This window comes from Gemmatimonas sp., from assembly GCF_046594945.1.
GTDB lineage: Bacteria > Gemmatimonadota > Gemmatimonadetes > Gemmatimonadales > Gemmatimonadaceae > Gemmatimonas.
Map to the genome: position 1 here is coordinate 1 of NZ_JBKJRB010000140.1, position 46,497 is coordinate 46,497.

The 46,497-nt window shown below is 65.0% G+C and carries 39 protein-coding genes, 1 tRNA gene and 2 pseudogenes; 19 read left to right on the forward strand and 23 right to left on the reverse strand.

Going from position 1 to position 46,497, the window contains the following annotated elements; all coding sequences use genetic code 11:
* The 11 genes from ACLL97_RS16655 to rplS form a co-directional block, all read right to left on the reverse strand.
* On the reverse strand, positions 1–999 hold a 999-nt coding region (locus tag ACLL97_RS16655), incomplete at its 3' end, for a hypothetical protein (RefSeq protein WP_411281609.1).
* 15 nt (positions 1,000–1,014) lie between these two features.
* A complete protein-coding gene (locus ACLL97_RS16660; RefSeq protein WP_411281610.1) occupies positions 1,015–2,664 on the reverse strand; it encodes a mechanosensitive ion channel family protein in 1,650 nt (549 codons plus the stop codon).
* A gap of 28 nt (positions 2,665–2,692) precedes the next feature.
* Positions 2,693–2,765 (reverse strand) — tRNA-Lys (locus ACLL97_RS16665).
* 81 nt (positions 2,766–2,846) lie between these two features.
* On the reverse strand, positions 2,847–3,812 hold the full coding sequence (locus ACLL97_RS16670; protein WP_411281611.1) for a hypothetical protein: 966 nt from the start codon (positions 3,810–3,812) through the stop codon (positions 2,847–2,849).
* Positions 3,809–5,815, reverse strand: coding sequence for an alpha/beta hydrolase family protein (locus tag ACLL97_RS16675; protein ID WP_411281612.1), 2,007 nt, complete (start codon positions 5,813–5,815; stop codon positions 3,809–3,811). Before ACLL97_RS16675 ends, ACLL97_RS16670 begins: the two co-directional genes overlap by 4 nt.
* Before the next feature lie 69 nt (positions 5,816–5,884).
* Positions 5,885–7,057: a glycosyltransferase family 4 protein gene (locus tag ACLL97_RS16680; RefSeq protein WP_411281613.1), complete on the reverse strand. Its 1,173-nt coding sequence runs from the start codon at positions 7,055–7,057 to the stop codon at positions 5,885–5,887.
* A gap of 21 nt (positions 7,058–7,078) precedes the next feature.
* Positions 7,079–8,338, reverse strand: coding sequence for a glycosyltransferase (locus ACLL97_RS16685; RefSeq protein ID WP_411281642.1), 1,260 nt, complete (start codon positions 8,336–8,338; stop codon positions 7,079–7,081).
* 95 nt (positions 8,339–8,433) lie between these two features.
* Positions 8,434–9,075 (reverse strand): OmpA family protein, encoded by a 642-nt coding sequence (locus tag ACLL97_RS16690; RefSeq protein WP_411281614.1) that lies wholly within the window; start codon positions 9,073–9,075, stop codon positions 8,434–8,436.
* 212 nt (positions 9,076–9,287) lie between these two features.
* Positions 9,288–10,148, reverse strand: a complete 861-nt coding sequence (locus ACLL97_RS16695; RefSeq protein ID WP_411281615.1) for an SDR family oxidoreductase — start codon at positions 10,146–10,148, stop codon at positions 9,288–9,290.
* Positions 10,141–10,836: a ribonuclease HII gene (locus tag ACLL97_RS16700; protein ID WP_411281616.1), complete on the reverse strand. Its 696-nt coding sequence runs from the start codon at positions 10,834–10,836 to the stop codon at positions 10,141–10,143. Before ACLL97_RS16700 ends, ACLL97_RS16695 begins: the two co-directional genes overlap by 8 nt.
* Positions 10,837–10,877: 41 nt before the next feature.
* Positions 10,878–11,240, reverse strand: a complete 363-nt coding sequence (rplS, locus tag ACLL97_RS16705) for a 50S ribosomal protein L19 (RefSeq protein ID WP_171223985.1) — start codon at positions 11,238–11,240, stop codon at positions 10,878–10,880.
* A gap of 311 nt (positions 11,241–11,551) precedes the next feature.
* On the opposite strand from rplS, the gene ACLL97_RS16710 reads away from it, so the two are divergent.
* Together ACLL97_RS16710 and ACLL97_RS16715 are read left to right on the forward strand one after the other, a co-directional pair.
* Positions 11,552–13,699, forward strand: a complete 2,148-nt coding sequence (locus tag ACLL97_RS16710; RefSeq protein ID WP_411281617.1) for a prolyl oligopeptidase family serine peptidase — start codon at positions 11,552–11,554, stop codon at positions 13,697–13,699.
* Between the two features lie 11 nt (positions 13,700–13,710).
* Positions 13,711–14,706 carry an alpha/beta hydrolase gene (locus ACLL97_RS16715; protein ID WP_411281618.1) on the forward strand — a complete coding sequence of 332 codons (996 nt, stop codon included), beginning with the start codon at positions 13,711–13,713 and terminating at the stop codon, positions 14,704–14,706.
* Positions 14,707–14,716: 10 nt separating this feature from the next.
* Here the strand turns inward: ACLL97_RS16715 and ACLL97_RS16720 are convergent, their stop codons facing one another.
* From ACLL97_RS16720 to ACLL97_RS16730, 3 genes are read right to left on the reverse strand one after another with little or no spacing between them, the layout of a single operon-like run.
* Positions 14,717–16,750, reverse strand: a complete 2,034-nt coding sequence (locus tag ACLL97_RS16720) for a DUF885 family protein (RefSeq protein ID WP_411281619.1) — start codon at positions 16,748–16,750, stop codon at positions 14,717–14,719.
* Positions 16,698–18,782, reverse strand: coding sequence for an ATP-binding protein (locus ACLL97_RS16725; RefSeq protein WP_411281620.1), 2,085 nt, complete (start codon positions 18,780–18,782; stop codon positions 16,698–16,700). Before ACLL97_RS16725 ends, ACLL97_RS16720 begins: the two co-directional genes overlap by 53 nt.
* A 55-nt stretch (positions 18,783–18,837) precedes the next feature.
* Positions 18,838–20,673 carry an ATP-binding cassette domain-containing protein gene (locus ACLL97_RS16730; RefSeq protein WP_411281621.1) on the reverse strand — a complete coding sequence of 612 codons (1,836 nt, stop codon included), beginning with the start codon at positions 20,671–20,673 and terminating at the stop codon, positions 18,838–18,840.
* A 150-nt stretch (positions 20,674–20,823) separates the two neighbouring features.
* Here ACLL97_RS16730 and ACLL97_RS16735 point away from each other — a divergent pair, with 150 nt between their 5' ends.
* Both ACLL97_RS16735 and ACLL97_RS16740 read left to right on the forward strand, forming a co-directional pair.
* Complete coding sequence (locus ACLL97_RS16735) at positions 20,824–21,219, forward strand: thiol-disulfide oxidoreductase DCC family protein (protein ID WP_411281622.1); 396 nt, start codon at positions 20,824–20,826, stop codon at positions 21,217–21,219.
* 54 nt (positions 21,220–21,273) lie between these two features.
* On the forward strand, positions 21,274–22,770 hold the full coding sequence (locus ACLL97_RS16740) for an amidase (RefSeq protein WP_411281623.1): 1,497 nt from the start codon (positions 21,274–21,276) through the stop codon (positions 22,768–22,770).
* Between the two features lie 11 nt (positions 22,771–22,781).
* Here the strand turns inward: ACLL97_RS16740 and ACLL97_RS16745 are convergent, their stop codons facing one another.
* The gene (locus ACLL97_RS16745; protein WP_411281643.1) at positions 22,782–24,017 is read right to left on the reverse strand and encodes a M28 family metallopeptidase; all 1,236 of its coding nucleotides are present in this window, start codon (positions 24,015–24,017) and stop codon (positions 22,782–22,784) included.
* Positions 24,018–24,293: 276 nt separating this feature from the next.
* Between ACLL97_RS16745 and ACLL97_RS16750 the strand changes: the two genes are divergently transcribed.
* Together ACLL97_RS16750 and ACLL97_RS16755 are read left to right on the forward strand one after the other, a co-directional pair.
* Entirely contained in the window at positions 24,294–25,322 is a 1,029-nt protein-coding gene (locus ACLL97_RS16750; RefSeq protein ID WP_411281644.1) for a DUF4097 family beta strand repeat-containing protein, read from the forward strand.
* A 15-nt stretch (positions 25,323–25,337) separates the two neighbouring features.
* Positions 25,338–26,750: an MATE family efflux transporter gene (locus tag ACLL97_RS16755; protein ID WP_411281624.1), complete on the forward strand. Its 1,413-nt coding sequence runs from the start codon at positions 25,338–25,340 to the stop codon at positions 26,748–26,750.
* On the opposite strand, the gene ACLL97_RS16760 is transcribed toward ACLL97_RS16755, so the two are convergent.
* From ACLL97_RS16760 to ACLL97_RS16770, 3 genes are read right to left on the reverse strand one after another with little or no spacing between them, the layout of a single operon-like run.
* Positions 26,701–27,348 (reverse strand): hypothetical protein, encoded by a 648-nt coding sequence (locus ACLL97_RS16760; protein WP_411281625.1) that lies wholly within the window; start codon positions 27,346–27,348, stop codon positions 26,701–26,703. The two genes, ACLL97_RS16755 and ACLL97_RS16760, sit on opposite strands and share 50 nt — an antisense overlap.
* Entirely contained in the window at positions 27,345–28,706 is a 1,362-nt protein-coding gene (locus ACLL97_RS16765) for an MATE family efflux transporter (RefSeq protein WP_411281626.1), read from the reverse strand. Before ACLL97_RS16765 ends, ACLL97_RS16760 begins: the two co-directional genes overlap by 4 nt.
* Positions 28,703–29,617 carry a serine hydrolase gene (locus ACLL97_RS16770; RefSeq protein WP_411281627.1) on the reverse strand — a complete coding sequence of 305 codons (915 nt, stop codon included), beginning with the start codon at positions 29,615–29,617 and terminating at the stop codon, positions 28,703–28,705. The genes ACLL97_RS16765 and ACLL97_RS16770 overlap by 4 nt, the downstream gene beginning before the upstream one ends.
* A gap of 115 nt (positions 29,618–29,732) precedes the next feature.
* On the opposite strand from ACLL97_RS16770, the gene ACLL97_RS16775 reads away from it, so the two are divergent.
* The 7 genes and pseudogenes from ACLL97_RS16775 to ACLL97_RS16805 all read left to right on the forward strand — a co-directional run bounded on the left by ACLL97_RS16775 (position 29,733) and on the right by ACLL97_RS16805 (position 34,472).
* Positions 29,733–30,755 carry a sugar ABC transporter substrate-binding protein gene (locus tag ACLL97_RS16775; RefSeq protein WP_411281628.1) on the forward strand — a complete coding sequence of 341 codons (1,023 nt, stop codon included), beginning with the start codon at positions 29,733–29,735 and terminating at the stop codon, positions 30,753–30,755.
* Positions 30,752–31,690, forward strand: a complete 939-nt coding sequence (locus ACLL97_RS16780; protein WP_411281629.1) for an ABC transporter permease — start codon at positions 30,752–30,754, stop codon at positions 31,688–31,690. The genes ACLL97_RS16775 and ACLL97_RS16780 overlap by 4 nt, the downstream gene beginning before the upstream one ends.
* Positions 31,687–32,457 carry an ATP-binding cassette domain-containing protein gene (locus ACLL97_RS16785; protein ID WP_411281630.1) on the forward strand — a complete coding sequence of 257 codons (771 nt, stop codon included), beginning with the start codon at positions 31,687–31,689 and terminating at the stop codon, positions 32,455–32,457. The genes ACLL97_RS16780 and ACLL97_RS16785 overlap by 4 nt, the downstream gene beginning before the upstream one ends.
* 56 nt (positions 32,458–32,513) lie before the next feature.
* Positions 32,514–32,990 (forward strand): annotated as a pseudogene (locus ACLL97_RS16790) (phage integrase N-terminal SAM-like domain-containing protein); the annotation flags it as partial.
* Positions 32,991–33,261: 271 nt separating this feature from the next.
* Positions 33,262–33,477: a tyrosine-type recombinase/integrase gene (locus tag ACLL97_RS16795; RefSeq protein ID WP_411281645.1), complete on the forward strand. Its 216-nt coding sequence runs from the start codon at positions 33,262–33,264 to the stop codon at positions 33,475–33,477.
* Between the two features lie 286 nt (positions 33,478–33,763).
* Positions 33,764–34,012, forward strand: a complete 249-nt coding sequence (locus tag ACLL97_RS16800; RefSeq protein WP_411281631.1) for a DUF4160 domain-containing protein — start codon at positions 33,764–33,766, stop codon at positions 34,010–34,012.
* Positions 34,005–34,472: a DUF2442 domain-containing protein gene (locus ACLL97_RS16805; RefSeq protein ID WP_411281632.1), complete on the forward strand. Its 468-nt coding sequence runs from the start codon at positions 34,005–34,007 to the stop codon at positions 34,470–34,472. Before ACLL97_RS16800 ends, ACLL97_RS16805 begins: the two co-directional genes overlap by 8 nt.
* A gap of 185 nt (positions 34,473–34,657) precedes the next feature.
* Here the strand turns inward: ACLL97_RS16805 and ACLL97_RS16810 are convergent, their stop codons facing one another.
* Positions 34,658–34,882 carry a hypothetical protein gene (locus ACLL97_RS16810; protein WP_411281633.1) on the reverse strand — a complete coding sequence of 75 codons (225 nt, stop codon included), beginning with the start codon at positions 34,880–34,882 and terminating at the stop codon, positions 34,658–34,660.
* A 166-nt stretch (positions 34,883–35,048) separates the two neighbouring features.
* Here ACLL97_RS16810 and ACLL97_RS16815 point away from each other — a divergent pair, with 166 nt between their 5' ends.
* The gene (locus tag ACLL97_RS16815) at positions 35,049–37,805 is read left to right on the forward strand and encodes a protein kinase domain-containing protein (protein WP_411281634.1); all 2,757 of its coding nucleotides are present in this window, start codon (positions 35,049–35,051) and stop codon (positions 37,803–37,805) included.
* A 332-nt stretch (positions 37,806–38,137) separates the two neighbouring features.
* On the opposite strand, the gene ACLL97_RS16820 is transcribed toward ACLL97_RS16815, so the two are convergent.
* From ACLL97_RS16820 to ACLL97_RS16830, 3 genes and pseudogenes are all read right to left on the reverse strand, one after another.
* On the reverse strand, positions 38,138–38,518 hold the full coding sequence (locus ACLL97_RS16820) for a transposase (protein WP_411281646.1): 381 nt from the start codon (positions 38,516–38,518) through the stop codon (positions 38,138–38,140).
* 28 nt (positions 38,519–38,546) lie between these two features.
* A pseudogene (locus ACLL97_RS16825) lies at positions 38,547–38,759 on the reverse strand (hypothetical protein); the annotation flags it as partial.
* Positions 38,760–38,905: 146 nt separating this feature from the next.
* On the reverse strand, positions 38,906–40,210 hold the full coding sequence (locus ACLL97_RS16830; protein WP_411281635.1) for an IS701 family transposase: 1,305 nt from the start codon (positions 40,208–40,210) through the stop codon (positions 38,906–38,908).
* A 329-nt stretch (positions 40,211–40,539) separates the two neighbouring features.
* Between ACLL97_RS16830 and ACLL97_RS16835 the strand changes: the two genes are divergently transcribed.
* The 4 genes from ACLL97_RS16835 to ACLL97_RS16850 all read left to right on the forward strand — a co-directional run bounded on the left by ACLL97_RS16835 (position 40,540) and on the right by ACLL97_RS16850 (position 45,438).
* Positions 40,540–41,136: a hypothetical protein gene (locus ACLL97_RS16835; protein WP_411281636.1), complete on the forward strand. Its 597-nt coding sequence runs from the start codon at positions 40,540–40,542 to the stop codon at positions 41,134–41,136.
* Entirely contained in the window at positions 41,133–42,017 is an 885-nt protein-coding gene (locus ACLL97_RS16840; protein WP_411281637.1) for a TolB family protein, read from the forward strand. The genes ACLL97_RS16835 and ACLL97_RS16840 overlap by 4 nt, the downstream gene beginning before the upstream one ends.
* Positions 42,018–42,124: 107 nt before the next feature.
* Positions 42,125–42,601: a hypothetical protein gene (locus tag ACLL97_RS16845; protein WP_411281638.1), complete on the forward strand. Its 477-nt coding sequence runs from the start codon at positions 42,125–42,127 to the stop codon at positions 42,599–42,601.
* A gap of 182 nt (positions 42,602–42,783) precedes the next feature.
* Positions 42,784–45,438 (forward strand): protein kinase domain-containing protein, encoded by a 2,655-nt coding sequence (locus ACLL97_RS16850; RefSeq protein WP_411281639.1) that lies wholly within the window; start codon positions 42,784–42,786, stop codon positions 45,436–45,438.
* A gap of 24 nt (positions 45,439–45,462) precedes the next feature.
* Here the strand turns inward: ACLL97_RS16850 and ACLL97_RS16855 are convergent, their stop codons facing one another.
* Positions 45,463–46,023, reverse strand: a complete 561-nt coding sequence (locus ACLL97_RS16855) for a Uma2 family endonuclease (RefSeq protein ID WP_411281640.1) — start codon at positions 46,021–46,023, stop codon at positions 45,463–45,465.
* A gap of 141 nt (positions 46,024–46,164) precedes the next feature.
* On the opposite strand from ACLL97_RS16855, the gene ACLL97_RS16860 reads away from it, so the two are divergent.
* On the forward strand, positions 46,165–46,497 hold a 333-nt coding region (locus ACLL97_RS16860), incomplete at its 3' end, for a protein kinase domain-containing protein (RefSeq protein ID WP_411281641.1).

A 46,497-nucleotide genomic window follows, 5' to 3' on the forward strand; every position in this document is an offset into this window, starting at 1 on the left:
GGTGGCCGGCGCGGACGCACCCGGCGCGGACGCACCCGGCGCGGACGCACCCGGCGCGGACGCACCTCGTGTCGCGTCGTCGAACGCCTGGTCGGCGGACTCGTCATCGCGCCATGCCGTGAGCACGCCGTCGAGCACGTCGGAGGCCCGGGCGTCATCGCCGCCGTCGGCATCGAACAGATACATCGCCGTACCGCGCACGCCCGGCAACGCCAGTGGACGCGACAACAGCGCATCGAGCGGGTCGGAGGTGCGATCACGACGTTGCAGGTCGCCTGAGAGCGCCGAAAGCGCGCGGACGCCGCGTCCGAGATCATCGAGCACCAACAGCACCAATCCGAAGCCAACCAGCAACTCGAACGAAATGTCGAGGTAATAGCCCCACGGTGTCCACGCACCCTGCGCGCGGAGGAACGGATAGTCGAGGTGATGCAGTCCCCACAGAAAGAACGACATGGCCAACAGACGGGCGCCGGTTGAACTGGCGATCCGGTGATGGCGCCAGAACACCCAGCCGGTCCACATCGTCGCACCGCTCAGGAACAGCACCGCCGGTAGCGCGGCCCAGAGGAAATGATCGAGCTGGTAAATCGCAACGTACGACCAGAGTGCCGGAAAAAGCGCCAGCACCAGATAGGCCAGCCGTGCCTTGGGTTGGCGCAGGAACACGATGGCCGACCAGAGCAGCGCGAGGGCGGTCCAGCCGGTGGTGACCTGATGCCAGTACAACCAGACGCGCTCGCCCGTGAGCAGGAAGCTCAGAATACACAACAGCCGCGCGACATACACGCTCCACGCCACCGCGAACCAGCCGAACCACGGACGGCGATAGCGCACATACAAATGAGCGCAGAGCGCGGCGAGCCCGGTCGTGATCGCGCCCTGTAGCAGCGTCGCCGCCAACTCAGTGGCAAGCAGCGGCGGCGGTGACTGGATCATGTCGCCTTGCGTCAGCGCGAGCGCGAACAGCGACAGACCGTGCGGCACCGTGATGCTCATGACTCCCACACCCGGCTAGTCATCGCCGGCCGGGCCGCTGCTGCCGATGGCCGGAACTGGCGGCATGCCGTCTTGCTGCACGTGATAGATGGTACGCGACGGGAACGCAAAGCTCGACCCGTTGTCACTGATGATGCGCATGAACGTGATCAGCATGTCGTGACGAATGCGCAGAAATACCTGAAAGTCGGTGGTGAGAAACCACGATACGACGTTGATGCGAATCGCCGAATCGGTGAAGCCTACCACGTGCACGCGTACCACATCGGCAAACACCATTGGATGCGCGCGCAGCGCGGCTTCGAGTGCATCACGGATACGTTCGAGCTGTTCCGGTGTGGTCGAATACGTGAGATCGATATCCGTGCGCAGCAGTATGCGATCACGTTCACCGAAGGTTTCGATACGCTCGTCGGCGAGTCGACCGTTCGGTATTCGCACCACCGTGCGATCGATGGTTCGCACGCTCGTCGATCGCAGCCCGATGCGCTCCACGGCGCCCTCCGATGCGCCAGCGCGCACCCAGTCGCCAACACGGAACGCGTTGTCGGCGGCCAGCGACACACTGCCGAACAAATGCTCCACGGTCTTCTGTGCCGCCAAGGCGACCGCGATGCCGCCGATTCCGAGACCGGCCAGCAGCGTCCCCACCGGATACCCGAACTGCGCCAGCGCGACCAGCAGCGCAATGATCGCCAGCGTAATACGGAGGAAATTGCCGAGCAGAGGCACGAGCGTACGCGCTTGGGTGCCCTGCCCCGTGGCCCACGCCGCATTGGCCACCCGATCCTGCGCGAGGCGGATGATGCGCAGCAACCCCCAGAAGATCGAAATGAGTACGAGCCCGCGCGTGAGCGACGTAAAGAAACCCGCCATGCGCGCGTTCAGGTCGAGCAGGGAGAGCAGCGGGCTGATCGCCAACGACGCCACCCACAACCGGAACGGTCCGCGCAGGTGTTCGAGCAGCAGATCGTCCCACTCGGTTACAGTGCGTCGCGCCACGCGACCCAGCAGATTGCGCAGGATGGCACCGAGTCCCCACGCCACCAGCACAACCACCGGAATCGCCAGCCCAAGACCGATCCACTGCCAGTAATACACGTTGAGCGGCCCTTCACGCATCAGCGTTTCCGGTAGCCGCTCGCGCAGCCACGGCGCTCCAAGGTTGTCGAACCACCCGTCGACCAATCCGACGGTGGCCGGCGAGAACAGCCACCGCACCGGTCCGCCCGACGACGGTGCGGAGACGCGCGTCATGCGAACCGGATCCTCACGGCCATTCGCCGACATGATGACGCCGATGCGATCGCCATTCGGATCGCCATCGGTGGTATCTCCGGAGACCGCGCCCGACACCGTGCGGAGGTCGATCGCCAAACGCTGATCGAGGACGGTCTTGAGGCGCCGTGCCAGCTGAGCGGAACGATCACGGTCTGTCGCGGGCACCGAGAGGTACTGCACGGCGCCGACCCAGTCGCTGGCCTCGGCGAGGCGCAGAAACGACTGCAGCGCCGCCCGGGGCGACGCCGATGACACGGTTGTCGGAAGGCTGTCCGCCGCAGAAGTCCGCGTCGGGAGCCCGAGCTGCGCCCCGGAACGATGGGGGACGGACAGACTAGCGACGAGGAAGCCCATCGCCGTTGAAATGAGGATGCGAACGCGCATGCTCAAAGATAGCCGTGTCACCAGCGAGTGCCCCGGGTGGGACTCGAACCCACGACCTATGGCTTAAAAGGCCACTGCTCTACCAACTGAGCTACCGGAGCGCCGACCTGCCGTGAAGCGGGCCAGCCTCTCAATTTAGCGAAATGACGCGCCGCGAGAACAGTGGCGGTGCGAAAAGTGACTTATCGAAGCCGCAACGTGAGCCGATGCCCCGCGCCGTCGCGCAGAGCCTCCCACCCGTAGTCGAGCGTGACGCGATCCACGGTGAAACCGCCACCCACCGCGATCGGTCGCTCCTCACGCAGCTGCGGTCGGCGCCCGCCCACACGACCGGTCAAGACCACCCCGTCGATGGGGATGTAGCTCAACTCCACGCCGCCACGGGGAAACAACTCGCCGTCGCGTCGCACATCGAGCTCCACGGTTCCCGACAGGTCTAGCCATTTTCCCAGACCACGTGGAGCCGTCGCGATGCCGAGGGCGAGCTGGGTGGGCAACAATTCGCTACGACCAGCCACCGAGAGACGCCGACCCAAATGCTGCACGGCGACGCCCACGGTGCTGTTCAAAAACTGCAGCGACTTCGATGCGCCGATGTCGAACACCACCCCGCCGGCGCGATCATCGCTCACGCGCTCCTCCACGTACTTCGCGCCCACGCCCCACCGCAGCTGCTTCCACGTGAGCGACGCGGCAAGTGTTGCGGCAATGCTGCTGGCTCCTGCGGCATTCTCGCGCGTGAGCACCTCGCTCGGCGCGGGGAACGTACCGTACCGCCCACCCGCGTCGAGCAGATGCACGCCGACGCCGATACCCAGCGGTCCGATGGTGGAACTGCTGGCAAACTGCCCCGCCGTGGCACCGCTCGCGTAGCGCTCGGCACCAAAAGCCAACGCCGTGGCCGTCCCCACCAAGGCGGGATTGCCGAACACGGCATCGACATCGCGGAGCGCAACCTGGGCACCGCCGAACGACAGCAGGCGTGCCGAGGCGGGCAACTTGAGAATGAGTGGGGCGTACCGCTCGCGTTGGTCTGGTGACGGCACCTGCGCATTGGCGATCGATGCCGCCGCGCCCGTGGCCAGTGCGGTGGCCAGTACCGTCACCAGCGCCGACCAGCGGAACACGGTTTGGGTTGAGCGGCTCATCGCGCCGCTCCGATCGTCTGTGCGGTGAACTCCGGACGCATATTGGAGAAGCCGATGTTATCGAGGATGATCGTTCCGGCGACGCTGCGATCGAACCGCCACTGCACCCGCGTAAGGCGGGCCGGATCGAAACCGGGTGTTGCGCGGACAAAGTCGACGAGTGGGATCGCGTAGGTCTGCAGCACGATTTCGTACACGTTGGCGAAGCGCTGCTTGTCACGGCCAGCACGTCGGTACACGTACGATTCCAGTGGACGGCGGACCACACCATAGGCCGACAGCGGAAGCGAGGCGGAACGGCCGCCGGCGTCGGTCACGACAATCGAGAGATCGATCGGCACCGTATCCGGCTTCGCATCCTTGGGCGACGGCTTCTTGGGAGACGGTTTCTTGGGCGAGGCCTTCGAGAGCGAATCAGCCTGCTTCGTGCTGTCGCGCGCGGGCGCACGGGCACCGGGCTTGGCGTCGGTGGGCGACAGCGAGAACACCAGTGACGACGCGGCCCCCACCCTCCACGACGCACGCAACGAATCACCGAGGTGCAACGCGAACGACGCCGGCTTACCCAGCTTGGTGGTATCGCTCCCAGCGATACGGTTGTTCCAGCCGATAGTCACCGCGTTGTGCGCCTGGTTTACGCCGCGCGCACGGAACGGCACCGGTAACTCCTTCCACACGGCCAGCGAGTCGCTCGACAACCATACGCCCGGCGCCGACCCGGAGGTCACGTCCACATCCTCCTCGAAGTCAGCGGCGGTGTGGAATCCGCTTTCCTGGAATCGCGTGGTGTACATCGTTTTCGGCAACCACTGCCCGACCACACGATGATCGCGGAACATCGGCAGATATTCGCGCTTGTCGCGCAACGTCGCCTCGAGAAAAGCCGAGATGTACACTTCGGCGAACTTTCGCTGATCCGCTTGTGTGATCAGCCCGCGCGTATCGAGCGATCGGGCGCTGCGCGGACCACCATCGAGATTGCCCCACGTCGTGTTCCACTGTCCGTGGTTGGCGCGGTACACGAAAACCGCCGATTTGAACCACGGGTTTCCATCGGTGAAGCGGATGCGTTCGTACTGCGCCAGGCCACTGAACGTCGACACGTCGCCGTCGTGCGACCCGTGAATGAGGAAGTAGTTGTAGTTGGAAACCGGTGTTGGCTTGTCAGCCGGACGGTACTGCCCATCCACCGGCGCAATCGCCACGAGCGATTTGATATCGAAGTTGAAATCGAACTTCACCGTGGCGTCGTCGGGATAATACGGTAGCCGATTGAACGCGCCGGCCACCGTGACCGCTTCGCCCCCGCGCGAGTGTCCCATGAGCGCGATGTTGTGCATGTCCACCTTTCCCTGCAGCGGCGATCCGGTCGAGTCATTGAAGCGCTTCCACGACTGCAAGTGCTTGAGCAGCATCCAGCCACGCGCGTCGTTCTCGCCGCGGATGTTGCCGTTCAGAAAGTTCTCGTCCACCGACGCCACGATGAAGCCGCGCGACGCGAGTAGTTCACCGAGGTACTGGTAGCCCGGATCGGAGAACTGCTTCATGTCGTGATTGCCGTGCACTACGAGCACGAGTGGAAACGGGCCGGGGGCATCGGGATACCACACACGCCCGTTCACCGGCAACTTGGTGAAGTCGAAACCCCAGTACTTCTTGCGGATCTGCGCCTGTTTGGGATCGGGTGCAGCTGCGAACTTGGCGCCGTTCACGACGGCGGTCGTCAGCGTGACCGAGTCGCGATAGATCGCGCGCCGCTTGTCGGTGCCACTGCCGTAGTACAGCGACTTCACCGCGAAACTGCCCTTGTGCGACGGATTGGGCGCCGCGAGCAATTGCCGGGACAAGACGGTGTCCGAATCGTCGTGCGCCAATTTGAGCGGTGCCGCACAGGCTCCGGCGAGCAGCGTCCCAGCGAGCGTCCCAGCGAGCGTCCCAGCGAGCGTCAGCGCCAGTCTTCGCGCCGACGTTGCACCAAGTCCTTTTGTTGTCCAGCGTCGCATGATGGCCGAGAAAAGGTGAGAAATGCCAAAAGCACCGGCACCACGCTCTATGTACCTCGGTGCGGTGGACTAACGCAACGACAGCGGCGGCGGAATGCGATGCAGCTGGAGGTAGTCCCGCAGCAGTGTATCCCAGACCACGTCCCACGATTTCGACGCGGCGAACGCTCCCGCGCGTCCGGCTGCCTCGCGCACAGAAGCGCGGTCGTCCACGAGCGACACGATCAGGCGGGCGAACGCCGCCGCGTCGCCAGCCGGCACCAACCAGCCGCCCCCCGACCGTAACTGCTCGCGCGTAGGCCCAACGTCGGCGCCGATCACCGGCAAGCCGGACGCCATCGCCTCGAGCATCACGTTGCCGAACGTATCGGTCACGCTCGGAAAGAGAAACACGTCGCCGCTGGCGTAGGCCGCACTCAGCGCCGCCCCCTGCAACTTTCCGGTGAGCACCGAACCCTCCGGCGCGCGCCGCCGTACTTCCGCTTCGTACGGACCGTCGCCGACCACCAGCCACCGCACCCTCCCCGGTCTCGCGCGCTCCACCTGCTCCAACGCATCGAGCGCCACGTCCAAGCCTTTCTCCGCTGCCAGCCGTCCTACGTACGACAGCACCAAGGTGTCATTGGTTTGCACGAGCCGTTCACGAAGCGCTGGCGAGCGATGCTGGGGCGAGAAGCGTTCACGATCTACACCGCGCGACCAGACCGCGGTGCGCTCGAACCCCTGCGCAGTGACCTCGTCGACAATGGACTGGGTCGGGCAGTACGTGCGAAGTCCGCCATTGTGAAACCATCGCATGAAGTGCCAGCCGGGACGCGCCAGCAACCCCAGTCGATAGTGCTCCGCGTACGCCACGAAGCTTGTGTGATAGGACGAGACAAACGGGATGCCGAGCGCCAAGGCCGCCTTGCGCCCAGCCAGGCCCATACCGAATTCCGTGGCGGCATGCACGATAGTAGGCGCGAAGGCCTCGAGTTCCGCCTGCACGTGCGACGTCGATGGCCAGGACAACCGCAGTTGCGGATACGCCCAGAACGACCGGCTGCGAAATCGCTCGACGGTGGGGTGCTCCTGCTGTTCCGGGTCGGAGGGTGCGAACACGCGCACCACCCCGCCCCGACCCTCCACGGCGGCCACCAAGCGTTCCAGAGTCCGTGCGACGCCGTTCACCTGTGGCGCGTAGGTATCGGTGAACAGCGCGAGGCGGAGCCCGTCAGCGCAGGTCGGTTCGAACGAGGGCACGGCGTGCGTCGGCGGCAAGGCTCAGCTTCCGCGAACGCTGCGATATACCGCAAACAGGCGGTCGAACACCGTATCCCATGCGTGCTCGGCCACCGCGTAGGCGCGACCGCGTGCGCCAAGCGCTCCAAGATCCTGGGTAAAGAGTTGCACGGCTTCGTCGGCCAGCGACGCCGACTGGTGTCGCTCGTAGAGCCTACCCGCCCCACTTCGCGTCACGTGCTCGACGACGGCCCCCTCGTTCACGCTCAAGAGCGGGGTACCGCTGGCCAGCGCTTCGATCGCCGAAAGCCCGAACGTTTCGATCGGGCCAGCGGCCACGTACACATCAAGCGACGCCAACACGTCGGCCAGCGCGTCGCGCTCCTTGAGAAAGGGGACGAATACCACGCGGTGACCGTACGGGTGCGCCCGAAGCGCCGCTTCCATCGGACCCGCGCCGACCAACGCGAGCCGCGCCCCGCAGCGTCGCTCCACGTCACGCCAGCCATCGAGCACCACATGCAGTTCCTTCTCGCGGGCGAAGCGCCCGACGTAGGCCGCCAATGGTGCGTTCGGAAAACCGACGCGCGCCCGCGTCTCCGTGACCCACTCGCGCCGACGGGGGGTGAAGCACTCGACATCGACGCCAAGCGGCACCTTGGCCACCCGATCGATACCGACGCGAGCCAACTCCCGCGCCGAATACTCAGAGGCGACGATGGTGAGCGCAAAGAGACGATCGAGCCGGCGCAGGTACTGCGACGACGCTCGATACAACACACGCTGTACGGAATTTCCCTCGCCCTCATCGGGTGCGAACATGCGCGGCACATTGGTGTGCGCAAAGCAGACGAGCGGCACCTCTGATGCGCGAGTGGCCCGCTTTACGATCCACGGCACGATAAACGGGCTGCCGATCTCGATCAGGTCAGGGCGCTCGTGTTGCACGATGCGCGAAACGGTTCGCGTGGCGAGCATGAACCGATACGGCCGTTGGCCAGGGATCGGCGGTCCGGCCAGCCGATACAGCCGCACGCCGTCGGCGTCGGTGATCCGGTCACGCACGCCCGGTACCACCAACGTGTGCTGCAACCACGGGCGCGACGCGGCGTAGTTCGCTTTCTCCAGGAGGTAGGTTCGAATGCCGCCACTCGTCTCTCCGAACCACTCGGTCACATCAAGCACCCTGAGGCCGGCATCGGCACGCGGATGGCGCAGAAGCGGGATTCGAGCGATCGACTGCGGCGGGCCGGACAGGGTCTCTGCCGTGAGCCGATCGGACAACGTCGGCGCCGTCTGCACCAGCAACGAGGACCCCCTGTCACCAACGCCACGATGGCCGGCTCTCGGAAAAGAGCCGGCCATCGCGTAGCACCATACCAACGTCAGTCGAACTACTACATGCCCGACAGCGCGGCTACAGTAGCGGCACCAGCCGGCGTCTCGATGACGAAGGTCACGCGACGATTCAGCTCAGCTCCGTTCGCAGTGCCCTGTGCGCCGGGACGAACCAGACGCGTCTTGCCATAACCTACCGTACGAAGTGCCGAACCGTCCAATCCCTTCGTCACGAGATAGTCACGAACGGCGTCGGCCCGTTCACGAGAGAGGCGGAGATTATAATCGGCCGAACCGGCAGGATCTGCGAAGCCTTCGATCGTGATCGTAGCGCCCTTGTAGTGCTGGTTCGCAACCTGGGCGAACTTTTCGAGCGCAGCCTGATCGTCTTGGCGCACCGAGGCATCATCGTACGCGAAGTGCACGGGCATGGCGAACTTCACCTGACCTTCCATCGCCGTGATCTTCGCGCCGAAATCAGTGCGCATCGTGGTGAGGTCGTTGCGGAGCGCATTGAGATCGGTGCGCAGCCCATTCACATCCGTGCGCAGCGCGTCGTCACCCGACATACGCTCCGTCTTCTCGGTGCTCAGCGCGACGCGCTGCTCTTCGAGACCCTTCCGCACAAAGCCCTTCGTGGCACACGCGCCCAACGTACTCGCGGCCAGAATAACCATGGCCGCATACTTTGCCTGTCGCATGAATTCTCCTTTTCCTGTCGTGTGGTAGAGCTCGAGTGTCGACGTAGAATCCGTCGGGCCCGCGCTAGAGGCTTATGCATAACGCGAACCACGAGTAGAACCTCGCTATGCCACACAACTTCCGAAGTGCCTGATATCACACATTCTGTCCCAGTTTTGCCCGATCGTGTGCCGCATCACACGCGACGTACAACGCGTGGCGTGTTCGCTCGTCAGCTCGCCGTTTTCGCGAGCCACTCGCCGCCATCGATCACAAAGATCGCCCCGGTAATCCAATCGCCCGCCGGCGAGGCGAGAAAGGCTACCATATTCGCAATGTCGCGCGGGGATCCCCAGCGACCGAGTGGAATTCCCTTCTTCGCGTAGGCCGCCATCAACGCATCCGCCGCGGCGAACACGTCAGGCACGCCGCTATCCGCCGGTGGAGTGAACGCCTTGCGCACTCCTTCGGTGGGAATCGGCCCGGGCGCGATCGCATTGACCCGAATGCGTTGCGGTGCCCACTCCACCGCCAAGGTACGCGTGAGTGCATCGACCCCGGCTTTAGCGGCGGTGGCATGCGCCATCATGGGCCATCCGCGATAGTGCAGCGTCATCGACGTGCTCACGATGCGACCGCCGCCCTGCGCGGCCATGATCGGGTAAACCGCCTGCGAGCAGTAGAAGGTGCCGTAAAGATCGATCTCAACCACGCTCTTCCATGCATTCGGCGACAGCGTCGCGCTCGGCGCATAAAAGTTACCCGCCGCGTTGTTCACCAGCACATCAATGCGCCCCAATTGCTGCGCGATGCCATCAACGGCGGCCTTCACCTGTTCCGGATCACGCACATCGAGCTGCACGGCCGAGACTTTTCCTCCGCGCGATTCAATATCAGCGCGAGCGGCCTCCAGATTGGCCGGCTTTCGACTCGCCATCACGACGTGCGCGCCAAGCTCGGCGAGCAACTGCGAGATGCCCAGGCCGATACCGGTGCCGCCGCCGGTCACGAGGGCAACCTGGCCATCGAGCAGCCCCGGGCGGAAGATCGACCCGTTGCTCGTCAGATCGGATCCACCAGTCGCGTCATTCATGCACTCGCTCCGTGAGAAAGGACTGAGAAGGGACATCGAACGCATCGGTGGCCACAGTGTCGAGCCGCAGGGCGACCTGATCGTCGAGACAAAAGCTACGACGATGATGGGGGGTGAGACCGCGTTCGTCGACGGCCGCGCGGTGAGCGGCGGTGCCGTAGCCGCTGTTTCGTTCCCACGCGTAGCCTTCGTAACGCACGGCCAGCGCATGCATGAGTCGGTCGCGCGTGACCTTGGCGACGATCGACGCGCACGCGATGGCGTAGCACTTGGCGTCGCCCTTGACCACCGCCGTGTGCACGATCCCAAGCGTGCGCAACGGCTTGCCATCCACGAGCACGTGATGTGGTTGGCATCCCAGCCGTCCGGGCACTCGGGACAGCGCACGCCGCATCGCGAGGACCGTGGCGTGGTAGATGTTGATGCAATCGATCTCGCGCGCACTGGCGGCCCCCAACGAGACTACGAGCGCCTGCTCGCGGATACGGGCGGCCAAGGTCACGCGGGTAGCCGCGTCGAGCTTCTTGGAATCATCCACGCCCGCGATAGCGCGCCGCCCGGGCGGCATGACGATGGCGCATGCGACAACGGGGCCCGCAAGCGGGCCCCGTCCGACTTCATCCACACCCACCAAGAGCGGTCCGTGTTGCGCACGCAGGGTGCGCTCAATCGGGGTCCACCGAGCCACGAGGGCCGGTTTCCTGGAAAGAGGCGTGAAACGCGTCTGTCTTACGCGCCCCGCGGTGCGCGCACGACCTTACGCTCCTTGATACGCGCGGCCTTGCCGGTCACGTCGCGGAGGTAGTACAGCTTGGCCCGGCGCACCGCGCCACGGCGAACCACGATGATCTCAGCGACCATCGGGCTGTGGATCGGAAAGATACGCTCGACCCCGACACCGTTCGAAATCTTGCGCACGGTGAACGTCTCGCTGACACCACCGCCACGACGCGCGATGCAGACGCCTTCGAACGCCTGAACGCGTTCCTTGTCGCCCTCCTTCACGCGCACGTTGACACGCACGGTATCACCCGGGCGGAACGGCGTTACTGCCTTCATCCACTCTTTCTGCGTTTCGATAAACGGATGCATAATTCTCTCCGGGGCCAAACCGCGCCCGGTTCAGGTGCTGCAGATCCGGCGGTACGACGTCGATCTGCCTGAAGCCGAAGCCCGTGCAGCGAACGACACCAACACCAACGGTGCGAGAGGCCCTGACGCGGAATGAGAGCGATGTCTCCCGATCCGGAACCGACGTGGCATCGCCGCCCGGTATGTTCCGGGGAGCTTCAACGGTCTCGAACGACCGGTAGAACACTATAGCTTCAAAAGATACCCAAAGAATTGCCGCTGGCGCTAGTGCCCCGCCTGCCGATAGAGTTGGCAGACGCCCGGATCGGCCCATGCCTCGTCTCGTCGGTTCAGCCCCTGTCTCCACCAGTGCTCCCTCTCTCGTGACCTCTCCGCTCGAGCCTGAAAGCAGGAACGCGCCGCTGACCTATCCCGGCACGCGAACGGTTGACCAGGTAGATGACTACCACGGCACGCTCGTCCCCGACCCATTCCGATGGTTGGAAGACGACACGTCGGCGGAAACCAAGAACTGGGTCGACGCCCAAAATCGCGTCACTTTTGGATATCTCGACCGAATTCCGCACCGCGACGCTCTTCGGACCAGACTCACCGAGCTGGTGAATTACCCCCGATACTCGGCCCCCGTGGTACAGCGGCAGTGGATCCTCTTTACCAAGAACAATGGACTGCAAAATCAGGCGGTCTACTACATCCAGGAAGGGGACGCGGGTACTCCAGAGGTCCTGATCGACCCGAACACCCTCTCGCTCGACGGCACGACCCGCGTGGCCGGGCTGACGTTCAACCGGGCCGGCACGCAGATCGCCTATATGCTGAGCCAGGCCGGGTCCGACTGGCAGCAGATTCGCGTGATCGATGTCGCCACCCGTGAACACTTGCCCGATGTGATCGACTGGGTAAAGGTGTCCAGGCTTGCCTGGCACGGCGACGGCTTCTTTTACAGTCGCTATCCAGAGCCGACCAACACCGACGCTGCCTTCTCCTCGATGAACGAGGACCATCAGGTGTTCTTCCACACGCTCGGCGCTCCACAATCGGCCGACCGCCTGGTGTATCGGGACACCGCCAACGCCCAACGATTCCACACCGTCAGCACCACCGAAGACGAGCGCTTTGCCGTGCTCTCGGTGAGCGATCGCGGACAGGGTAAAGACGGCAACGCGTTGCACGTCATGAATCTCACCACGCCGGACGGCGCGTTCACGCCCCTCTGGACGACGTTCGACGACCAGATGGACGTGCTCGACAACGTAGGTGATCAGCTCTTGGTGCTGACGAATCGACACGCACCGAATCAACGCGTGGTGCGCATCGATCCATCATCGCCTGCCGAAGCGAACTGGATGACGGTCATCCCGGAGCGCCGCGAACCGGTGAGCGGCATGTCCACCGCCGGCAACCGTCTCTTCGCAACGTACCTGAAAGACGTGACCACCCGCGCGTATGTGTACGCGCTGAACGGCGTGCTGGAGCGCGAGATAGCGCTGCCCGGCATCGGGACAGCCGGCGGCTTCGAGGGCGAGCACCACGCGACGTCGGTGTATTACAGCTTCACGTCGTTTACGGCGCCCATCACCGTGTACCACTACGACATCCTATCGGGGTGCAGCACGCAGCTTCGCGAAGTGCCATTGCCGTTCGACCCCGACCGGTTCGAGACGACGCAAGTATTTGTCACGAGCAAGGACGGCACACCGGTTCCCGCCTTCATCGTGGCCCGAAGAGGCCTCGTGCTCGACGGCGCCAATCCCACGATGCTCTACGCGTACGGCGGATTCAACGTGTCGCTGCCGCCCAACTTCAGCGCCATGCGCGTGGCATTCCTCGAGCAGGGCGGCGTGTACGTGCAGGCGAACTTGCGCGGCGGCAATGAGTACGGAGAGGCGTGGCACCAGGCCGGCATGAAGGAGAAGAAGCAGAATGTCTTCGATGACTTCGTGGCGGTCGCCGAATGGTTGTTCGCGAACGGGTATACGTGCAGCGCCAAGTTGGCGATTGCCGGCGGCTCAAATGGTGGTCTCCTGGTCGGTGCGATCATGGCGCAGCGACCGACGTTGGCGCGGGTGGCGTTGCCGGCAGTTGGCGTGATGGACATGCTGCGCTTTCACAAGTTCACGATCGGCTGGAACTGGATTGCCGACTACGGGTCGAGCGACGACGCCGAGGGGTTCCGATACCTATCGGCGTACTCACCGCTGCACAATCTGCAAGACGGCACGGCCTATCCGGCCACACTCATTACCACCGCCGACCACGACGATCGCGTGGTGCCAGCGCATTCGTTCAAGTTTGCCGCCCGATTGCAGCAAGCGCATCGCGGTCCGAACCCGGTACTTATTCGCATCGAGACGCAGTCGGGACACGGCAGTTCGTCGCTCACGAAGCAGATCGCTGAAGTGGCTGACGAGTACGCGTTCATTTTTGAGAATCTCGACGTTGCGCCGGAGTTGCTCTGACGGTAGCCCGCATGATCGCGCTCGCCCTGCTGGCGGTGGGCGCCGCGCTTGGCGTCGGACTCGGCACCGGCGCGCCCACGCTCGCGCGGCTCGCTCGTTTCGAAACGAAGGCGATCGAAGGCATGCCGATCGTGGGTAACAAGGCCGCATTCCGGTTGTTCGAGATGCCGGACAGTGTCGCCGTGTATGGGACGCAATACTTCCTGCCGTCTCGCGGCACGATCATCTTGCTGCACGGCCTCGGTGCACACGACGCTCTCGCCATCCAAGCGGGCGACTCGTTGCGACGCGTCACGGGCATGAATATCCTCTTTCTCGACCTCCGCGGAAACGGTCGGTCGGGTGGCGCGCGCGGGCGTATCGGGCATGACGCGCAGTACGCGAATGATCTCACGGGCGTCGTGCGTGAACTGAAGCGCGCGAATCCGTCGGGCCCGGTACTGCTGGTCGGCGTGCGACAGGGTGCCGGCACGGTGCTGGCCTTCGCCGAGCGCGGGCGCGACCGAGATCAGCCGCGCGTACAGGGCATCGCCTTGGTGGATCCGATTTTGACCCGTGATTCGCTACAAGCTGCGGGCACACAGGACGGCGGCGCCTTTCAGTGGCACACGAGACGCTTGGCGACCCAACAACTGCTGAACGTCGTCGGCCTGCACTTCGCCGATCGACTTCCGGTGGCGTATCAGCGCGCGCAGCGACCCGACGGACCGACCGCGCGCACCTTCAGCTGGCGGGCGATACGGACATTGTTACCGAGCGACCCGTGGGCCATTGCCAACGACGTCCCCCTGCCGGTGCTGCTATTCACCCGTCAGTCGCCTGCCACCGCGCCCCTGCGGCGCACCGACCTGCACGAGATAGAGTTCGTGCGCGCCGATGCGTCACTGTTTACCTCGAGCACGTGGCGTATTTTCGAGCGCTGGACGGCGCAGTTCTCGGCAGACGCCGCGATCCCCGAGAATATTCTCCCGTACGTGCCGATCCCGCTGGCTGACACGACGCGGTAACCAGCGCGCCTTACTTCGACGGGAACGGGCGAGGCGTCGGCAGGTCGTCGGCGAAGCGCCACGGATTGGCGCCCTCGCGCGTGAGCTTCACGTTGGCAAGGCGCGCACGCACCATCGCAATCGGCATGGGGCCGCCCTGCAGCACAGCGTCATGAAACTCGCGGTCGGTCATCTTCTTTGACATCACGAGCTCCTTGTACAACGCGCGCAGTTGTAATCCACCCAGCATGTACGCAGCCTGATAGATCGGCGAGTACGAGCCGTTGAACGACCGACGGACCTCCCCCTCGGCGTTCGCGCGCTCGAACGGCACCTTATCGACGACGTACTCGATCGCCTGCTCCGGCGTCATTTTGCCAAGATGAAAGCTGAGCGAAAACACGATGCGCGCGCTGCGATGCATGCGCCACGCGAGCGCACCCAGCCGATCCTCCGGCGTGACGTGGAAGTCGCGGTCCCACAAGAACATCTCCCAGTACAGCGACTGTCCTTCGTTCCAGAACGGCGTAGAAAACACGCGGCGGTGCGAGTTGTAGCGCGCCGACATGAACCCCTGCAGGTGATGCCCGGGGTTGAGTTCATGAAACACGACGGCCCGTGAGAAGAACGGATTGTTGCCGCGCAGGCTCATCAGCTTCTCCTCATCGGTCATGTCCGCCGTGGGGTACGACACGAGAATTAGATCACCACCGAGGAAGAAAGGCGACACGCGCTGGCGCTCGGGGGCCATCATCTCCATACGCCAGTCTTCCCGTGCCAAGGCGGGGATCGTGACCCAATCGTGCTTCGCAAAGAACGCGTCGGCCTCATTCGCGAGATCGCGAATGAGATCCGGCTGCTTCCCGGGCTCGACGTACATGTTTTTCACCTTCTCCATCGCCGCCTTCCAGTCGTCGCCCAATCCCATCTCGCGAGCTGCCTTCTTGGCTTCGGACAGACTGAACGCGTACTCCTTCTCGGCGATGTCGATCAGCTCATCGGCCGAGTATGGAATCATCGCGTGGCGCAAGTCGGCGGCGAGTCCGACCGCCCCGATGGGGTCACCGATGATCGGCTCGTTGGCCGCCGCCGCGTTGCGCGGCGCCTGGGACGCTCCGGCGCCGCCCTGCCCCCCAGCGCCACCCGCGACAACCGGCGCCGGCTGAATGCCGACCACGCGCGTGCGAATGGTTGTCGCGTAGCGACGCATGGCGTCGTCGAGCTTCTGATACGGATTCGTGGCCCACCACGAAAAGAGCGGATCGTACCCGTTGTAATAGCGATACCACACGCCAACGGTGTTGCGAATCTGGTCGAGCTGATCGGCCGCGCGGTTCCCCACGGTGCGCGACACCTTGGGGGCCGGTGCGCGCGTCGGCCGTGTAGCCCCGAAGGCGCTGTCGCCAGCGGCACGAAGCGGTACGGGTTCGAGCACGGCGCGCAGGCTATCTACCATTTTGGTGACGTCGGCCAGCGTGCGGGCCGAGGCCTGCGGGTTGATGGTCTTGAGGTCACGTCGTTCATCCTGCAACGCGAGCACGCGATCGGCGAACGGAAGCAACGACAACATTTCTTTACGCTGCACCTCGTCGCGATCCATCAGCTCGAGCTGATAGCGGAGATGATTCTCGAGCAGGGCGTAGTCGGCTTTGCCTTCCTGTGTCAGCTGGTCGAACGCGAGCTCGCCCAGACGCGCGCGCCACGACGCATAGAAGGCGCGGGTGCGAGTGCGTTGCGCCGGCGAATCAGGCGCGTCGTACCGCCGCTGTAGCACCTGCTGATCGGACGCAAAGCGCGAAATGACATCCGCCATCTCACTGGCGCGCGCCGACACGAGCGCGTTCAACGCGGGCACGCTCGCCGCTGGATCAGATGGGAAGTTCTGTCGCGCGGTGGTCTTCACGCCGCCAGGCTGCGCAGACAACACGAGCGGACTGACAAGCAACGAGGTAGCTGCCAGCACGGCACGCAACGAACGAATCACGACGAACTCCTGCGGATCGAGGATGCGGTCACGCCACTCCGGCGTAACTCTGACGGTCGGGCTGACGCGATGCCGTGGCATCGGTCGCGGCTTGCGGTGACACGCCACGCACCTTCGGCAACCGAATGGTGAACGCGGCGCCGCGTTCCACCGACGAGGCTACGCTGATGGCACCTCCCGCCTGTCTGATGATGCCGTCCACGGTGGCAAGGCCTAGCCCCGTACCTTTGCCAATCGGCTTCGTGGAGAAGAACGGTTCGAACACGTGCGGCAGCGCGTCGGGCGCGATGCCGTGGCCGTCGTCTTGCACGATCAGCGAGATGGCTTCACCGGCGGCCATTCCCAGCTCCGCAGCGAGTGCGTCATCGACGGTGCCGCTCTCGACAAGTAGACGGAGCGACCCGCCAGCTGGCATGGCGTCGCGTGCATTCACCGACAGGTTCACCACCACTTGATCGAGTTGCGACGGATCGATCCACACCGACGAGTCAGTGGTCGTCACGTCCACCTCAAGCGCGATGTCGGCGCCGAGGAGTCGCTCCAGCATGCTCGCCATCTGCCGCACGTGTGCACCCAGGTCGAGCTGCTGCGGTTCAATGGTCTGGCGGCGCGCGTACGCCAGCAACTGCCTTGTCAGTCCGACCGCGCGCTGCGCCGCCGCGCTGGCCTCGTCCACGTCGGCGCGCTTCCGGTCGTTGGGCGGCATGCCTTCCTTCAGCAACGTGAGATTGCCGAGGATCACCATCATGATGTTGTTGAAGTCGTGTGCGATGCCGCCGGCAAGACGACCAACGGTGGCGAGTCGCTGACTCCGCTCTTCGGCCGCGATTGCACTGCGCAGATCGGTGAGATTGATCGCGCTCGCTGATGCCCCGATGATCGCGTCACTTGCGTCACGCAACGGCAGCATCGTGACAGCGTACTCCTGATCCGGCTCCAGTCGCATGGTCGCGGTGAACGTTTCACCGCCGAGCACGCGCGGCCAGCTTTGCGCACTGGCTTGCTCCAATTGCGCCACCAAGTGTGCTGCTGTGGGTGATGCCGCCACGAGTGTACCGTCGGCGTCGACGACGGCCACCGCGTCACGCGCACCGGCGAAATGCGCCTCGAGCCGCGCCGATGCCGTTCGTACAGTTTCCAGAATGCGCGCGCGTTCTTCCGCGTCGGCGCGCCGCTGACCCACCGCTACCGCCAGCAGGATGTGCGAGCTCCCGACCACAAAAGCGTAGCCTTGCGCCCACGCGATCTGATAGAACGTTTCGTCGGACAGTCCAACGAAAGGACCACGTCCATTCAACGTGGCCAGCACACAGGCGCCGGCCACCGCGATCGTACCCCACAACGTGGTGCCCACGCCGAGTCGAAACGCCGACCAGATCAGCAGCGGACTGACGACCACGCCGAGTGGCGGTTGAAACGCCGAGGCGCTCGTGTACGAGAATGCAACGAGCAGCGACAGCGCCAACGCCTCGAAGAAGAGCAGCCGTTCGAGCACCTGCTGCCTGGTGGTCGATGGCGTCGTGGCGACCTGAAGTCGGCGTAGGTGCATCAACGCCGGGACCAGCAACAGCACCCAGGTGATCTCGGACACCCACCATTGAAAGCCTTCCATCAGCACCGTGCCGCGACCGATCACCGCGTACCCGATGCCGCCGAGCAGCGCGGCGAGCGGGATCGTGCCGAACGCTGCGATGAGACCGAATCGGGCGAGATCGCCCGGCTGCTCGAGCTCGGGCGGACGCCTGAGGACGCGTTCAGTGCACTCCGTCGTCCCCCACTCGCCCACCACGCGAGCGCTGATGAGCAACAACTGGACCGGCAGGGAGCCCCCGACAAACAGTTCGAGCGCACACCAGTTCATGACCGCGAGCGCGGCGACCATGACGGGTCGGAGCTCGCGCGGCGTCAGGAACAGCGTGAAGATGCCGACGGCAGTGGCTGGCCACACGCCGAAATTCGACCCGTACCTGAACGACGCGGCGAGGGGAGCAGCGACCGCGAGGAAATAGAGGATCGCGGCCACGATCGCCGACGGTCCGAATCGTACAAAGGCAAGCGCCCCAAGCGATTCACCGCGGCGCGTCGGTGCCGTGAGCAGCGTCGAACTGGTCATCAGGGGAATCTTCCGGCCGGCGCCGCCGGATTGCAAGCATTGCGCATGCGACGATCTACTCGGAAGCGATCGTTTCCAGTTCTTCCCAACGGGCCAGCATCGCCGCGATCGCCGCCTCCAGTTTCGCCACACGGCTACGGACGGCGCCGAGGGCGGCTGGGTCACGGACGACAGCGGAGTCGGCGAGCGAGCGATACCCCTGTTCCAGCTCCTGTTCAGTCGTGCTGATGCGATCGGGGAGCACGGCCAACTCCTGGCCTTCCTTGTACGACAATTTGCGCCGCTTCGCCTTCGGAGCGTTGGGAACGTCCACCCGCTTTGGTGGGGCCGCGGTCACCACCGCCGGCACCGGTCGCTGACGGAGCCAGTCGGTATACCCCCCAACGTACTCGCGCACCACACCGTTCCCTTCGAATACCAGCGTACTCGAGACCACAGCATCGAGAAAGGCGCGATCGTGCGACACCAACAACAGTGTGCCGCTGAAGGCGGTCAGGAGCGCTTCGAGCACATCGAGCGTTTCGATGTCGAGGTCGTTGGTGGGTTCATCGAGCACCAGCACGTTGAACGAGCGCGTGAACAGTCGGGCCAGCAGCAAGCGATTTCGCTCACCGCCGCTCAGCGCACGCACCGGCGTCCGCGCGCGATCCGGCGTGAACAGGAAATCCTGCAGATAGCCGTTCACATGTCGCTCTTGCCCGCCAATAGACACGAAGTCGGCCCCGTCCGCGACGCTGTCGAACACGCTGCGCTCGGGATCGAGCTGTTCCCGCCGCTGATCGAAATACGCGATCTCGAGATTCGTACCGTGACGGATCGTGCCGCTCTGCGGCGTGAGCTCGCCCAGGAGCAACTTGATGAGCGTGGTCTTGCCACAACCGTTCGGCCCCACCAATCCCACGCGATCGCCGCGCATGATCGTGGTGGTCAGTTCGCGCACAATCGGCTTGGCACCGTGAGTGAAGCTGATCGCGTTCGCTTCCAGCACCATGCGTCCGGAGCGCTCGGCGTCCTGCGCTTGCGCGCGCGTCGTGCCCACGCGTTCGCGCCGTTGCGACCGCTCCACGCGCAGCGCCTCGAGACCGCGCACGCGCCCTTCGTTGCGCGTCCGTCTCGCCTGAATTCCGGTGCGGATCCACACTTCTTCTTTGGCCAATCGCTTGTCGAACTCGTCCCACGTCTTCGCTTCCGACGCCAGCATGGCGTCCTTTCGCTCGAGGTACGTGTCGTAGTCCGTGCCGAAGTCCACCATTCGACCACGATCGAGTTCCACGATGCGCGTCGCCACGCGGCGCAGGAACGCGCGATCGTGCGTCACGAAGATCAGCGTCAGTCCGCGCGACGTGAGGTACTCTTCCATCCACTCGATCGCTTCGATATCGAGATGGTTGGTGGGCTCGTCGAGGAGGATCAGGTCGGGCTCGCACACCAGCGCGCGCGCCAGCAAGGCTTGTCGGGTGCGCCCACCCGAGGCGTGCTCAATGCGCGCCTCAGGGTCGAGCGCGAGATGCTCGAGCACCGTCTCTACGCGGATGTGCAGCTGCCACGCATCGGCCGAATCGAGGGCGCGATGCAGTCGGTCCAGTTCACGGAGTGCGGCCTCGGAGTGATCCACGCTCACGCGAATCGACGCCGCGTGATACTCGGTGAGCAGACGACCGCGATCACCCAGCCCTTCCGCCACCAGCTCGAACATCGAGCCCGTGAGCGCCAGCGGCATCTCCTGATCCAAGCGCGCCATCGTCACGCCCCCCAGCTTCACCACGGCGCCGCTGTCTGGCGCCTGGGTGCCATCGAGCACCTTCATGAACGTGCTCTTGCCGGCGCCGTTTCGGCCCAGCAGACAAACGCGCTCCCCCCGCTCGATGGCGAAATCGGCGTGATTGAGCACGGGGGGACCCCCGAAAGCGACCCTGACGTCCTGCAACGATACGAGCGACATCCCGCACAGTAGCTTGCAGACATGGCCAATGCGACGGACACGCCCGCTTCGGATTCCCGTTTGGATTCCCGATCGGATTCCCGAACGGATTCCCGATCGGTGCTCTTGTACGATGGGGACTGTGGATTCTGTGCCGGCAGCGTGCAGTTCGTGCTGCGGCATGAGCCCGCGTCGGCTCGGTCCCGTCTCGCGTTCGCGCCACTGCAGGGACAGTTCGGCAGCCGCATTCGCGAGCAATTTCCCGAATTGGCCGGGGTGGACTCGGTGGTGTGGTACGACCCCGCCGCTCCCGCCGTGCGCGTGCGGAGCGCGGCCGCGCTGGCCGCTACAGCCCATCTGGGAGGCCTCTGGGTGGTGGTCGCCAGACTCGGCCGGCTCGTCCCCCGTGTGCTGCGAGACGCGATCTACGACCTGATCGCTCGGCGGCGCTTCGACATTGCCGCCCCTGCCTGTCTACTGCCCACCCCTGACGAGCGGGCCCGGTTTCTGCCCTGACCGGCCGTCGAGCCAACTCTGGCGCTTAGCGGCAGCCGTCGCGACAATTGCGCAATGTCTCTTCCGCTCCCCGAATACGACGGGCTCGATGGACTTGGCCTCGCCGACCTGGTACGCCGTCGCGAACTGAGCCCGTCCGAGGTGACCGAGGCCGCCCTCGCCCGCATGGCCGCCCGCAACCCTCGGCTCAATGCGGTGGTCCGTCCGCTCGAGGCGATGGCACGCGCCATGGCTGCCACGGTCGATCTCGAGGCGCCCTTTGCCGGCGTGCCGATGCTGATCAAGGATCTGATGACGACCATCGCCGGCGTCCCCACCAGCGACGGCACGCGCGTGTTGCAGGCCATCACGCGCGATCACGACAGTGAACTCGTGGCGCGGTATCGCGGTGCCGGCGCCGTATTCATCGGCAAGGCCAACACGCCGGAACTCGGCCTCACCCCGTATACCGAGAGCGAGGCGTTGGGCCCCGCGCGCAATCCGTGGGACCTCACCAAGACTCCGGGTGGCTCAAGCGGTGGTTCAGGGGCGGCCGTGGCGGCGCGCATCGTCCCCATCGCGCATGGCGGCGACGGGGGCGGATCGCTGCGCATTCCCGCATCGTGCAACGGCGTATTCGCCCTCAAGCCCACACGCGGTCGCATGCCCACCGGTCCCGACATCGGCGACGCGTGGCGCGGTTTCGTGCAGGAGCATGTGATCACCCGCAGCGTGCGCGATTCCGCCGCCATGCTCGACGCCACGGCCGGCGAAGACGCGGGCCCACCAGTGGCCTGCCCGCCGCAGGAGCGACCGTATTTGGAGGAGGTCACGCGCGAACCGGGTCGGCTGCGTATTGCTGTGACCATCACGCCGTTTTTCGGTAGCACCGTCCATCCCGACTGCGTCGCGGCTCTGGAAGACGCGGCCGCGCTACTTGAATCGCTGGGGCACGACGTAGTGCGCGCTGAACCGGTGATCGATGGCCAACGGCTGGCGCAGGCCTTTCTCACGGTCGTGGCGGCGGAGGCGCGCGCGGACATTGAGTGGATCGGTGAGCAGCTCAAACGCGCTCCACGATCCGACGACGTGGAGCTCACTACGTGGGCGCTCGGACTCGTGGGCAAGGCGGCCAGTGCATCCGATTACGCGACGTCGGTGCGCCTGCTGCAAGTCGCAGGTCGCACGGTAGGCCGCTTTTTCACCTCCTACGACGTGCTGGTCACGCCCACCCTCGGCGCGCCCCCGTTCACGATCGGGGCGCTGCAGCCGTCGGCGGCTGAACGCGCGATGTTACGCGTGGTCGCCGGGCTGGGACTCGGTGGTGTACTGAAGGCGGCCGGTCTCTTGAATGAGACCGCGAAGAAAGTGTACGGCTTCATTCCGTACACGCCACTGTTCAATGTCACAGGACAGCCCGCGATGTCGGTGCCGTTGCATTGGAACGCAACCGGATTGCCGATCGGCACGCAATTGGTTTCGCGCTTCGGCGACGAGGCCACGTTGTTTCGTGTGGCTGGTCAGCTGGAACGCGCCCGCCCGTGGGCGGGGCGCATCCCGCCGCTGGTGTAGCTACATCGTAATTACATCTTGTTCGCGGACTTCAGCGTGGCACCGACCAGCCTACCGACGCCACCGAGCGTGGTCTGTGCGGCATTGAGGCCAAGGCGGAAATCCTTATCGCTGAAGGTGGACCACACGTCGGTGGGCTGATGCCAATGCGGATTCCAGCCGCTGCCCACCTGCGTGCCACGCTCGTTCTCGCGCAGACTGATCGCCGGAATAATGTCCTGGAACGGACCGGAGTCGGTGTTGGTCATGTGTGGACCGACCTGCGCCGGGTAGTCGGTGGCGTACTTCGAGTTGGACTGATGCAATGCCCAGGCGAGTTCCGACGACGCCTTCCACATCTTCGAGTTGATCTGGAACTCGATATTCACATCGGCTTCCGGTCGCTGCTCCTTGGCGATCGTGCCATCGGCCTTCGGCATCCCGTGGTCGAACATCATCATGTCATGCTGAATCATGCCGAGCCACTTGGGTTCGGGATACTTTCGCGAGCCCTTGGGCTCTTCAATGCCCTGCAGCTTCTGGCGCTGCTCGATGTACGCGCGCGCACCGTTCAGGCCCGTCTCCTCGTTGTTCCAGAGCACGAAGCGAATGGAGCGCTCAGTCTGCACGTCGGGGCTGTTGAACACTCGGGCGAGCTCCATCACCAGCGCCGTGCCCGAGCCGTCGTCATTCACGGCTTCCCCCCACCCGATGCCGTCCATGTGACCGCCCACGATGTACATCTCTTCCGGATGCGTAGTGCCGACCTTGGTGCAATACACTTCTTGGCGCTCGCCCGGCGTGCTCGGCTCCGCATTCAGCGCGCGGAGTCGCGGATCGGGCTGCAACAACGAATCACCGTTCACCCCGGTCCGCGTACGAATGCCGCGGTTACGACCACCGCCCGATGCTTGCGTGGCCGGCGGTCCTACCCGTCGCAGCGAAGGCTGACCGGCTGCCGGTGGCGTAGCGGCCGGTGGAGGGGTAGCGGGACGCTCAGCCAACGTGGGCGGCTCGTAGCGATACACAATGCGCTCGGTGTTCGTGCAGCCGTAGCTTTTGAGCTTCGCTTCGATCCAGTCCACCGCGTCGCGGTTGCGCTTGGTGCCCTGACGCCGGTCTCCGAACTGGGTGAGCCCCTTCAGCGTGGCCTTGTACTGCTCGAGGTCGAGGCGCGCGACCATCAGCGCGACCGGATCGGCCGAATCGATCGGGGCGACCGCCGTGGGCAGCACCGGCTTCTGGGCCAGCAGCGGCGAGGTAGCCATGGCGGACGCCAGCGCGGCCACGACAGCTGACACGGACAGGGATAGAATTGTGCGCATCGTGCGTATGGTGGGGCGAGTGGAAAGGAAAACGTGGCGGGAGCTTCAAACCATTCTGACGGGCTGGGGCATCCAAGCGTTGAGGTCACTTCTCAATTCTTTACCACGATCCCCATGCTTACCGCCCCTTCAAGCTCCGCTCGGTCGACACCGTGCGCAACCGTTTTGGGCGCCGCCCGCTTCGGCGCACGACTTCGCGCGTATGTCGCGCTATCGGTGATGCTGCCAGTAGCGCTCGCCGCGCAGACCGAGCGCCGCACGCTCAGCGGGGCGCACGTGGCGCTATATAACGTGGCCGGTGACGTGCGCATCGTTCGCGGTGACCGTCGTGAGGTGCAATTCGAGATCACCAAACGGGGGCCGGACGCTGACCGCTTGCGTATCGAGACCGGGACCGTGCGCGGGTTGCCCACGGTGCGCGTGATCTACCCCGACGATGAGGTGGTCTATCGTGGTGGTCGCGAGCGGCGCTGGAGTGGCAGCACCGAGACGCGTATTCGCGATGACGGCACGTGGGGAGGCGACGGCTGGCGCGACCGAGACGGTCAACGCATGCGGGTGAAGAGCTCGGGCAGCGGCCTCGAGGCGTGGGCCGACATCCGCGTGCTCGTGCCCGACGGCACAGCGCTCGACAGCTATCTGCTGGTGGGGGAAATGAGCGCAACGGACGTGGACAGCGATTTGCGGCTCGACGTGGCATCGGCTCGCGTGGCGGCTACCGATACACGGGGTACGCTGATCGTCGATGCGGGCTCCGGAGGTGTGTCGCTGCGCGGCACGCGCGGTCGTCGCCTCTCAGTCGACAACGGATCGGGGGACGTGTCGCTCGATCGCGTGTCGGGTGACCAGTGCACCGTGGACACGGGCTCTGGCGGCGTGTCCGCAACCGAGCTGTCGTGCAAGCGGCTTACGGTGGATGTCGGATCGGGCAGTGTGCGGCTCGGGCGCGTGTCGGCCGACGACGTATCGGTGGACGCGGGAAGCGGTGGCGTGTCGCTCGACATGGTCTCGTCACCGAGGTCGTTGAGCGTCGACGCCGGTTCCGGCGGCGTGACGATGACACTGCCTGTCGACTTCGGGGCCGAGGTGGATATCGAGACGGGGAGTGGGAGCATCACGACCGACTTCGCCGTGCGCACCCGAACGATGGAGCGGCACCATCTTCGTGGCACGATCGGGAACGGCGCCGGACGCGTGGTGGTCGAAACCGGATCTGGATCCGTCCGCTTGCGCCGGTCGGGTATGTAGTTGAGCGTTCGCGCTATGCACGAAATTGCGCAGGGCCACGACACCAGGCCGTGGTGGCACGAAGTACGTAGCGCACTGCGAGGCACCACGCACGATTACACCACGGGGCCGATCGGTCGCTCCATTTTCCTCCTCGCCATTCCGATGGTGCTGGAAATGATCATGGAGAGTCTGTTCGCGCTGTCCGATGTGTTCTTCGTAGCGCGACTGGGCGCGAGCGCGGTGGCCACCGTGGGGCTCACCGAGTCGATGATGATCGTCGTGTACACGATCGCGATGGGGCTGGCTATTGCCGGTACCGCCGTGGTCTCCCGTCGTGTCGGTGAACGCGACGCGCACGGCGCGGCCCGCGCTGCGGTGCAGATGATCACGCTGGGTGTCATCGCGTCGATCGTGATCGGCGTGACCGGCGCGCTGGCGGCGCCGGCGCTGCTGGCCGCGATGGGGGCCACCGACGACGTGTTGACCACGGGCACGATGTTCACGCGCGTGCTGCTCGGTGGCAGTGGTACCGCGTTCCTGCTGTTCGTGATCAACGCGGCCTTCCGCGGCGCGGGCGACGCGGCCGTGTCGATGCGCGTGCTCTGGCTGGCGAACGCCATCAACATCGTGCTCGGCCCCATGCTGATCTTCGGTGTGGGTCCGTTCCCGCAATTGGGCGTGACCGGGGCGGCAGTTGCCACCACGATCGGGCGTGGCACCGGCGTGTGCTACGCGCTCTGGCGATTGATGCGCGGATCAGGACACTTGCGCGTGACACGCGAGCATTTCGTGTTGGAGTTCGACACCATGCGCGCGATGCTCCGACTGTCCGTGAACGCGACGTTTCAGGTACTTATCGGCAGCTTGAGTTGGATGGTCCTGATTCGCCTGATGGCGTCGTTCGGCAGTTCGGCCATGGCCGGCTACACGATTGCGGTCCGCTTGATCATGTTCGCGATGCTGCCCGCGTGGGGACTCGGCAACGCTGCCGCCACCATGGTGGGTCAAGCACTCGGCGCGCGCAATCCCGATCGCGCCAACAGCGCCGTATGGACCGCCGCGCGCTACAACGTGGCGTTCCTCGGGCTTATGGGCGCGATCTTCGTGATCTTCGCGCGGCCCATCGTGGCGGGATTCACGACCGACCCGGCAGTGGTCGAGGTGGCCGTGTACGGCCTGCGCATCATGGCGGCCGGCTTCCCGTTCTTCGCCTTCGGCATGGTACTCACGCAGGCCTTCAATGGTGCGGGTGACACGCGCACCCCCACCAACATCAACATCGCCGTGTTCTGGGCGTTCGAGTTGCCGCTGGCGTGGGTGCTCACCACGCAAACCGGCATGGGCTCACACGCCGTGTTCGTATCGGTGTTGGCCGCTTATACGCTGCTGGCGGTGGTCAGTGCAGTGATGTTCCGCAGGGGGGCGTGGCGCACGCAGCGGGTGTAACGGGAGGAGGTGCAACCGTCGCCCTGTCGGGCGACAGTGCGCCGCGAAGATTCCCGACCAGCGTGCCGCGATGGCCGAAGTCCCAGCCGGCGCCGTAGCGCAAATCGGCGATCACAAACTGCGGACTCTTGGGCGTCGCGTTCGCGCGTGCCAAGATCACTAGTGTGTCCGCCCACTTCACCGTGGGTGGCTGCCTCGCATTGGTGAACGCCATGACGGCGAACGTCGTATCACCGTGCGTCGTAATGCTGCGAATCGCAAATGACGTGTTCCCCTCGAAAAGACTGCCGAATAGGTCGCCGTCCACAAACGGTGGCTTTTCATCTGACGCCCGACGCGACGCGTTGTCGCGTTCGTGTCGCGCCTCGGTGAGAAGGCGCACCAGCGCAGAATCGAGATACGGCCGTATTGCGTCGAGCGCGAGCGAGTCGGGAACGCCGCGTACGCCGAGTCCGTCGATCAGCGTGTAGAACTGCGCCGCGGTTTCAGGCGGCGATGACGGCGCCCATGGACGACAGGCGGCGGCCACGCCCAGCACGAGCATTACGACCCCTTGATACGCCCCGCGGAGCGGTCGCGGTGCCGCGGCGCGCCTCATATCGCCAACCGCGCCGATGCCATCGTCACCTCTTTGCGCTGCAGCTCCCCGCGCAGCAGCAGCAGGGTGAAAACCGCCTGCAGCGTCATCGTGATCACCGCGAGATACCATACCTGTTTGATCTGAAAGCCAGGACGATGTGACAGCCAAGACACCGGCACGACGAAGGTGACGAGGCGCGTCGCGCTGGCAATGAACGACGGCATCGTGTTGCCGAGCGCTTGGAACATGCCACCGCACGTGAAGTTCAATCCAGTAGCCACGAAATTCCAAGAAATGATACCGAGGAACTGCGTCGCTACCGCGACCACCGCCGCTTCCTTGGTGAATCCAAGCACCAGCAGTTCCGGTCGCCACTGGCAGAGCAGCGTGAGCAGCGCCATTGGAATGCTCCCCATGATCGCGGCCCACTTGAACGTGTCGCGCACGCGATCGAGATGCCCGGCCCCCATGTTCTGCCCGGCCATCGGGGCCGCCGAGAATGCAACGGCCATCGCAGGCAAGAACATCGACTGCATGAGACGGGAGCCGATGCCGTAGCCGGCCTGCGCTTCGGGACCGAACGGTTTGATGGCCGTGTAAATCACCGCCGTAAACAAGAACATCAACGCGAACTCTGCCCCCGGTGGCACACCGATCTTGAGCATACGCTTCAGGACGTCGGTGCGTACTGACAACCGTGCGCGCTGGAACGTGACGTAGTGTTCGAGCCGGACGAAGTAGATCAAAATCGCGATCACGCCGATCGCAATGGCCAGTGAACTCGCCAGCCCCGCGCCGGCCACGCCAAGCGGGCGTCCGGTGCCCCACCCGGCGATCAAGATCGGAGCAAAGATGATGTTGAGTACAACCGTAAGCATTTGCACCAGCATGCCGGGCTTCACGATGCCCGTGCCGCGCAATGCGCTCCCCATGGAAACCAGCGCGAACTGCAGCGCGAGTCCCGGGATGTACCAGCGCAGATACGACGTACCGGCCGCCACCGTGTCGGCATTCGAGCCCAGCGCGCTCATGTAGCGATCACAGAGCGCGTAGCCGCCCACCAGCGTGGCAATGCCGCACACGAATGCCCAGAGCACGCTCTGGTTGAACACCAGATTGGCGTCGGGCTGGTCCTTTCGACCGACCGCATGCGCGATCAACGCCATCGTACTGACACCGAGAATCTGCGTGAACGACATGATAATGAACTGCACGTTGCCGGCCGCGCTCACGCCGGCCACCGCGGCATCGCCGAGTCGCGCGACGAAAAAGAGGTCGACGAGAAAATAGAGCGTCTGAAAGAGCATCCCCAGCGCCATCGGTACGGCGAGGCGCAGAATGTGACGGGGGACGGAGCCGGTCGTGAGATCGTTCACTTGGCCAGCCACTCCCAGATGAGGCGTGAGCAGTCTGCCGCGAGCGCGTCGGCGACCTGTGGATCAGCGATATTGCGGGTCATAATCGCGATCGCGTACGGCGCCTTTCCCGGCGGGTACACCAACCCTGCGTCGTGACGTGTCGCGGTGATGCTGCCGGTCTTGTGTGCCACCGGTGTTCCCGGCGGCAGTCCCGCTGGGATCTGCGAATTGAAGGCCTGCTGTTCCAGAATGTGAAGCATGTCGGCCGTGGCGGTACTGTCGCCGACCCGTCGCGACTGCAGCGCGATGAACAGCATCACCATGTCGCTGGCCGTCGTGACGTTGTTCATGCCCTTTCGGAACGCTGGCGTGTCCTCCACGCCGCGCAGCACCAGGGTGTTCTTGGCGCCGAGTTCTCGCGCCAGCGCCGTGATCTTCGTGGGCTCGAGCAACGTGATCAGCGCGTTCGTGGCGAGGTTGCTGGAGTGCGTGATCATGCGCTCGGCCAGCCAGCGCAATGCCACCTCTTGTCCCACTCGCGCATACACCGTGCTGTCGCTGTCGTCGGCCGGATCGAGCACATAGGTCGAACTGTCAGCGATCGAGCGAAACTGATTGACGAGACGGATCGTCTGATCGGGACGCAGTCGTCCCGTCGCAAACGCGTCATACAGCGCGAACAAGACCGGCACCTTCATCAGGCTCGCTGCATGGAACACGGTGTCCGGGTACAGATCAAAGGCGAGTCCGCGCTCGACGTCACGCATGGAAATCGACACCTGCGCACCGGGCACCTTGGCGATGCGCGCCCAGATCTGCTGCCGCACCGACAGCGGCTTCCGCGCGCCGATCAGTCCACAGCCGGTGCTGCCGACGAATGCCAGCGCGACCGCCAGCATCATCGCGCATCGAAAGGAAGAGAGTCGCATGGTGGGAAGGCTGCCATGACTCGCGGCCGTACGCAATCACCGGCCGCCATCACCCGTGGCGATTGCGGGTAGCCTCTCTTGCCCAAATCGCGATTGCGTGCTGATTTCCTTGCCTATGCGCATCTATCCCCTGCCCCGTCTGGCCCCTCGGCGTCTCCTCGCCGTCGCCCTCCCACTGCTGCTCGCCTGCTCGCCCAAGGCTGACAGCACGCCGGTGATCGGGCTGATCACGAAGACCGCGTCGAACCCGTTCTTCGTGAAGATGAAGGAAGGGGCGGAGCAGGCGGCCGCGGCACAGGGCGCCACGTTGATCGCTGCCGCGGGGCGCTCCGATGGTGACAACGCCGGACAGGTCACCGCCATCGAAAATCTCATGGCCGCCGGCGCGACGGCCATACTGATTTCTGCCAGCGACTCCAAAGCCATTGTGCCGGCCATCAAGAAGGCGCGTGACGCCGGCATCCTGGTGATCGCGCTCGACAGCCCCACCGACCCCGTGGATGCCACCGACGCCCTGTTCGCCACTGACAACTATCGCGCCGGGCAGCTCATTGGCCAGTATGCCAGAGCGCGCCTTGGAGCGACGCCAGCCAAAATCGCGACGTTGGATTTGATTCCCGGCCATCCCACCAGCGCGCAACGCCACAACGGCTTCCTGAGCGGCTTCGGGCTCCCGTCGTACGAGAAGACGCGCAACGAACTCGCCCAGCCGCCTGAAGTGGTATGCATGACCGACGCGATGGGTGATCAGGCGAAGGGACAGACGGCGATGGAGAATTGCTTGCAGGCGCATCCCGATATCAATGTGGTGTACACGGTGAACGAGCCGTCGGCGGCAGGGGCGTTCAACGCCCTGCGGAAGGCCGGCAAGGCGAAGGGCGTGCTCATCGTGTCGGTCGACGGCAGCTGCCGCGGCGTGCAGGACGTCGTAAGCGGCGCGCTCACGGCCACCGCGCAGCAGTACCCGCTGCGCATGGCCGAACTGGGTGTCGAAGCCGCGATGGCCTTCGTCAAGACCGGCAAGAAGGCGTCGGGGTACGTGGATACCGGCGTGCAGCTCATTGCCAAGGACAGCGTGGCCGGAGTGGCCAGTCTCGGCGCGAGCACGGCCCTCGGACTCTGTTGGGGAGACAAATGACCATTCGGCGGCTGGCCTTTGCCGGTCCGCTCGTTGCGTTGCTGATCGCCTGTACGTTCTTCGCGCTGCAATCCCCGCGATTCCTGACCGGCGCCAATCTCTCGCTGGTGCTGAGCCAGGTGATGGTGGTCGGCGTGCTCGCGATCGGACAAACGCTGGTCATTCTCACCGGTGGCATCGACCTCGCCTGTGGCATGATCATGGCGCTCGGTTCGATCTCGATGAGTATGCTGGCGGTGAAGCACGGCTGGCATCCCGCAATGGCCATCGCCGGTGGCATGAGTGTGACCACGGTAGCCGGCATGGTGAACGGGTTGCTCGTGACGCGCATCAAGCTGCCGCCCTTCATCGTCACGCTCGGGACCATGAACATCGCGTTTGCCGCCACGCAGCTCATGTCACGCGCGCAGACCTTCACCGACTTGCCACCACTCTTTACCTGGCTCGGCACCAGCGTACGCGTGGGCAACACGCCGATCGCGTACGGAGCCCTCGCCATGCTGGTGTTGTACGCGCTCGCCTTCGTGCTGCTACGCGAGACCGCGGCGGGGCGACATGTGTATGCGGTTGGCAACCACTGCGAGGCCGCACGACTGGCTGGTATCAACACCAATCGGGTGTTGCTCAGCGTGTACATGCTGTCGGGACTTTTTGCCGGTGTCGCGGCATTGCTGTCGATCGCGCGCACCGGCGTGGGCGATCCGCAAAGCGGCCAGACAGAAAATCTCGATACCGTGACGGCCGTGGTGTTGGGCGGCACCAGCCTGTTTGGCGGACGTGGCATTGTCGTGGGCTCATTGGTGGGTGCGCTGATCGTGGGCGTGTTCCGCAATGGACTCACGCTCATGGGCGTGTCGTCGGTGTATCAGATTCTCGTCACGGGCGTGTTGGTCATTTTGGCGGTGGCGACGGACCAATGGTCGAGAAAAGCGTGACCGTACTGGAAGGGCGCGGCCTCGTGAAGCGCTACGGGCAGGTCACGGCGCTCGACGGCGCCGACTTCGAAGTACGCGCCGGCGAGATCATGGCCGTGATTGGCGACAATGGCGCCGGCAAGTCGTCGCTCATTAAGGCGCTCTCGGGCGCCACGATTCCGGACCACGGCGAGATATGGCTCGATGGCGCACGCGTACACTTCAACGGGCCCATCGATGCCCGTCGCGCTGGCATCGAAACGGTGTATCAGGATCTCGCGCTCGCGCCCGCGATGTCGATCGCCGAGAATCTGTTTCTGGGTCGTGAGCATCGTCGGTCGGGGTTGGCCGGTTCCGTGCTACGACTCATCGATCGACCCCGAATGCAGCGTGAGGCAGCGGAGCAGCTGCAGCAACTAGGGATTGGTATTCGCTCCATTACGCAGGCCGTGGAGACACTCTCCGGTGGACAGCGTCAGGGTATCGCGGTAGCGCGCAGCGCGGCCTTCGCGCGGCACGTGGTAATTCTCGATGAACCTACGGCGGCGCTCGGAGTGAAGGAAAGCGGTATGGTGCTCGACCTCATCAAGCGCGTGCGCGATCGGGGATTGAGCGTGATTCTGATCAGCCACAACATGCCGCACGTGTTCGAACTGGCCGATCGCATTCACATCCAGCGACTGGGCAAACGGGCGGCGTTGCTGCGTACACTCGAGATCGGGATGGCGGATGCGGTGGCGGTGATGACGGGCGCCATCGATGGTGCGAACTCCCGTGCGTCCGAGTGATGCGGCGCGCAACGTTGTGATGACGGCGTCGGGTCACGGCGGGTGCAGAGTACGGCATGTCGCCCTCACGTCTGTTGCTCCTTGTCCGTGACCGGGCATCCGTGCGCCGGTACAGTCCGCGCACGACGCAGGCCTATGTGCATTGGATCGTGCGCTATGTGCGATGGAATAGCCTGCAGCATCCCGCCACGCTCGGCGGCGTGCAGGTGCGAGACTTCCTGACGTATCTGGCGCGCGAGCGGCACGTGGCGGCCTCCACGCAGAACCAGGCACTGGCGGCGCTGCAGTTCCTCTATCGGGACGTGTTGGAGCAGCCACTGGCGGCGATGTCCGGAGTCGTGCCGGCGCGGAAGCCCACGACCCTCCCCAAAGTGCTGTCGCGGGAGGCTGTGCAGCGGGTGCTGTCCTGTCTGACCGGCACTTCGCTGCTGATGGCACAGCTGTTGTACGGGAGCGGCCTGCGCCTGCAGGAGTGCTGTCAACTGCGCGTGAAGGACCTCGATTTTGAACGCGGCGAACTGCGGGTGCGGCGCGGCAAGGGACAGCGAGACCGGGTCACGGTGCTGCCCGGTGCGGTGGGCGCACCCCTGCGCGCCCATCTCACGCGGGTTCGAGCGATCATGGCGAAGCGAGCCGCCCGCGGTGGCGGCTTCGTCGAGGTGCCTGGCGCGCTGGACCGGAAGATTCCGCGCGCCTCACGGCACTGGAGCTGGTGCTGGGTGTTTCCCGCCGCGCGAGTACTGGCACCGCGAGAGCGATACGCGGCGGACCCACCATATTCACCCGACCGTGCTGCAACGTGCGGTGCCTGCTGCCGCCGCGACGGCCGGAGTTGCCCAACGCGTCGGCTGTCATACGTTCCGGCATTCCTTTGCCGCCCACCTACTGGAGTCGGGAGCGGACATCAGGACCGTGCAGGAACTGTTGGGGCACAAAGACGTGAGAACGACGATGCTGTACACGCACGTGCTGAACCGCGGTGGGCTGGGAGTGCGGAGCCCACTCGACGTTGGGCGGTGATGGGGTGCGAACCAAGCGACCCTCCAGCCATAGTCCGTTTAGGCTGCCGCGCTCGCAGCCTAAACGGAAATGGCACTCACGGCGGCTTGCGGGCGAAGTGGTTGCGGCGTCGTGGCTTGCGGAGTAACGCGCAGGAAGGCACGTTTTCGATATTCTGCCGGAAGGTGCCTGTGTAGCATCCGCTTCGCAGGTATTCCCCGCAGGTGAATGAGCGTGAGACCGCGCTCATCAACGCTAGGCGCGAATACTGGTGAAACCCAGCAGCTGGGTTTAGTGTACGCTGTACATGCCGACCGTCCTTGAGTCCGATGGCTTTCAGGTACGCATTCTGCTGCCGCCCCGCGAACACGGCCCGCCGCATGTGCACGTGTCGCGCGCCGGGGCCGAAGTGGTGATCCTGTTGCCCCTGGAGGGTCGGGCATTGGCCATCCGTACCGTGTATCGCATGCGGACCGCGGACGTCATCGCGGCGGTTCGCCTAGTGGAAGCACACCTGCCGCTGCTTACGCAATCGTGGAGAACCTACCATGGCTGATCACGCCTTGAGCGACGCCGAGATACTTCGGCAGATTCCGCCGGCCCGAGCGGCGGAACACTCCGCCCGGAAGCGCGGCCATCGGGCGCGCACCGTCCGGTTCGATCGCGCGCACGCGCGAATCGTCGTGGAACTGTCGAGTGGCGTCGTCTTCGCCTTTCCGGTCCGCTCGATTCCGGCGTTACGTCGCGCGACCCCGGGTGAGTTGGCGAAGGTCGCGTTGTCCGCCTCTGGCGGCGGCCTGCGCTGGGCGGCGCTCGATATCGACCTGAGCGTGGCAGGGTTGCTCTTGGCGGCGGTCGACCCCGCTGAACGGGTGCGGCATCTGGCCGCGGAGGCCGGGCGCGCCACGTCGGAGGCGAAGGCGGCCGCGGCGCGAGTTAACGGGGCGAAAGGCGGCCGGCCGCGAAAGTCCGCGGCGCGTGCGGCACCGACCACCCGGCGCAAGATCGCGGTCTAACGCAAAGCGTTGAGGCTGTAGAACGCACCGAGTCGGCGTGTGCGGTGATGCGAACAATCGCGCGCGGCATTTTCAACAACGCATTGGTGCCTTCAAATATAGAAATCCGGTCGTATTGGGGCAGGACGTGCGATCACTTCGAGGGTGCTCACGCCGCATACCCAGTGGGCGCCAGCTTTTCGATATTAGCCGATGACCGCCGTCTGGTCCTTGGCGTTGTTGATCCTCACTTGCGTCGGGAGCTGGGACACGCGCGGCGGACCCGTGACGAGGCGTTCAGGATGCTGAAGAAAGGCGGCATCCATCACGCCATGGCACTGCGCGACGACGGTGGGTGCGTGTCCGCCGTGAACATGGGCGGGGGTGAGCCACGCTACGGTGGCGGCATAGGCACCGCGCACGCCGCGCATACCCGTTTCAGCAGCGGCACCAGAGATCGCGTCCCGTGCCGAAAAGACTCAGGTCGACTCGACGATCCCCGCAACGGGGCGTACATTCGGCCTCTTGATCGTGCTCGCTATTACAAGCGAGCTTCCCATCCGACGAACAGGCCCCCGTGTCGAAGGGCGAGACTAGATGGCTGATGTCACAGAGCGGCTCTCCGCGGCCCTCGCCGATCGCTACCGCATTACGGGCCGCTTGGGTGAAGGCGGCATGGCCACCGTGTATCTCGCCGAGGATCTGAAGCACGACCGTAAGGTCGCGCTGAAGGTATTGCGGCCCGAGTTGGCCGCCGTACTCGGCGCCGATCGGTTCGTGCAGGAAATCAAGACCACGGCGCAGCTGCAGCACCCGCACATTCTGCCCTTGTACGACAGCGGCAACACGACCGCAGCGCAAGGCGGCGGTACGGAATTCCTGTACTACGTCATGCCGTACATCCAAGGCGAGACACTCAGGGACAAGCTCAATCGCGAGGGACAGCTCGGCATCGACGAGGCGGTGAAAATCACCACCGAGGTAGCGGACGCGCTGCAGTACGCGCACATGCAGGGGGTGATCCACCGCGACATCAAGCCGGAGAACATTCTCCTGCACAACAGTCGCGCGATCGTGGCGGACTTCGGCATTGCCTTGGCGGTCAGTGCGGCGGCAGGTGGGCGAATGACGGAGACGGGTTTGTCACTCGGGACACCACACTACATGTCGCCCGAGCAGGCGACGGCCGACAGGCACATCACCCACCGCTCGGACATTTACTCGTTGGGCTCGATGCTGTACGAGATGCTCACGGGCGATCCTCCGCACACCGGCTCGTCGGCGCAGGCGATCATCATGAAGATCGTGACGGACGACGCCCGGCCCGTTCGAGAGTTGCGCAAGTCGGTGCCGCCGCACGTCGCCGCGGCGGTCGCGAGAGCGGTGGAGAAGTTGTCCGCCGACCGTTTCGATAGCGCGCGGGCATTTTCCGACGCGCTCAACAATCCGGCCCGCGCGCCGGCGGCCGCAACGTTCGGCCCGTCGTCACGCCGATTCGTTGTGCCCGCGTTGAGCGTGGTGATCGTGCTGACCGCCGTGGTGGCGGCGTGGGGATGGCTCCGTCCGACGCGCGCGAGGTCCGTGGCGCGATACGCCACGTCCCTCAGCACCTCCGGCGCTCCCGATGGCATCACGTTACGGGTGGAGACGGCTTTCTCGCCGGACGGAGCCTCACTGGTGTTCCGCCATCCGCTGACTGGACCTGGGCAACTGTACATAAAGCGCCGCGACGAAGTCACCATGCGCCCGTTGGTCGGTACGGAAGGTGGGTCGGGACCGTTTTTCTCCCCCGACGGCGCGTGGATCGGATTCTTCGCGAATGGTCAGATGCGCAAGGTCCCGGTCACCGGCGGCGCCTCGCTGACGCTCGCTGAGTCCGTCGACCCTACCTACAATCAGGGCGCGTGGTTGTCCGACGGCTCCATCGTCTTATACGACCTCACGACCCATACCCTCCGGCGCCTCCGTTCCGGCGACGTCAAGGCACAAGTGATTGTCTCGCCGGCGAAGCTCGGCGGGCGGTATCCGTGGCTTCCGTCGGCCCTCCCTGACGCCCGCGGGATCCTGTTCACGGCCCACCTCACCAACTGTGTGGGGCCGGTGAGCTGTCGGCCGAGTCGCGTGTACGCGTACGACGCGCGTAAGGACACGATACTCGAACTCTTCAAAGACGCCGTCGGTGCGTGGTACGTCCCCACTGGGCACGTGCTCTACCTCACCAGCGCGGGGACGCTCATGGCGGCTCGCTGGGACAACACCACGCTTTCTGCGACCGCCAAGGCGGTGCCGATCCTGGACGGGATCCAAGCGCCGGGATTCGTGGTGTCGCGTGAGGGGACCGCGCTCTATCTGCTTGGAGCGCCGGAATTCGCGCCGGGCCCAAAACCCAATGCCGCGCTGGTGTGGGTGGACAGGAACGGGCGCATCGAACCGGTGGATTCCTCGTGGCAGGTGAACACGGGAGGATTCTACAACCGTGCGGACCTTCCGACCGGCTGGGGAGTCGCCCTGTCGCCCGACGGACGACGCATCGCGCTCTCACTGCTCACCGAGCTTGGCACCGACATCTGGATCAAGCAGCTGCCCAAGGGTCCTTTATCACGGCTCACGCTCGACCCTGCGATCGACCGAGCGCCTATGTGGACCGACGAAGGGCGAGCCATCTCCTTTCTTTCCGACCGTACCATCCCGCCTCAAACAACCCGCCAGACCGGCCGGTTCGGTTTGTGGCAGCAATCCGTCGACGGGACGGGCGAGCCAAAGCTGCTCTGGGGGAAGGACGCGCCCACCGACGGCTTCTCAAGCCCTAATGGCCGCTGGGTCGTGCTCGGCGCGACCGGAGCATCCTCAGACGGCGACGTGTTGGCGGCGCAGCCGGGAGTGGATAGCGTGGCACGGCAGATCGTGACCACTCGCTATGACGAAGGCGGCTCAGTGCTGTCGCCGGACTCCCGCTGGCTGGCGTACGTGTCGAACGAGCAGGGCGCGTACGAGGTGTTCGTCCGCCCGTTCCCCGACGCGAGCGGCGGCAAGTGGCAAGTCTCGACCGGCGGTGGCAGCGCTCCGCTGTGGGCGCACAACGGGCGCGAGCTGTTCTACGTGCGTGGGAAGAGCATGTTTGTCGTCCGCATTAGTCCGGGGCCACCCTTTGTAGCCGAACCGCCCAGGGTTCTCTTCGCGATTCCAGATCGAGTGCGCTCGGGTTCGCTCGCGCAGGGCACCTTTGCGATCACGCCCGACGATCAGCGATTCCTCATGGTCCGCGATAGAAGTTGGGAGGACATGGCCGGACGGCCCACGATGGTGGTGGTGGAGAACTTCTTCGACGAGCTGCGGGCGAAGCTGAAGCAGTAAGAAATTGGACTTACATTTGAGAAGCGCTGGTTTCGTTCCTCTGAAGGACTCCGTGTTCCTGACGCTCGGAGTCGATCGCGAAACGGATGGTCGGATTCATGGCCGAGGTGCCGAGCTCGCATTAAGTCTTGGCACGAGACGGTTGGCCGGATACCGTGCTCGCTTTTCATGATGGGGACGACTGCGCCTACGGATGCTCGCCCGATTGGCGAAGAAAAAACGCCCTTGTCGGTCGCCAACTTCGCGCTGTCGTTGTCGGTGCGGTTGCTCTTGCGTAATCCGCCCGTCGGCCCGTGCCGATCCGTGGGATGCGTCGCCAACCACGCGCGCAGTTACTCCGCATCTCGTGTGAGCCGCGCGATCCGTTCGCTGGTCTTGGCCGCGACATCGGGCTCGAGCTCGGACGTATCGGTCTCACGGTGCCGGTCCAGCATCGTCTTGGCGGCGGTCTCCAATTTCTCCGCCCGCCGCGTAAACTCGGCGCGCGTGCCGCTCCGATGCTTCGACGCATTACTCGGCAACTTCACGCCATCAATGGCAAACATCTCCCGCCCGATCAGGCCCTGGCCGTCGCACACGGCCAAGACGGCGGCGAACACCTTCGCGATGTCGTCGCGAAGCGAGCTGACGAAGTGGGCGATGGTCGTGAAGTGCGGCGCCGTCATGCCGCACAACGCCATGAACGTCACGTGCTCTTGGACACACCCGCTCAATCGCGCGACTCCGCACGATGCCCTGCGAATACGCGAACAGCACGACCTTGAGCACCATGGCCGGCGGATAGGCGGGGGCGCCGGTGGTGTCATTCCGAAACCGCGCATCGAAGTGCGCCAGGTCCACTTCGTGATCGAGCAGATGATTCAGCGCGTGCTCAAACGTGCCGGGCAGCAGCTGGCGCGCGAGGTCGACGCTCAGGAACTGTGGGTTGGTCTCGAGCAGCGTATAGCGGGCCATGGCGGGTGCTCGACAGCGAGACGAAATGACACCACATTCGATACGGGACCAACTCGCCGCGGCGCATCAAGCTCCGTTTCCACATTCGTCGGTTTCGGGACTTATGCTACAGCCTCGTTAGTACTACTAGGTTAAGTCAGCAGGAGTCATGCCAACGCCGCTGGCACGTCGGGCACCACGGCCCCAGGCGAATCAGCAGGGCTTGCAGGGCGCGTCGCACGGCGGGAAGGGTCACGCGTGGAGGTTTTTTTTCCGCGCAATGTCTCGAGGACGAGGAACGCGTACGCCATCGACGCGAGCGTGACGTGATGATGCCAGCCCGGCCACGAGCGCCCCTCAAAGTGATCGAGGCCGAGTTCGTCTTTGAGTTCCCGGTAGTCCTGTTCGATGCGCCAGCGCCCTTTCGCGAGGCGCACGGCGCGCCGGAGTCCAAGCGTTTCGCCCGGGACATCGGCGAGCCAGTACTTGATCGGCGCGTCCTCGTCGCGCGGCCATTCGATGAGCAGCTGCACCGGGGCGGCGGGGAGCGCCCCGCCGTGGCGAACACCGTGGGCGGGCCAGAAGGCCGTCTGCGCAAACCGCGAGCGGAGCGCACCCTTGGTGCCCGCGCGCCAGGTGATCATGCGCCACGCGGCGGGCGGCAGCGTCGCCGCGAGGGCCGCCAAGTCCGCCGAGGCGGGGAGCGCCGCGTCGACGGGGCGACGGCGCGGGCGCCCGCGTCCCTGATACGGCGGCGGTGTGGTGGGCCCCGGCGCACTCGTCCAGCCTGTCACACTCGGCGCGACCTGCACGCAATACGGAAGGCCGCGGGCCGTGAGCGCCGCGCGAAAGTCGTGACTCGTGCCGTAGCCCGCATCGGCCAACACCACGCGCGCGCCGACGCCCCAGGCGCGCACGCGATCCAGCGCGTCCAACGCCAATTGATTTTTGGTCGCGTACGTGACGTCCTCGGGCACGCGCGCGGCCGTGCGGCGGTCGGCATCATCGATCCACGCCTGGGGCAGATACAGGCCCCACGTCAACGGGAGACAGGCCGTGTCGGTCCCCAAATGCACACTCACCGCCACTTGGCAATTGGCGGTCTTGCCGAGCGCGCCGCAGTACTGCCGCGCCACGCCCACCGAGTGGTCGCCTTTCTTCGGGAAGCTGGTCTCGTCGAGGATCAAGACGGCTTCGGGCAACAGGCGGTCGAGCATCAGCGCCGTGAGCGCCGCTTGCAGCGGCGCCCAGGCCCACGGGCTCTGATTCACGAACTGCCGCACCGCCTGCACGTCGGCGCCCGGCACGCGCTCGACCAGCGGCGCAATCGACTTGCGCTCGCCGTCGAGCAATAACCCGCGCACGTACTCGCCCGCATGCGTCTGCCGCTCGGCGCGGCCCAACAGCGGCGTCAAGGTCCCCAAGAACCGCGTTAAACGCCGCTCGGCGGCACGAAGCTGGGCAGGCTGCATGCGCCACGATACGCGGGCCGGCGCCCACTGTCAATAGTAACTTAACCTAGTAGTATTAGGCGGCATCGCGGTGGCGGGTGTGGCGGTGGCCGCCTGGAGCCTGACGCGCGCGCCGAGTGCATTGAGCGAGGTGGTGCGCTATCGACTCACCGCGGACTCGGTGGCGTCTGAACGTACGTGGACCGGTGACGTGAACATCTCACCAGACGGCATGTTGATCGCCCGTCGCGGTGGTCCTGGCGAGCGCATTCTGATGCGACGTCGCGATGCACTCGGCTTCACCGAACTGCCTGGTACTGAGGGCGCGATGGGCGTGGTGTTCTCGCCCGATGGCGCGCGAATCGTGTTCTATCCAGAACGGACGATTGGTGGTGATGCCAACGGCCGGTGGTCCGCCCACGGTGATCGCCGACTCGCTCCTCACACCAGAAATCGTCGCGTGGGGCGCGGACGATGTGATCTATCGCGGCGTGAACAGCGGTCCGATCACCGTCGCACGGTGCACCGTACGCGATTGTCGCCATCCCGAGCCGTTCACGTTGTTGGACAGCGCGCGCGGCGAGACGGGGCACATACATCCGCAGCTGCTTCCCAACGGTAGCGCGTTGCTGTTCCAGGTGGAGTTCGCCGATGGTTCGCGAAAGGTCGCGATTCAGGATAAAGATGCCCGCACGCACGCGGTGCTCATGGAAGGCGTCCGCGCGATGTTCGTTTTAACGGGGCATCTCCTGTATTCCACGTTGGACGGCAAACTGTGGCTCGTGCCCTTCAACCTCGCTACACGATCACTCGCTGGTGACCCCGTGCTGGTGGCCGGCACCTTGCCGCAGAGTATCGTCGGTCCGGTGGACTTCGCCGTGTCGCGAAGCGGCACGCTGGTGTACTCCGAAGAGCGCGGCACCGCGAACGAGAACTGGTGTGGGTGACCCGCGACGGACGGCAGGCGCTGGTGGATTCCATGTGGCGGGCGGTGTTCAGCACGCCCGCGATCTCACGCGACGGTCGACAGATCGCCGTAACTGTCCGGGAAGGTGGCCGATCGAGTATCTGGATCCGTGCCGATGGGCGCGAGCCGAATCGACTGACCAGCGAACGGAGTGCCACCGATCCCGCGTGGAGTCCGGATGGTCGTATGGTGACATTTCTTTCGGCCGGCGACCGCTCCGTGACCGGCAACGTCTGGAAACAGCCGCTCGACGGCAGCGACATGGCGCGCTTGATAATCCGCCGCGATCGCTCGCTGTCGGAACAGGTGTGGTTGCCCGATGGCTCGGGGCTCGTGGTGCGTACGACCACGCCTGCCGCAGGCCACGGCGACTTGCTCGCAACCTCGCGCCTGTCGGACTCCATCGCCTCGCCCATTCTGGCGACGAATCGCGCCGAATATTCGCCAGCGATTTCGCCGGACGGTCGGTGGCTCGCCTACAGTTCCGACCTCACCGGGCGATTCGAGGTGTATGTATCGCCCCGCGCCGCGCCACCGTCCACGCGCATCCTCGTCTCGACCGGGGGCGGCAGTTCGCCGCGCTGGTCGGCAGACGGGCGCTCATTGTTCTACGTCAGTCTCGACTCGCGCCTGTTCGAAGCGCGCGTGGAAGCAGGCGCTGCGCTGCGCGTGGCGGGCGTGCGAGCGCTGTTCGACGTGAAGACGTTTATGCAGACTTCACTGTCGCGGCGAAACTATGATGTCGCGCCCGACGGCCGGTTCCTCTTCGTGCGGCGCGTGGGCAATTCGGAAGCCGGCGCGATGGTGGTGGTGGAGCACTTCGTAGATGAAGTGGCACGCGCACGGAAGCCCAACAAGTGACTTTGTTGCGTGCGTTTTCGCGCTCGTACGCTGGCCCGGCGACGGAAGGCCGGCACGGTAACACCCCGATTGATCGCGCCGACGATGAACCGGAGTAGATTCCCCACATGAACGCGGCCCCGCTGCTCACGACCGTGAGTCGAGTACTCGCACACCACCGACTCGCTGCGGTGGTTATCGGCAATGCGGCGGCGGCCTTGCAGGGCTCCCCGGTGACGACCATGGACATCGCCTTCATGTTCCGGAAGATGCCCACCAACCTGCGGAAGCTGAAGGCGGTGGCCATGGAGTTGAACGCCATGGTGCTGCGGCCCTATTATCCAGCGTCCGAGCTCTTCCGTGTCGTTCGGGACGCGGACGGACTGCAGCTGGACTTCATGGCGAAGGTCGACGGGGTGCGATCTTTTGAGGCCCTCAAGGCACGAGCGACACCGGTGTCCTTTGGCCCCCACGTGCTTCTGGTCGCCAGCCTCCGGGATATCATTCGCAGCAAGGAGCGCGCGGGACGACCGCAGGATCTTGCTGTCTTACCGATATTGCGGAGAACACTCGATGAAAGAGAATCGCTCAACAACGACCGATAAGACGGCGGCCAAGCGTCGGCCGTCCGCACTGGCTCGGGAGAGTGATCGAGCCCTCGTGGAACAGATCAGGCGATTGTTGGCGCTGCCCCCCCATTTACGCACGAACTTCCTTCGCGTACGTCTGCCGAACGGCGGGTCGGCGCTGTAACGCTCCGACCCACCCTTCCCTCCTTGTACGCCACGTGAGCGACATCGTGCAGCGCCTGCGCACCGCATTGGCCGACCGCTACCGCCTCGAGCGCGAACTCGGCGCCGGTGGCATGGACACCGTGTACCTCGCGCACGACCTCAAGCACGACCGCGATGTCGCGATCAAGGTGCTGCATCCCGACTTGGGCGCGGCGCTCGGCGGCGAACGCTTTTTAACCGAAATCCGCACCACGGCGCGCCTGCAGCATCCGCACATTCTGCCGCTGCTCGACAGCGGCGAGGCCGACGGCTTGCTGTACTACGTGATGCCGCTGGTGACGGGCGAAACGCTGCGCGCGCGGCTGGAGCGTGAACGGCAGCTGCCCATCGCCGACGCCGTGCGTATTGCGCGTGAAGTGGCGAGTGCGCTGGACTACGCGCACCGGCAGAACGTGATTCACCGCGATATCAAGCCGGAGAACATTCTCCTGCATGATGGCAGCGCGCTGGTGGCCGACTTCGGCATCGCGCTGGCGGTGCAAAGCGCGGGCGGACAGCGCATGACGCAAACGGGGCTCTCACTCGGTACGCCGCAGTACATGAGCCCCGAGCAGGCGATGGGTGAGCGCACCATTGACGCGCGCAGTGATATCTACGCATTGGGTGCGGTGACCTACGAAATGCTCACCGGCGCGCCGCCTTTTACCGGCGCGTCGGTGCAGGCCATCGTGGCGCGGGTGTTGTCGAGCGAGGCCGAACCTCCGTCGCGGGTGCGATCCACCATTCCGCCCAACGTGGAGCAGGCCGTGCTCACGGCATTGGCGAAGCTGCCGGCTGATCGACACGCGAGCGCAGCGGAATTCGCCACGGCATTGGCGACGGTGAGTGGAGCGCATAGCAGCGGTGCGATGACATCACGGGCGCACGGTGTCCGAACGCGCTCGACGGCGACGCTGCTGGCGGGCGCGGCCGTACTCGTGACAGCCACCGCAGGCGCAACGTGGATGCTTTCGCGGCCGCGTGACACGGTGGCATCGTCTGCCGAGGTCGTGACGCGCTTCACCATCGAGGGCAAGAGCACGTATGTCCACCAGAACCGGCTGTTGGCGCTCTCCCCCGATGGCCGCACGCTGGTGATGTGGCGAGCCGACGCCAACCGTGGAGAGCAGCTGTTCGTCCGCCAGCTCGATCAGCTGGAAATGACGCCCATTGCAGGGAGTATCAACGGGTTCGAGCCGACGTTCTCCCCAGATGGTCGTTGGATTGCCTTCGTGGTCGGCCGCCAGCTCTTCAAGGTCGCTGTGACGGGCGGCAATCCGATCCGCCTCACTACGCTGCCGGTGCAGCCGCAGGGTATTACGTGGACGTCAGGTGGCGAGATCGTGTACGCCGTGCAGTCCGACTCTCTGTATGCGGTCAAGGAAACGGGCGGGGCGCCCCGCGCACTCGCCGCGTCGCCGGCGGGCGCCGTGGCACGGTGGCCCATTGCGCTGGACCAATCGAACGTGGTGCTCTTCGCGGCGAACCAACGTACAGGCGACTCCGTTCGCGTGCTCGCGTTGTCACTCGCCGATGGGAAGATCACCGACGTGGGAACCGACGCGTACATGGCGCTGGGCGTCGCCCGCGGTCATTTGGTGTACCTGAATCGTACCGGTGACCTCTTCGCGGCACCCTTCGATGCGCGCTCGCTGACCGTCACCGGCCCCGGCGAACGGATGGGCGACGGCGTGAAGATGAATCCGGCGGGCTTCGGACTGGGCCACGCGGTGATGTCCCCGTCGGGCGACTTGGTGTACATCAGTGAGAGCAGCGCCGGGCTACTCACGTATCGCGATGCACAGGGCCGACTTTCATCGGTACTACCCGATACGCTGGCCTACGAGCATCCGCGGTTTTCCCCCGACGCGCGTCGTCTCGTGGTGACGATCGTCGACAGTGCGACGAGTCGCCGCACGCTCCGCGTGCTCGACCGGTCCAACGGATTCTTCTCGCCGCTGGCGGGACAAGATCCATCGTCAGGACGTGATCGCGCCGAGTGGAGCCCCGACGGCCGGAGCATCCTGTTCCGGTCCATCACCGACTCCTTACGGAGCGCGATGCGGCGGCCGGCGGACGGCAGTGGTGCCGATACGGTGCTGCTGCCGGGGAGACGCGCCGTGTACGAAGTGGTGCTCGCGCCCGACGAGAAGACGCTGCTGGGCCGCGTCCAGAACGACGCCGTCGAACTCGCGCAAAGTCTGCTCTGGTGGACACGGAGTGACAGCACGCTGCGCCCGTTGCGCCATGTGAGGACCGATGGTGGCACGACAACCGGTGCCCGATTCTCGCCCGATGGGCGATGGATCGCGTTCGGCGCCGACGCGCCGAGGCATGTGTACATCGCACCCTTCCCCGGCCCCGGCGCTCAGGTGCGTATCGACCGCGCGGGCGGTGGCACGCCGGTGTGGGCGCGCGACGGCCGGAGCCTCTACTACTACACGCCAACCGGGTTGGTGGCTACGGCGGTCGATCTCTCGGCAGGCGTCAAGATCGGCAGCACGCGAGAGCTGCTCGGCGCCGAGTTGGCGAACGACGACAATGTGCACGCGCCGTTCGATGTAGGCCCCGATAGCACGGTGGTGTTCGTACGCCAGACGCGCTTCCCACGGGTGGTGGTGGTGCGCAACTTCGCGGCCGAGATTGGGCGGGCGACGGCGGGGAAGTGAACGGCCTGGCTACGGTAGCGCTATTCAGCTGAACGCCGCGCGAAAAAACCGTGGCAGATCGATGGTGAACGGCACAGGCATTCCGTCTGGCTGCCAAGACACGATCTTGCTCAACACCTCGCCGGGATCGTCATGGCCGCGCCACCGTGACACGTTGCGCGCGTCAGGATTGATCACCCAATACTCGCCGACACCTTCTCGCAGGTAGAGGTCGCGCTTGACCTGGTAGTCGAGCAGCGGATTACCTGGCGACACCACTTCGACGGCGAGCAGCAGGTCGTGCAGCTCGTAGGGATACGGCGGGCGTTTCCCGTCGCGCTTGGCGATCACAAACACGTCGGGCTGCACACGATTTCGCCGCCGGTCGCCGCGCCGGACATCCGACGGCGAGACCATCGCCTTGCCAACCTCACTGCCCATGAGGTAGTCGCGCAGCAAGGCGTGTAACTCGCCAACAATGTCTTGATGCCCCTCACCCGGCCCGGGCGTCACGTACAGCACCCCGTCGATGATCTCATAGCGCTGCCCGTCGTCGGGCAGCGCATCAAGCATTTCGACCGTCCACTCGTTGCTGATCGCGGGCATGCCCATAGGTTATTACACTCGGCGTGGGGTTGGCAAGGAGGCATCGCACAGCATACCGGCGATACCGCGTGGGCTTGTCATTAAAATCGCGCCCGATGGGCCCTCTCACCGCAGCCAAATGGTTTTTCACGTGCCCATCACATGAGCGATATCGTTTCGCGCCTTACCACCGCCCTCTCCAACCGCTACACCGTTACCCGCGAGCTCGGCGCCGGTGGCATGGCCACCGTGTACCTCGCGCACGACCTCAAGCACGAGCGCGATGTCGCGGTCAAAGTGCTGCATCCCGACCTGGGCGCGGCGCTCGGCGGCGAGCGCTTCTTGAGCGAGATCCGCACCACCGCCCGCTTGCAGCATCCGCACATTTTGCCGCTGCTCGACTCAGGCGAAGCGGACAGCCTGCTGTACTACGTGATGCCGCTCGTGACCGGCGAAACGCTGCGCGCGCGACTGGAGCGCGAACGGCAGCTGCCT

Excerpts from the sequence above, each read along its gene's own strand:
- ACLL97_RS16660 (WP_411281610.1), bottom strand. The coding sequence starts at position 2,664 with ATGCGCGTTCGCATCCTCATTTCAACGGCGATGGGCTTCCTCGTCGCT.
- ACLL97_RS16670 (WP_411281611.1), bottom strand. The coding sequence starts at position 3,812 with ATGAGCCGCTCAACCCAAACCGTGTTCCGCTGGTCGGCGCTGGTGACG.
- ACLL97_RS16675 (WP_411281612.1), bottom strand. The coding sequence starts at position 5,815 with ATGCGACGCTGGACAACAAAAGGACTTGGTGCAACGTCGGCGCGAAGA.
- ACLL97_RS16690 (WP_411281614.1), bottom strand. The coding sequence starts at position 9,075 with ATGCGACAGGCAAAGTATGCGGCCATGGTTATTCTGGCCGCGAGTACG.
- ACLL97_RS16695 (WP_411281615.1), bottom strand. The coding sequence starts at position 10,148 with ATGAATGACGCGACTGGTGGATCCGATCTGACGAGCAACGGGTCGATC.
- rplS (WP_171223985.1), bottom strand. The coding sequence starts at position 11,240 with ATGCATCCGTTTATCGAAACGCAGAAAGAGTGGATGAAGGCAGTAACG.
- ACLL97_RS16710 (WP_411281617.1), top strand. The coding sequence starts at position 11,552 with ATGCCTCGTCTCGTCGGTTCAGCCCCTGTCTCCACCAGTGCTCCCTCT.
- ACLL97_RS16715 (WP_411281618.1), top strand. The coding sequence starts at position 13,711 with ATGATCGCGCTCGCCCTGCTGGCGGTGGGCGCCGCGCTTGGCGTCGGA.
- ACLL97_RS16720 (WP_411281619.1), bottom strand. The coding sequence starts at position 16,750 with ATGCCACGGCATCGCGTCAGCCCGACCGTCAGAGTTACGCCGGAGTGG.
- ACLL97_RS16725 (WP_411281620.1), bottom strand. The coding sequence starts at position 18,782 with ATGACCAGTTCGACGCTGCTCACGGCACCGACGCGCCGCGGTGAATCG.
- ACLL97_RS16740 (WP_411281623.1), top strand. The coding sequence starts at position 21,274 with ATGTCTCTTCCGCTCCCCGAATACGACGGGCTCGATGGACTTGGCCTC.
- ACLL97_RS16745 (WP_411281643.1), bottom strand. The coding sequence starts at position 24,017 with ATGGCTACCTCGCCGCTGCTGGCCCAGAAGCCGGTGCTGCCCACGGCG.
- ACLL97_RS16750 (WP_411281644.1), top strand. The coding sequence starts at position 24,294 with ATGCTGCCAGTAGCGCTCGCCGCGCAGACCGAGCGCCGCACGCTCAGC.
- ACLL97_RS16755 (WP_411281624.1), top strand. The coding sequence starts at position 25,338 with ATGCACGAAATTGCGCAGGGCCACGACACCAGGCCGTGGTGGCACGAA.
- ACLL97_RS16760 (WP_411281625.1), bottom strand. The coding sequence starts at position 27,348 with ATGAGGCGCGCCGCGGCACCGCGACCGCTCCGCGGGGCGTATCAAGGG.
- ACLL97_RS16770 (WP_411281627.1), bottom strand. The coding sequence starts at position 29,617 with ATGCGACTCTCTTCCTTTCGATGCGCGATGATGCTGGCGGTCGCGCTG.
- ACLL97_RS16775 (WP_411281628.1), top strand. The coding sequence starts at position 29,733 with ATGCGCATCTATCCCCTGCCCCGTCTGGCCCCTCGGCGTCTCCTCGCC.
- ACLL97_RS16780 (WP_411281629.1), top strand. The coding sequence starts at position 30,752 with ATGACCATTCGGCGGCTGGCCTTTGCCGGTCCGCTCGTTGCGTTGCTG.
- ACLL97_RS16800 (WP_411281631.1), top strand. The coding sequence starts at position 33,764 with ATGCCGACCGTCCTTGAGTCCGATGGCTTTCAGGTACGCATTCTGCTG.
- ACLL97_RS16805 (WP_411281632.1), top strand. The coding sequence starts at position 34,005 with ATGGCTGATCACGCCTTGAGCGACGCCGAGATACTTCGGCAGATTCCG.
- ACLL97_RS16810 (WP_411281633.1), bottom strand. The coding sequence starts at position 34,882 with ATGCGCGGCGTGCGCGGTGCCTATGCCGCCACCGTAGCGTGGCTCACC.
- ACLL97_RS16815 (WP_411281634.1), top strand. The coding sequence starts at position 35,049 with ATGGCTGATGTCACAGAGCGGCTCTCCGCGGCCCTCGCCGATCGCTAC.
- ACLL97_RS16830 (WP_411281635.1), bottom strand. The coding sequence starts at position 40,210 with ATGCAGCCTGCCCAGCTTCGTGCCGCCGAGCGGCGTTTAACGCGGTTC.
- ACLL97_RS16835 (WP_411281636.1), top strand. The coding sequence starts at position 40,540 with ATGGCGCGCGAATCGTGTTCTATCCAGAACGGACGATTGGTGGTGATG.
- ACLL97_RS16845 (WP_411281638.1), top strand. The coding sequence starts at position 42,125 with ATGAACGCGGCCCCGCTGCTCACGACCGTGAGTCGAGTACTCGCACAC.
- ACLL97_RS16855 (WP_411281640.1), bottom strand. The coding sequence starts at position 46,023 with ATGCCCGCGATCAGCAACGAGTGGACGGTCGAAATGCTTGATGCGCTG.